The 57,094-nt window shown below is 69.6% G+C and carries 51 protein-coding genes and 5 pseudogenes (2 of these 56 running past the window's edge); 23 read left to right on the top strand and 33 right to left on the bottom strand.

Annotated elements, in window-relative coordinates:
* Positions 1–6: the final stretch of an o-succinylbenzoate synthase gene (menC, locus tag ACFYM2_RS12635; protein ID WP_388835749.1), read on the top strand. It extends 1,107 nt beyond the left edge of the window; the window shows 6 of its 1,113 coding nt (coding positions 1,108–1,113); its start codon lies beyond the left edge, outside the window; it ends in the stop codon at positions 4–6.
* A 74-nt stretch (positions 7–80) separates the two neighbouring features.
* Here menC and menE read toward each other — a convergent pair whose 3' ends face one another.
* Positions 81–1,220 (bottom strand): o-succinylbenzoate--CoA ligase, encoded by a 1,140-nt coding sequence (gene menE / locus ACFYM2_RS12630; protein WP_388835747.1) that lies wholly within the window; start codon positions 1,218–1,220, stop codon positions 81–83.
* A gap of 1,276 nt (positions 1,221–2,496) precedes the next feature.
* On the opposite strand from menE, the gene ACFYM2_RS12625 reads away from it, so the two are divergent.
* Positions 2,497–2,880 (top strand): GNAT family N-acetyltransferase, encoded by a 384-nt coding sequence (locus tag ACFYM2_RS12625; RefSeq protein WP_388835744.1) that lies wholly within the window; start codon positions 2,497–2,499, stop codon positions 2,878–2,880.
* A 188-nt stretch (positions 2,881–3,068) separates the two neighbouring features.
* Here the strand turns inward: ACFYM2_RS12625 and ACFYM2_RS12620 are convergent, their stop codons facing one another.
* The 6 genes and pseudogenes from ACFYM2_RS12620 to ACFYM2_RS12595 all read right to left on the bottom strand — a co-directional run bounded on the left by ACFYM2_RS12620 (position 3,069) and on the right by ACFYM2_RS12595 (position 6,791).
* Entirely contained in the window at positions 3,069–3,332 is a 264-nt protein-coding gene (locus tag ACFYM2_RS12620) for a hypothetical protein (RefSeq protein WP_388835741.1), read from the bottom strand.
* A gap of 48 nt (positions 3,333–3,380) precedes the next feature.
* Positions 3,381–3,909: pseudogene (locus ACFYM2_RS12615) on the bottom strand (transposase).
* Between the two features lie 366 nt (positions 3,910–4,275).
* Positions 4,276–4,964 (bottom strand): annotated as a pseudogene (locus ACFYM2_RS12610) (DUF5753 domain-containing protein); the annotation flags it as partial.
* Between the two features lie 21 nt (positions 4,965–4,985).
* A complete protein-coding gene (locus ACFYM2_RS12605) occupies positions 4,986–5,744 on the bottom strand; it encodes an SDR family NAD(P)-dependent oxidoreductase (protein WP_388459827.1) in 759 nt (252 codons plus the stop codon).
* Between the two features lie 124 nt (positions 5,745–5,868).
* Positions 5,869–6,135: an Atu4866 domain-containing protein gene (locus tag ACFYM2_RS12600; RefSeq protein WP_388835738.1), complete on the bottom strand. Its 267-nt coding sequence runs from the start codon at positions 6,133–6,135 to the stop codon at positions 5,869–5,871.
* 299 nt (positions 6,136–6,434) lie between these two features.
* Positions 6,435–6,791, bottom strand: a complete 357-nt coding sequence (locus ACFYM2_RS12595) for a hypothetical protein (RefSeq protein WP_388459828.1) — start codon at positions 6,789–6,791, stop codon at positions 6,435–6,437.
* A 462-nt stretch (positions 6,792–7,253) separates the two neighbouring features.
* Between ACFYM2_RS12595 and ACFYM2_RS12590 the strand changes: the two genes are divergently transcribed.
* On the top strand, positions 7,254–7,847 hold the full coding sequence (locus ACFYM2_RS12590) for a hypothetical protein (RefSeq protein ID WP_388835735.1): 594 nt from the start codon (positions 7,254–7,256) through the stop codon (positions 7,845–7,847).
* Positions 7,848–8,993: 1,146 nt separating this feature from the next.
* On the opposite strand, the gene ACFYM2_RS12585 is transcribed toward ACFYM2_RS12590, so the two are convergent.
* From ACFYM2_RS12585 to ACFYM2_RS12540, 10 genes and pseudogenes are all read right to left on the bottom strand, one after another.
* On the bottom strand, positions 8,994–9,365 hold the full coding sequence (locus ACFYM2_RS12585; protein WP_388835732.1) for a hypothetical protein: 372 nt from the start codon (positions 9,363–9,365) through the stop codon (positions 8,994–8,996).
* 364 nt (positions 9,366–9,729) lie between these two features.
* Positions 9,730–10,638 (bottom strand): annotated as a pseudogene (locus ACFYM2_RS12580) (IS982 family transposase).
* A gap of 332 nt (positions 10,639–10,970) precedes the next feature.
* Positions 10,971–12,227, bottom strand: a complete 1,257-nt coding sequence (locus ACFYM2_RS12575) for an MFS transporter (RefSeq protein WP_388835729.1) — start codon at positions 12,225–12,227, stop codon at positions 10,971–10,973.
* A 357-nt stretch (positions 12,228–12,584) separates the two neighbouring features.
* The gene (locus ACFYM2_RS12570) at positions 12,585–13,346 is read right to left on the bottom strand and encodes an SDR family NAD(P)-dependent oxidoreductase (RefSeq protein ID WP_388835726.1); all 762 of its coding nucleotides are present in this window, start codon (positions 13,344–13,346) and stop codon (positions 12,585–12,587) included.
* Between the two features lie 85 nt (positions 13,347–13,431).
* Positions 13,432–13,719 (bottom strand): acyl carrier protein, encoded by a 288-nt coding sequence (locus ACFYM2_RS12565; protein WP_388835805.1) that lies wholly within the window; start codon positions 13,717–13,719, stop codon positions 13,432–13,434.
* A gap of 82 nt (positions 13,720–13,801) precedes the next feature.
* Entirely contained in the window at positions 13,802–15,049 is a 1,248-nt protein-coding gene (locus ACFYM2_RS12560) for an aminotransferase class I/II-fold pyridoxal phosphate-dependent enzyme (RefSeq protein ID WP_388459834.1), read from the bottom strand.
* The gene (locus tag ACFYM2_RS12555) at positions 15,046–17,061 is read right to left on the bottom strand and encodes a condensation domain-containing protein (protein ID WP_388835723.1); all 2,016 of its coding nucleotides are present in this window, start codon (positions 17,059–17,061) and stop codon (positions 15,046–15,048) included. The genes ACFYM2_RS12560 and ACFYM2_RS12555 overlap by 4 nt, the downstream gene beginning before the upstream one ends.
* Positions 17,062–17,071: 10 nt before the next feature.
* Positions 17,072–18,292 (bottom strand): beta-ketoacyl-ACP synthase II, encoded by a 1,221-nt coding sequence (gene fabF / locus ACFYM2_RS12550; protein WP_388835720.1) that lies wholly within the window; start codon positions 18,290–18,292, stop codon positions 17,072–17,074.
* Positions 18,293–18,330: 38 nt separating this feature from the next.
* On the bottom strand, positions 18,331–20,058 hold the full coding sequence (locus tag ACFYM2_RS12545) for a thiamine pyrophosphate-binding protein (protein ID WP_388835717.1): 1,728 nt from the start codon (positions 20,056–20,058) through the stop codon (positions 18,331–18,333).
* A complete protein-coding gene (locus ACFYM2_RS12540; RefSeq protein ID WP_388835802.1) occupies positions 20,055–22,832 on the bottom strand; it encodes an aldehyde dehydrogenase family protein in 2,778 nt (925 codons plus the stop codon). Before ACFYM2_RS12540 ends, ACFYM2_RS12545 begins: the two co-directional genes overlap by 4 nt.
* Before the next feature lie 1,543 nt (positions 22,833–24,375).
* Between ACFYM2_RS12540 and ACFYM2_RS12535 the strand changes: the two genes are divergently transcribed.
* The 5 genes and pseudogenes from ACFYM2_RS12535 (at position 24,376) to ACFYM2_RS12515 (ending at position 27,959) form a co-directional block, all read left to right on the top strand.
* Positions 24,376–24,705: a PadR family transcriptional regulator gene (locus ACFYM2_RS12535; RefSeq protein ID WP_388835714.1), complete on the top strand. Its 330-nt coding sequence runs from the start codon at positions 24,376–24,378 to the stop codon at positions 24,703–24,705.
* A 2-nt stretch (positions 24,706–24,707) separates the two neighbouring features.
* Positions 24,708–25,097, top strand: coding sequence for a DUF1048 domain-containing protein (locus tag ACFYM2_RS12530; RefSeq protein WP_388459840.1), 390 nt, complete (start codon positions 24,708–24,710; stop codon positions 25,095–25,097).
* A 132-nt stretch (positions 25,098–25,229) separates the two neighbouring features.
* Positions 25,230–26,462: a serine hydrolase domain-containing protein gene (locus ACFYM2_RS12525; protein WP_388835712.1), complete on the top strand. Its 1,233-nt coding sequence runs from the start codon at positions 25,230–25,232 to the stop codon at positions 26,460–26,462.
* 369 nt (positions 26,463–26,831) lie between these two features.
* Positions 26,832–27,369 (top strand): annotated as a pseudogene (locus ACFYM2_RS12520) (IS5/IS1182 family transposase); the annotation flags it as partial.
* Positions 27,370–27,527: 158 nt separating this feature from the next.
* On the top strand, positions 27,528–27,959 hold the full coding sequence (locus ACFYM2_RS12515) for a hypothetical protein (protein WP_388835709.1): 432 nt from the start codon (positions 27,528–27,530) through the stop codon (positions 27,957–27,959).
* A 913-nt stretch (positions 27,960–28,872) separates the two neighbouring features.
* Here ACFYM2_RS12515 and ACFYM2_RS12510 read toward each other — a convergent pair.
* Positions 28,873–29,652, bottom strand: coding sequence for an MBL fold metallo-hydrolase (locus ACFYM2_RS12510; protein WP_359008338.1), 780 nt, complete (start codon positions 29,650–29,652; stop codon positions 28,873–28,875).
* Positions 29,653–29,741: 89 nt separating this feature from the next.
* On the opposite strand from ACFYM2_RS12510, the gene ACFYM2_RS12505 reads away from it, so the two are divergent.
* On the top strand, positions 29,742–30,359 hold the full coding sequence (locus ACFYM2_RS12505) for a CGNR zinc finger domain-containing protein (RefSeq protein ID WP_359008336.1): 618 nt from the start codon (positions 29,742–29,744) through the stop codon (positions 30,357–30,359).
* A 211-nt stretch (positions 30,360–30,570) separates the two neighbouring features.
* Here the strand turns inward: ACFYM2_RS12505 and ACFYM2_RS12500 are convergent, their stop codons facing one another.
* On the bottom strand, positions 30,571–31,224 hold the full coding sequence (locus ACFYM2_RS12500; RefSeq protein WP_388461733.1) for a fasciclin domain-containing protein: 654 nt from the start codon (positions 31,222–31,224) through the stop codon (positions 30,571–30,573).
* 121 nt (positions 31,225–31,345) lie between these two features.
* A complete protein-coding gene (locus ACFYM2_RS12495) occupies positions 31,346–32,980 on the bottom strand; it encodes a molybdopterin-dependent oxidoreductase (RefSeq protein WP_388835706.1) in 1,635 nt (544 codons plus the stop codon).
* 408 nt (positions 32,981–33,388) lie between these two features.
* On the opposite strand from ACFYM2_RS12495, the gene ACFYM2_RS12490 reads away from it, so the two are divergent.
* Positions 33,389–33,973, top strand: coding sequence for a sigma-70 family RNA polymerase sigma factor (locus ACFYM2_RS12490; protein WP_388835703.1), 585 nt, complete (start codon positions 33,389–33,391; stop codon positions 33,971–33,973).
* Positions 33,970–34,725: an anti-sigma factor domain-containing protein gene (locus ACFYM2_RS12485; RefSeq protein ID WP_388835700.1), complete on the top strand. Its 756-nt coding sequence runs from the start codon at positions 33,970–33,972 to the stop codon at positions 34,723–34,725. The genes ACFYM2_RS12490 and ACFYM2_RS12485 overlap by 4 nt, the downstream gene beginning before the upstream one ends.
* Before the next feature lie 113 nt (positions 34,726–34,838).
* Here ACFYM2_RS12485 and ACFYM2_RS12480 read toward each other — a convergent pair whose 3' ends face one another.
* The 5 genes from ACFYM2_RS12480 to ACFYM2_RS12460 form a co-directional block, all read right to left on the bottom strand.
* Complete coding sequence (locus ACFYM2_RS12480; protein WP_388835697.1) at positions 34,839–36,716, bottom strand: glycoside hydrolase family 9 protein; 1,878 nt, start codon at positions 36,714–36,716, stop codon at positions 34,839–34,841.
* A 221-nt stretch (positions 36,717–36,937) separates the two neighbouring features.
* Positions 36,938–37,411, bottom strand: a complete 474-nt coding sequence (locus ACFYM2_RS12475; protein ID WP_388835695.1) for a GNAT family N-acetyltransferase — start codon at positions 37,409–37,411, stop codon at positions 36,938–36,940.
* A 184-nt stretch (positions 37,412–37,595) separates the two neighbouring features.
* Positions 37,596–38,024: a hypothetical protein gene (locus ACFYM2_RS12470; protein ID WP_359008323.1), complete on the bottom strand. Its 429-nt coding sequence runs from the start codon at positions 38,022–38,024 to the stop codon at positions 37,596–37,598.
* Between the two features lie 1,571 nt (positions 38,025–39,595).
* Positions 39,596–39,817 carry a DUF6243 family protein gene (locus ACFYM2_RS12465; RefSeq protein WP_350234365.1) on the bottom strand — a complete coding sequence of 74 codons (222 nt, stop codon included), beginning with the start codon at positions 39,815–39,817 and terminating at the stop codon, positions 39,596–39,598.
* A gap of 515 nt (positions 39,818–40,332) precedes the next feature.
* Positions 40,333–40,980, bottom strand: coding sequence for a DUF4328 domain-containing protein (locus tag ACFYM2_RS12460; protein ID WP_358997803.1), 648 nt, complete (start codon positions 40,978–40,980; stop codon positions 40,333–40,335).
* 538 nt (positions 40,981–41,518) lie between these two features.
* Between ACFYM2_RS12460 and ACFYM2_RS12455 the strand changes: the two genes are divergently transcribed.
* From ACFYM2_RS12455 to ACFYM2_RS12445, 3 genes are all read left to right on the top strand, one after another.
* Positions 41,519–42,736, top strand: a complete 1,218-nt coding sequence (locus ACFYM2_RS12455) for an alpha/beta hydrolase family protein (RefSeq protein WP_388835691.1) — start codon at positions 41,519–41,521, stop codon at positions 42,734–42,736.
* 226 nt (positions 42,737–42,962) lie between these two features.
* On the top strand, positions 42,963–43,694 hold the full coding sequence (locus ACFYM2_RS12450; RefSeq protein WP_388461749.1) for a maleylpyruvate isomerase family mycothiol-dependent enzyme: 732 nt from the start codon (positions 42,963–42,965) through the stop codon (positions 43,692–43,694).
* Positions 43,695–44,380: 686 nt separating this feature from the next.
* The gene (locus ACFYM2_RS12445; protein WP_388835688.1) at positions 44,381–44,782 is read left to right on the top strand and encodes a hypothetical protein; all 402 of its coding nucleotides are present in this window, start codon (positions 44,381–44,383) and stop codon (positions 44,780–44,782) included.
* A gap of 157 nt (positions 44,783–44,939) precedes the next feature.
* Here ACFYM2_RS12445 and ACFYM2_RS12440 read toward each other — a convergent pair whose 3' ends face one another.
* On the bottom strand, positions 44,940–45,218 hold the full coding sequence (locus tag ACFYM2_RS12440) for a hypothetical protein (RefSeq protein ID WP_388461753.1): 279 nt from the start codon (positions 45,216–45,218) through the stop codon (positions 44,940–44,942).
* Positions 45,219–45,279: 61 nt separating this feature from the next.
* Between ACFYM2_RS12440 and ACFYM2_RS12435 the strand changes: the two genes are divergently transcribed.
* Positions 45,280–46,011: a MerR family transcriptional regulator gene (locus tag ACFYM2_RS12435; RefSeq protein ID WP_388835686.1), complete on the top strand. Its 732-nt coding sequence runs from the start codon at positions 45,280–45,282 to the stop codon at positions 46,009–46,011.
* A 167-nt stretch (positions 46,012–46,178) separates the two neighbouring features.
* A complete protein-coding gene (locus ACFYM2_RS12430; protein ID WP_388835683.1) occupies positions 46,179–46,766 on the top strand; it encodes a GNAT family N-acetyltransferase in 588 nt (195 codons plus the stop codon).
* 89 nt (positions 46,767–46,855) lie between these two features.
* Here ACFYM2_RS12430 and ACFYM2_RS12425 read toward each other — a convergent pair whose 3' ends face one another.
* On the bottom strand, positions 46,856–47,566 hold the full coding sequence (locus tag ACFYM2_RS12425; protein ID WP_388835680.1) for an NAD-dependent epimerase/dehydratase family protein: 711 nt from the start codon (positions 47,564–47,566) through the stop codon (positions 46,856–46,858).
* A gap of 26 nt (positions 47,567–47,592) precedes the next feature.
* Here ACFYM2_RS12425 and ACFYM2_RS12420 point away from each other — a divergent pair, with 26 nt between their 5' ends.
* Positions 47,593–47,916: a hypothetical protein gene (locus ACFYM2_RS12420; protein ID WP_358997782.1), complete on the top strand. Its 324-nt coding sequence runs from the start codon at positions 47,593–47,595 to the stop codon at positions 47,914–47,916.
* Positions 47,917–47,953: 37 nt separating this feature from the next.
* Here the strand turns inward: ACFYM2_RS12420 and ACFYM2_RS12415 are convergent.
* The 3 genes and pseudogenes from ACFYM2_RS12415 to ACFYM2_RS12405 form a co-directional block, all read right to left on the bottom strand.
* Positions 47,954–48,184: pseudogene (locus ACFYM2_RS12415) on the bottom strand (transposase); the annotation flags it as partial.
* Positions 48,185–48,317: 133 nt separating this feature from the next.
* A complete protein-coding gene (locus tag ACFYM2_RS12410) occupies positions 48,318–49,109 on the bottom strand; it encodes a class I SAM-dependent methyltransferase (protein ID WP_358997779.1) in 792 nt (263 codons plus the stop codon).
* 107 nt (positions 49,110–49,216) lie between these two features.
* Complete coding sequence (locus tag ACFYM2_RS12405; RefSeq protein WP_388461764.1) at positions 49,217–49,729, bottom strand: winged helix-turn-helix transcriptional regulator; 513 nt, start codon at positions 49,727–49,729, stop codon at positions 49,217–49,219.
* Positions 49,730–49,814: 85 nt separating this feature from the next.
* Here ACFYM2_RS12405 and ACFYM2_RS12400 point away from each other — a divergent pair, with 85 nt between their 5' ends.
* Positions 49,815–51,083, top strand: a complete 1,269-nt coding sequence (locus ACFYM2_RS12400; protein WP_388461766.1) for an MFS transporter — start codon at positions 49,815–49,817, stop codon at positions 51,081–51,083.
* A gap of 193 nt (positions 51,084–51,276) precedes the next feature.
* On the opposite strand, the gene ACFYM2_RS12395 is transcribed toward ACFYM2_RS12400, so the two are convergent.
* Positions 51,277–51,735, bottom strand: coding sequence for a MarR family winged helix-turn-helix transcriptional regulator (locus ACFYM2_RS12395; RefSeq protein ID WP_388835676.1), 459 nt, complete (start codon positions 51,733–51,735; stop codon positions 51,277–51,279).
* A gap of 267 nt (positions 51,736–52,002) precedes the next feature.
* Between ACFYM2_RS12395 and ACFYM2_RS12390 the strand changes: the two genes are divergently transcribed.
* From ACFYM2_RS12390 to ACFYM2_RS12380, 3 genes are all read left to right on the top strand, one after another.
* Positions 52,003–53,193 (top strand): serine hydrolase domain-containing protein, encoded by a 1,191-nt coding sequence (locus tag ACFYM2_RS12390; RefSeq protein ID WP_358997767.1) that lies wholly within the window; start codon positions 52,003–52,005, stop codon positions 53,191–53,193.
* Between the two features lie 161 nt (positions 53,194–53,354).
* Positions 53,355–54,116 carry a class I SAM-dependent methyltransferase gene (locus tag ACFYM2_RS12385; RefSeq protein ID WP_388835799.1) on the top strand — a complete coding sequence of 254 codons (762 nt, stop codon included), beginning with the start codon at positions 53,355–53,357 and terminating at the stop codon, positions 54,114–54,116.
* A 174-nt stretch (positions 54,117–54,290) separates the two neighbouring features.
* Positions 54,291–54,452, top strand: coding sequence for a hydrophobic protein (locus ACFYM2_RS12380; RefSeq protein ID WP_100575597.1), 162 nt, complete (start codon positions 54,291–54,293; stop codon positions 54,450–54,452).
* 74 nt (positions 54,453–54,526) lie between these two features.
* Here the strand turns inward: ACFYM2_RS12380 and ACFYM2_RS12375 are convergent, their stop codons facing one another.
* Positions 54,527–55,435, bottom strand: coding sequence for an NlpC/P60 family protein (locus tag ACFYM2_RS12375; protein WP_388835672.1), 909 nt, complete (start codon positions 55,433–55,435; stop codon positions 54,527–54,529).
* Positions 55,436–55,455: 20 nt separating this feature from the next.
* Here ACFYM2_RS12375 and ACFYM2_RS12370 point away from each other — a divergent pair, with 20 nt between their 5' ends.
* Both ACFYM2_RS12370 and ACFYM2_RS12365 read left to right on the top strand, forming a co-directional pair.
* Positions 55,456–55,854 (top strand): hypothetical protein, encoded by a 399-nt coding sequence (locus tag ACFYM2_RS12370; protein WP_388835670.1) that lies wholly within the window; start codon positions 55,456–55,458, stop codon positions 55,852–55,854.
* Positions 55,855–55,898: 44 nt separating this feature from the next.
* Positions 55,899–56,444 (top strand): ricin-type beta-trefoil lectin domain protein, encoded by a 546-nt coding sequence (locus tag ACFYM2_RS12365; RefSeq protein ID WP_388835667.1) that lies wholly within the window; start codon positions 55,899–55,901, stop codon positions 56,442–56,444.
* Positions 56,445–56,675: 231 nt separating this feature from the next.
* Here the strand turns inward: ACFYM2_RS12365 and ACFYM2_RS12360 are convergent, their stop codons facing one another.
* Positions 56,676–57,094: the 3' portion of an inositol monophosphatase family protein gene (locus ACFYM2_RS12360; protein ID WP_388835664.1), read on the bottom strand. Its footprint extends 382 nt past the window's final position; 419 of the gene's 801 nt are visible here — the last part of the coding sequence; the start codon falls outside the window, past its right edge — the gene reads right to left on this strand; its stop codon occupies positions 56,676–56,678.

The raw sequence follows: 57,094 nt of genomic DNA, 5'->3' as shown, positions 1-57,094 counted from the left end.
GGATGAGCGCGGAGGGGTTTGACGATGATCACGGCGGGGACTGACGGCTGACCACCAAAAGGAGTGAGGGCTGAGCGCGGTCAGAGACGGCCGGCGCCGCCTTCGAAGAGCCCCCGGACGGCCCCCCGGTCCGGCTTGCCCACGCCCCGCACGGGCAGCTCGGCCAGCACTCGTACAGCCTTCGGCGTGGCCGCAGCCCCGAGCCGGACCCGTACCGCACCTGCCAGTTCACCCTCCGCACCCGCCCCGAGGGCACCCGGCTCGTCGGGCACGACGGCCGCAACCACGATCTGCCCCCAGTGGCCGTCGGCCACGCCGACGACGCAGGCGTCGCCCACCCCGGGCTGCTCGCGCAGGATTGCTTCCACCACTGACGGTGAAACCTTCACCCCTCCCGTGATGACCACGTCATCAGCCCTGCCGAGCACGTCCAGACGGCCGCCTGCACGCCACCGGCCGAGGTCGTCCGTACGGAACCAGCCGCCCGAGAAGGCCCGTGCCGTCAGCTCCGGCTCGCCCAGGTACCCGGAGGCCAAGGTCGGCCCGCCAAGGAGTATCGGCCCTGGGGTGTCCCACTCTGCGGGGCCTTCGGCGTCGAGGTGCCGCGAGTCGTCCACGACCCGCACGCGCACACCGTCGAGCGGCACCCCGTCGTAGACACACCCGCCGGCGGTCTCGCTCATGCCGTACGTGGTCACCACCCGCACCCCCGCCTCCCGGGCGCGGTGAATGAGCTCGGGCGGCACGCCCGCGCCGCCCAGCAGAACCGCGTCGAAGGCGCACAGGGCTTCGACGGCCGCGCCGCCCGCTCGTAACAGACGTACGAGCTGGGTGGGGACGAGCGCGGTGTACCGGCAGTCGGCCGAACGGAAATGCTCGGCGCGGAACCCGTGGCACGAGTCGTGGATGACAGGTGCGCTCCCCGCCAGCAACGACCTCACCACCACTTGCAATCCCGCGACATGGTGGGACGGCAACGCCAACAGCCAACGGCCCGGGCCGCCCAGCCTGGCGTGCGTCGCCTCCGCGGACGCGCGCAAGGCGTCGGCCGACAGCAGCACGCCTTTGGGGTGGCTCGTCGAGCCGGACGTCCCGACGACGGCCGCCGTACCGTCGGGCACACCGGCGGTGACGTCGAACGACGGCCGCGCAGCAGCGGCCGCCACAGGCAGGACCGCGGGACCGCCACCCTCCAGCGCGGCGCCGACCGCCGCAGCCAAGGCCGCCGTCGACTCCTGCGACCCGTCACAAGGCAGTGTCACCAGCATCGTCGCCGCCCCCCCGTCGAGCGCCTGGGGGTACGCCCCCAGGCCACCCTGCGTACCCCAGATCCTGCTCCCATCAGTCTAACTGCCCTATGCGATGGCGGAGTTGTGAAGACCTCAACGGGGGGGTGCCGCCGCCGCGCTGTCCGGCACCCCCGAACTCACCCTCACCGAACAGCCGGCCCACTACTTGGAGACGGACGCCACATCTGCCTGGACCGGCTACCCGTACCCTTCACGTCTCGCGAAGAGGGGCAGCATAATGCCGCAGTGCCCCGCCCGGATGGGCAGCCCGCCGTGCTCAGTGCCGAGATGACCGGATCTGAGCGTAACGGGTTCACCCCGTAGCCGTCGGCGGGCTGAACCCCCGAACGGATCGTCAAAGGCGCGTTATGCGGTGAGGACCGGCTTGGCAAGCGCCCACAGGCCGTCCGGAACGATCCAAGCCCACCGCCCACTCCCCATGCCAGAACGACGCGCCACTGAGTGGTGTGCATCGTGAAGTAGCAGGTCACCGGCCTGGTGTGCGTCGGCTCCGGGGTACTCATGCTGGTGAGGGGAGGGTGACTTCGGTGGAGATCGTCGGTCAGCGGGCGACTTCCCCGTTTGTGAGGACGAGCAGGCGTGGGCGCCCTCCCTTATCGTCGCTCACTGCCGCGGGCGCCGCCTAAATCCGCTGGCGGCCAACGCCTCGCCCTGCGACAGTGCGGGAATGGAGTGGAGAGCCGTCTCCATGGCGGACGTCGACGCCCTCGCCGAACTGCTCGGCCGGGACGAGGAGGCGACGGTCGGTCGCCGCGAGTCCGGCCCCGCCGAGGCGCGCAGCATGCTGGCCGCCCCCAAGTCTGGACCTGCCCTCCCGCACGTGGACCGCGTCGGGGCCCGACGGCGGCCTGCTCGGCTTCGCCGCCCTCCATCCCGCGCCTCAGCCGGGCGAGCTGCGTGCCCAGTTGGTCGTCGCCCCGTCCCCGGATGCACCTGCCGTCACCGCGACGCTCCTGAACCGCCTCGACGTCTGGGCCGCCCACGACCTGCCGACCCCTGACACGCCGGTGACGCTGTATCGGCTTCCTGGTTGCTTCCCCCACGACCAACTCCTCAGCCGTGGCTGGACCGTGGGGGAAGCAGCAGCCGCCTCACCGTCGACCTGGACGCCATCCGCCTCCCCGATCATCCCGCGCCCGCAGTGCGCGCGGCCCGGAACGAGACCGACCTCCGCACCGTCCACTCCGTGCTGAACGAGGCCTTCACCGACGACCCGGAGCACCCCCACCCGGACTTCGACGCCTTTCACCACGCCCAGCGCCGATGCGAGGGCTACCACCCCGACTTGTGGCTCCTCGCCGAACTCGACAGCGTCCCCGCCGGCGCCCTCATCGCCCGCGACCCCGTCGACCGCGCCTGGATCGCCTGGTTCGGCGTTCACCCCGCCCACCGCCGCCACGGCCTCGGCGCCCAACTCCTCACGACCGCATTCAGCCTCCTCCGCGCCTGCGGCCACCGCACGGTCGGCGTCGATGTGGACACCCACAACACCGGCGCCATGCAGGCCTACACCTTCGTCGGCATGCCCCTTCTCGGCGCGGCCGACCAGGGGCGCAGGACCTACGTCTGAACCCGGCACCCGCCCTGCGTCAGGCAAGGGCGACGCTGCCGGTGGTAGGCCCAGGCGAGAGCCAGAACGATCGGTGTTGATCGTGGATCACCGGGTGACTTCGCGGTGCGTCAGGACCAGTAGGGCTCGTACCAGCCCGGTCGCCCACTTCGGGTCGGTGCGGATCTTGCCGAGCACGCGCCAGTTCTTCAGGTGGGCGAATCCGTGCTCGACCGGGGCCCGGACCACGGCCAGCGCCTTGTGGGACAGCTTCTGGCCCCTGGTAAGGGCCGGTTGCGGGCCGCCTTGTAGCCGGTGATCACCGCCGGGTCGGCGCTCGGGCGGCTGTCGTCGAGCGCGACGAAGCCCAGTTCGGGGATCGCGCCGAGGTCGACCGCGCGCAGATGGGCGGTGAGCTTGTTGTGGCGGCAGGCGGTGATCTCCGAGGTTCGTCCGGGCCGGACCGCGCTCACCCAGACCAGGCGGCCCCTGTCGTCGGTGACCTTGAATGTGTGCTGTCGTCATGGTGGCTGGTGCCGGAGGCCGGTGCCGGTGAGGCAGCCGTCGAGGACGTCGGGGGGCGGTACTGGAGCCGGCGTAGGCCGCGCCGGACGGCGGTGGTCAGGTCGTCGGGGTCGGCGAAGGCGCGGTTGGCTGTGGTGGTGCGACGCAGGAGGGACCAGATGCCCTCGACCGGGTTGAGGTCGGGCGCATAGGGCGGCAGCTGGATGACGGTGAGCCAGTCGCGGTCGGCGATGTAGCGGCGCATTCCGGCCGTCAGGTAGGTGTTCAAGTTGTCCCAGACCAGCACGATCGGTCCGCCGAGTTGCTGGTGGGCACTCTGGACCAGGTCGCGGTAGTCCTTCCAGGAGAAGCTTTTGCGTCCGTCGGGCCGGGCATCGGGGCAGGGCCGGTAGATCAGTCTCGAGGGTTCGCCGGCCTTGTAGCAGGCCAGGGCTGCGACCGATATGTGGCGGCGGGAGCGGCCCGCACGCGGATCATGGAGGTGTGGCCGCGGCGGGACCAGGTGCGAGTGGTCGGCGGCGTCAGTACCGCTTGTGCCCAAAGCCGGTACCTCCGGCCCTCGCGTACAGCCGCAAGCGGCCGCGGCAGGAACGATGAGAACGCGGCCCACGCAGTGAGACCAAACCACCTGAGCGAGACACCAGACCCCGCCCGGCACGCGAAACGGGGAGAACCCGACAGCACGGATGAGACCGAGTGAGAATCCGCCATCTGCCCTGCGGCAGGACACCGGTGCGGCGCCGCCCTGAGCGCGATGACGGGAGAATCCGCCAGCACGGCCGAGAATCCGCCAGCTGGGATGTGACCGGACAAGCAGGAAAGGGCCGCCCCGTGCGCGCGGTCCGGGGCGTTTGCCGACCAGCTTGCTGATTCGCCAACTGTGCTGCGTCGTCACACCAAGGCGTCAATCGCTATTAGTTCGCGGGCGGTGTCGCCATACAAGGCCATCTCCACGAGGCCGGCAAACGCCCGCGCGTGGTCGGTGAACTCGCGCGGTTGCTTCACCTTGATCTCCGCCGTCAGCGTCTCCGCCACAGCCGTGGTGTCGTCGTGGAGGTAGAACGCCTCCAGCAGCCATACGGTGCGCTGCGCCGCAAACGGATGATCCCGAGCGAGACGGAGGCGAGCGGCATCGCGGCATCATGGCCAGGAGGCGACGGAGCTGTCCGCGCATCGCCTCGGGTTCGGCGGTGCGGTAGCGCAGGGACAGACTCCTCAAGGAGGACGGCGTAGCGGTGGCCCCCTCCGTAGAAGAACAGGGAGCGGGCGACCCGGGCGCCGACCGCTTCGGCGGCGTCGTCGGCCGTGCCCTGGAAGCGGGCAATGTGCTCCATGAGGGCCGTCGCGAACACCGGCGTCTGGAAGAACCCTGGCGGGACGTTGGAAACGTAGACTCGGTAGACGCCGGTCCGCTCGTGCGGGGTGTTCCAGTCCTGCTGGACCTCGCGCATCCCGCCCTTGTGCAGGCGACGCCACTCCAGATACATCGAGTCGACGGCGCGGGCGGTGGTGATGAGGTCGTCGGCCTGGGCGTCCGCGCCGCAGGCCGCGCACCAGGCGCGAATGTCCGCATCGGAGGGCGATTTTGGTGGCCCAGTTGTTCAGTGCGCGGTGAGGCCGCCGTCCACCACCAGTTCCGCGCCAGTGACGAAAGAGGAGTCGTCGCAGGCCAGGAAGAGGATCGCGGCGGCGACCTCGTCGGCGCGGCCGGCTCGGCGCATGGGGGTGCGTTGGATGTCCGGCTGCTGGTCGCCCTGGTCGTCCAGGAGGTCCTGGATCATCGGCGTGGCGATCACCCCGGGATGCACCGAGTTGATCCGTACTCCCTGCCGGGCGTACTCGACCGCGGCGGTCTTGCTCAACAGGCGCACGGCCCCCTTGGACGCCTGGTAGGCCGCAGCGGCACCGCTTCCTACCAGGCCGAGCACTGACGACGTATTGATCACCGACGCGTTGCCGTTCGCACGCAGGAGCGGCATCGCCGCCTTCATGCCCAGCCATGTGCCTTTCTGGTTCACGTCGATGACACGGTCCCATGCCTCTTCCCGCGTGCCCTCGATACCTGGCCAGTCCAGGATGCCGGCGAGGTTCACGAGCACGTCCAACGTTTCGAACCGGTCGCGTACGACGGTGATCACTTCGTCCCACTCCCGCGCGGAGGAGACATCGAGGCGGGCAGCGACGACCTCCGCGCCTTGTGCCCCGATCCGGTCGGACAGGTCCCGCAGGGGGCCTTCGGCGATATCGGTGATCACTAGGCGGGCGCCTTCGCGGGCGAAGAGTTCGGCGGTCGCTGTGCCGAGGCCGCCGGTCGCGCCCGTGATCAGCGCGACCTTGCCGTCAAGTCGTTGTCCTGTCATGGGTATGGTCCTTGATTCTCGTTGCTGCTGGCTGACTGGCTGACTGACTGCCGTGCCGGGACTACTTGGTCCGCCGACTGCGGATTCGCCCCCGGAGCACCGGGCAGCCGTGGCCCGGCCTCCTCTACGACGACTTCCGCTGCCGGTAGAGCACGAGGTGCTCGTGATAGAGCACCCCGCCCCGGATGTCGCCCGTGGCGGTGAAGCCGGTGTCGTCGACGTAGTCCAGGTGGCTGCCGGTCACCGTGTACCGGCCGGTGTACGCGCTGTGCCGCTCGCAGCGGGCTTCGTCGTAGCGGCCGTCGGGCAGCAGCTCCTGACGGATGTGACCATCCGCGGTCACCCACATCCCCACCACGTCAACGTGGTCGCCCTCAACGGTCCCGGCCATGGCGCGGACTCCTCTCCTCGAATGGTGTGGTCCTTCCCGCTCCACCGAGTCTGGGCAGGTCAGCGGCCATCAACCAGGACGCGCGCTGCCTGGGTGTGGCACCCCCGGGCAGCGCACCGGGCCACCGCCCAGCCTGAACACATGGACGACAACCACCTGGGAGACTTCCTGCGGACACGCCGCGACGGCCTACACCTGGCCGGAGTGACCATCCGTTCTCGATGTCCTATGAGCAGTGACCTTGACCGATTCCGAGGTGGTCTTGAGCCGTAGGCGAGTCGAGGCGGCCGACGACCGCATCAGGAACGTCGACGGCGGCGGACGGGTGTGCTGCCGATGGCAGCCGCAATCGTCGTGACGCAGGCCAGTGCCGGTTGCGCGGCGGCTGGGGCTTCCTGATCGGTCCAGCGGTGGAAGTAGACGCGCACGTGCTTGGTGAGCTCGTCAGGCCGGGGCTCCCCCGTCGGGCGCAAGGCGATGACCTGCCCGTCGCCCACGAGATGGAGCTCAAGCGGGCGCGCCGACGCGTCGAAGGCGGCCACGATGTCGTCGATGAAGTCCGGTTCGGTCAGCCCCTGGAGTTCGTCGTCGTCCAGACACGGCATCACCCAGCCGTCGTCGTCGACGAGCAGGCAAGGAAACGGCACAGGACTCACGTACTCGGTCCGCAGACGTCGGCGGCGGTGCAAGTATCGCGGCAGGCGAAGACGGCGAATCGGCATGGCCCGATCATGACGCACCCCGGGCTGGCCCGTTAGACGGGCGGTCAAGATCAGGTGGATAAACCAGTGCGCGGCGAACAGGTTGAGGTCGTGATCCCAGCGCTTGTAGCCGGTGGAAAGTGCTGGCTACGGGCGCAGGTGGCGGCCTTGCCGTTGCCGTTGCCGAGTGCCGACGGGTGCCGAAGGAGTTCTCGTCGACATCGAGATCCGGGCCCGGTGGGTGTCTCCCGAGGTCGTCGACAACTGCTGTCGCATGTCGGTTCTGGCACTGATCTTGGGGAGCGGTCGCGGAGTGTCACTGGGGCAGCACGAGTTGGGTCAGCCCGCAGGACGGTTTGCCGGGACAGTCGACATTTCCGGGCACTCTCGCGAGCCCGTGCTGGCATCGTATGAATCATGGCAGCGACAGACGACACATCCGAGCCTGACAGCCCTCTCCGCAGCGCTTGTCCGCCCCTGCTGGAGGCAGCGTGGCTGTATCAGGCGGGTCAAGTGTGTCCGGAAGACCTACCGATGACGGCTGCCCAGGCACTCGCAATCGGAATGGACACGCCGACCCTGTGCGAGCTCGCTGGTCTGCCGCGCCATGCGGACCCCCGGGACATCCGTGACACATTCGAACAGGCTCTTCAAGAATTGGGTATCAAGCTGCCCGATCACCACCTGGCCCGACGATACGCGCTGCGCTGGCTGGCCGCGCGATTCACCGCCGGGGAGGTGGATCTTGCCGAGTTGGCATCGGACGACTGGTCGGAGACGGAAGCCGAGACCGCTGAGGAGCAAGCATTCGTGGCGCTACTCCCGCCATGCGCGTGCTGCATCGAGTACACGCTGGGGATCGACGAGGCGGCATGGGAAGCGCAACTGCAAGTCGCAGCCCGCGCGTTGCTCACTGACGGCGCCCTCGATGCTGCCGGAGCTCCAGTCGAGAGTGAGGGCCGGCGGTCACGGCGTCGAGGTCTCGAAACCGGTGGAGTGCAAAGCCGGTGAGGCCGGGCAGCTGGTTGGCTCGACCGCGTCGATCCGGCTGGGGAGTGTGCGGCCGAGGCGGTCGGTAAGTATCTCGCCGAAGTCGCCGACGTGTCCGGCGGCCGTGTCCAGTTCGGGACAGCGGGGCAAGACGTCCTTCAGGCCGGCCCAGTCTTCCTCGGTCAAGGCGGTGGGGTGCCGGGTGGGCCGGCCGGTCACCTGTCGCACCGTCGGCGGCCGGGGCGGCGCCTCGGCCGGAACCCGGCGCAAGGTAGCGATGTGTGCGCGGACCATGCTGTAGGTGACAGGAGCTTGCTCGGCGTCCAGCTCATTGTGGAGTTGGGTGACGCTGGTGCGTCCTTCGGCGAAACGTCGCTCTAGGTAGCGCTTGTAGGGGGCCAGTCTGCTGGGCCGGGGCCGGTTATCGCGGATGGTGTCCTGCCAACTGGAGCGTTCGCGTGTCGGAGCACGGTCTTGTGGCCGCAGCCCAGGTGCCGGGCGACCGCCCGACGTGAGCGCCCCTCGGCGAGCATTTCGTGGACCACGGTATGTGCGGCCTTCTTCGGCTCTGCTCGCCGGCCGACCGGCTCCATGTCGTTCTGCGGCCGATCGGAAACCGGTGGGGGTGTCCTGCGCCATCCCACGACGACGTGATGTTGACGCGCCACAGGCAGACGCGGCTATAGCGGGCCCTCCGCCTTCCAGCGCGGCCCGGACAGCGCTACGTCCGCCAACTCGGCGAAATACGAAGCGCAGTCTGCGCGCCCCGTTCCTGGAAGCGGTCACCGGCCCGGAGAAAACCGCGAACGCCAAGTCCTGCAGCTTCACCGGCAGTCTCCACGACGCCGAGCACAACCACCTCGTCTCCCTAGAACTCGGCGGCGACCCCAACGATCCGCGCAACCCGTGGATCGAACCGCCCTCCCCCGGCCACACGCCCGGAGCCCGCCCAACAACCCCAAGGACTCCGTCGAGTCGAAGCTGCATACCGCGATCTGTACGGGCAAGACGCAGCTGACGGCAGCGCAGGACACGATCGCCACCGACTGGCTCAACGCGCTCGCCAAACTCGGCCTCAGCCAGGGCCACAGACTCGAGCCAGAACCCGTTCTCGTGAACAAAGCCAGGTGCAGCGAACCGGTTTCGTCCAGCGGTACGCGTTTGGCCTCAGCACACAACCGGGCTGTCACATTCGAACCAGACCGAGTGCGCGGTGGGCTGGAAGTCCGGCGTGTTCCACGGGGTGCCTCGCCCGGGCTTCCCGGCAGCAACGACAACCAACTGCTGATGACAGTCCCTGGTGGCGTAGATGCGTGCCGTCTTGTCCGTGCCGTTGGTTCCGTACTTCGCACCCACCATCAGAAACGGGATGCACTTGTCTGTCGGCGCGTTGCGCAGTCCGATGGTCGTGTCCGCACCGCTCGTGTAGTAAAAGTCACCGTGGGCCACCCCTGCGGCCGAGGCTGTCGGCACGCTTGCCGTAACGGCCAGGAGGGCGGCGACGGGCAGGATGAACAAGCCGCTGATCCGACGGGACATGGGTCCTCCCTGCTGCTGACATGGCTACGGCACGCTGTGCGCGGCCACTCGATCCGTCTTGACTCCGGACCGACCGGCCCGGGTCCAGGTGCGTGCACTCGCAGAGTCACCGATAAACACGGAATCCCGTAAGGGCGAAACGCGCCAAATCGCTAGAAATGGAACTTACGCACTAAAAGGCTCGTGAAGACCTGACCGAGGGGAGGGCGCGGTAGCCCGCCCAGAAGACAAGGGGTCACCGCGCGGCATCATGCGAAGATCACCAGTAGCGGGCTCTCCCGCGTTGGTCGTGAGGCGTGTTGGCCTGGCTCCTGGGGGAAGGCCCGCTCGTGGAGCTGCGCTAGATGAGTAGTTCCGATGTGGCTCAGTGGTCGTAGGCCGTCAGTGACCGCGTAATGGGTGCACCGACGGTGCGGTTGTGCCAGATGGCGCAGGTCATGACCAGGATTCGCTGTGCCACACGGACGCCGACGCCTTCGATGGTTCGGCCGCCGTGCTGTTCGAGCTCGAGTTGGCCTTTGAGGGTGTCGTTGACCGACTCGATCAGCCATCACACGGTTGTGAGCAGGGCTTCTGCGGGCTGTGGGGTGCCGCGGTCGCGGTCGCGGTCGCGGTAGGAGGGTCTTAGCAGGCTGATGCCGTGGGTGGTGAGGATGCGGTCGAGGTCGGCGGCGATGGGGCCCTTGTCCGCCAGGATCAGCAGGCCCGGCCGGGCGGCGGCCAGCTGTGGTTCGTCGTCGATCAAGGCGGCCAGGACCTGCCATTCGTCGATCTTCGGGTCCGCCAGCGCCCAGGTCACGGGCAGGCCGGCCGGGGTGCACACCAGGTGCAGTTTCAGGCCCCGGTAGAAGCGGGAGTGGGAGCGGCAGTAACCGTAGTTGGCCCAGCCAGCCAGGTCGAAGCGTTTGACGGTCTCGTGGGAGCGGGCGCACTCGACGGGCGTGGAGTCCACGATCCACATGTCGTCCGGCCACAGGTCGGTATCGGCGGCCAGTGACCGGATGGCCCGCTTGACCAGGGGCAGAGCGGGTCGCTGTCGTTTGTCGTAGGCCGGGCGCTGCGGCAGATACGGGAACATCCCGTGCAGGTGAGCGTGGGCGAAGCGCGGCCAACGAGCCACGGCGTGGAAGCCCAGCACGGCTTGGGCCACTGCCAGGGTCACCAGCTCGGCATCGGTCAGCCGGGGCGGACGCCCACGCCGTCGCGGGGTCTTCAAACGGCCATCGACATGCACGTACAGTGCCGTCAAGAGGGTGTCCAAATCGGCCGTCACAACCCGATGTCGGACACCCCCCTACACCCTCCCCACGTCTGTGAACCCCGCATTCGGAACTACTCGTCTAGCTGAAAATGGCCGGCCCGCCCCTTTTCAGGGGCGGGTCCGCTCCCATCCAGTGCGGTTCCGGCGGCAGAGCGATGAATCCCAACTTCCGCAGGGCAACTGTCCTGTTTCGCCTGCCGGACCAACCAAACCAGAGGGGCCAGGCCGCATCGGCATTGGGATTGGGATTGGGATTGGGATTGGGATTGGGGGTGAACTGAGCATCGCTTGAGCCAGTTGCCCCAGTAGCCTCGTTGATCGACAGCCTTCGTTGAGCGACACGGTCAACGCAGGGAGCGCATCGCCGGGCTCAGGGCGACCAGGGCGGCACACGCCAGGACGGCGCTGCCGCACACTAGGAACAGCAGCGTCGTGCCGAGGGGAACCAGGACGCCGGCAAGCATGTAGGAGAACGGGTCGAACGCCACCGTGGCAAGGACGACGAGGCTGAGCACACGCCCCAGCAATCGCTGCGGAACTCGCTCCTGGAGAGTGGCCACGACGACCACTCCGAGGAACGCGGAGCCAAGGCCGATGAGGGAGACCACCGCCGTGGCGGCGACGACATCGTCCACGGCCGCCAGTCCGGCCATGCCCGCGCCGATCGCGGCGACCCCGCCCACCACCGTCCAGCCGCGCCGGGCGGGTGGCCGCCACCCCGCCACGAGCGAGCCGGCCAGTGATCCGCCACCGAAGCCCGAGAGCACGATGCCCAAAGAGCCGGCGCCGCCCAGCCGTTGATCGGCGAGTACGGCGCCCCCGACCAGCACGGGGCCCACCACCGCGATATTGATCAGGGCGATGGCCGCCAGCATCCCTCGTACCACCGGCTCACGCCAGGCGTAACTCAAGCCCGCGCCGAGGGCACGCGCGGTACTGAGCTGCTCACCCTCGGCGGGCTGCGGATCGACCACGTCCCCGGCGGATTCGCCGCGCCGTAGCGCGCGGACGGCCATGCTGAGGGCGACTGCGGCCAGCGCGGCCAGCGCCGCGATCCCCCCGAGCGTCGCGTCGAAGCCGACTACGGCGATGACTCCGGCGGCCACCGCCGGGCCGATCAGGTCGCCCCCTGACTCCGCGCCCTGCACCAGCGCGTTGACCCGGGCGAGCCTGTCGTTCGGTACGACACCGGGCAGCAGAGCAAGAGCCGCGGGGAAGTACGCGGCGTCGGCGACACCGAGCAGTGCCGCGAGCAGCGCGACCGCCGTCACCGATGGCGAGGTCAAGGTGACCAGGGCGCCGAGGGCGAGCAGGACCGCGACGCGGAGCCAGGCGGCACCGGCCGCGATACGGGCGGGGCCGAGGCGGTCGACCAGCACTCCCGCGGGGAGCAGCAGCGCCGCTCGTGGCAGTGCCACGGCCACCAGGACGAATCCTGTGGCCATCCCGGGTTGCGACAGCTTCAGTACGAAGAGCGTGAGCCATATGAGGAACAGCGCATCGACCACGGCCGCCAGGCCCTGGCCCACGATCAGACGGCGCAGGTGCGCGTCGCCAAGCGGCTCGCGCGGGAGGGAACGGGCGGTCGGATCCGCCGTCATCGCCGGATCCCCGGGGCGCCGCGCGCATCGGTCCCGCCAGACGGCAGACAGTCGTCGGCCATGCGACCGAATACACGCAACTTGCTTGCTGCACAAGCTGGTTGACCCGCCGACTCGACGCAGCTCATGTCATCCCCCCGTGATCGCATCCGGGTGGGCCCGGACGGGAAAGCGGGCTCCTGTCTCTGATCAACACCTTGACCACATCCACTCGCCTCCGACGAAACACACTGAGTGGCCGGGTGAGATCGCCGCCGCAAAGCCAGTTCGCATCCGCGGTCCGCGATCCGCTGCCCGTCGGCGGCCGCTGCCGAGTGCCGGCCCACCCTTGTGGCTCACCGCGCTCGTCACTAGTCACTAGGCGATGTGTGTACCTCCATCGACCGTGAGGGTGGTGCCGGTGATGTAGGACGACGCGTCGGAGACCAGGAAGACCAGTGCCGCGGCGAGCTCCTGCGGCTGCCCGATGCGGCCTGAGAGCACCCGCGGCATCATCGCCTCCAGATAACCCTCGCCGTATCCGTCGGTCATCTCGGAGGTGAAGAGGCCCGGCGCCAGGGCGTTTACGCGGATGCCCTTGCCGGGTGTCCACTGTTGGGCGAGGTCTCGGGTGAGCCCGAGCAGGCCGGCTTTCGAGGCCGAGTACGCGGCCTGCGGCAGTCCGCCGGTGACCAGCGCGAGAATGCTGGAGATGTTGACGATGGCACTGCCGGGCAGCATCACCGCGCCCGCCGCCTGGGCCATCCAGTACGCCCCGTTGAGGTTGATGTCGATGACCTCGCGGAACCGCTCCGGGGTCTCCTCCGTCGCGGGCACTTCACCGCTGATCCCGGCGTTGTTGACGAGGATGTCCACCCGTCCGAAGGCTCGCACAGCCGCGTCGACCAGCGCGCGGCAGTCCTGCGGTTCGCCGACGTCGGTGTGTACCGCGATGGCCCGGCGGCCGAGTTTTTCGACGGCCGTGCGCACGGCCTCCAGCCTCTCGGTGCGCCGCGCCCCGAGTACGACATCGGCGCCGGCCTCGGCCAGCGCGGTGGCGAAGGCGACCCCGAGCCCGGAGGAGGCACCGGTGACCACGGCGACGCGACCGTCGAGCCGGAAGCGTTCCAGGATGCTCATGCCCAACTCCCGCGCATGGATGCGGTGTTGACCCGGGCGAGGCGAGTGGTCCGTATGGTCCGACGGCCCGGCCGTCCGGCGGCGGTCATCGGTGGTCGGCAATGTAGCTCACGGTGTCGCCGACGGTCTTCAGCTCCGTGATCAGGTCATCGGGGATCTTCACTCGAAAGCTGTCCTCAAGCGCCACGGCGATCTCCACCATCGACAGGGAGTCGATGTCGAGATCGTCGGTGAAGGACTTCTCGCCGGTCACCGCGGCGGAGTCGACCCCGGCGACCTCTTCGACGATCTGGGCAAGGGCGGTCAGGATGTCAGTGTTGCCCGTACGGCCGCTGGCACTGCCGGTGTTGCCGGTGTTGCTGGTGCTGTTCACCACGGGGCTTCTCCTTCGTGAGGCTTGAGGGGGGCGACATGAGACGGTGACCGGGCGGCGGGCGCGAATCTCGGCGGGGAGGTCAGAGCGCGAGGCGCCGCCGGTAGGTGAGAAGGGTGCGCAGGAAGCCGTCCATCTGCTCCTCGGTGTGGCCCGCGTGCGGGAACAGGCGCAGGAGCGCCCGGTTGCGCGAGACCGCGGGGTAGGAGAAGACCGGCACGAGGTAGCCGTCCTCGACGAACCACTCCCGCATCTGAAGGGCGGCGGCGTCGTTGCCGATCGGCACCGAGAGCATGTACGACTCGGTCGGCGTGGTCGGCGTGTCCGCCTCGTGCATCTGTCGGCGGAAGCGTGCGGCATGCGCCAAGTAGTCGTCGACGATCGCCGGATCGTCGGCGAGGGCGTCGATCGTGCGCGTCGCCGTGTGGGCGGTGGGCGGTTGGATGGCGGCCGTGAACATCGAGGTGCCGGAGAGCAGTTCGAAGGCGTCGATGGCCGTGGCCGGCCCGGCGATCGCACCGCCTTCCAGACCGATGGCCTTCGAAAGGGACACCATGACGAAGTCGGCCCGCTCCCGCACCGCGGCCGCTTCCCGCGCGTACGGACGGTTCTCGGGCCCGTACACCATGAACCCGTTCGCGTCGTCGATCATGCTGATGGCGCCGTGCCGGTCGCACTCGTCGAGGATGTCGACGATGGGCCCCATGGTGCCGTCGGCCGAGTAGATGCTCTCGGCGATCACGACGGTCTTGCGGGCGCGGACCCGTTTCAGGATGCGCGCCAGATCGGAGACGTCGTTGTGCCGGAACGCGTGGACGTTGCGCCCGTAGTCCAGTCCTTCCAGGCCCTTCCAAATGCTCCAGTGGACGTCACGGTCGGCGACGAAAACGGTGTCGTGGTTGCGCACTTCGATCCCGGCGTCGAAGTGCGCGGAACTGCTCATGGCGTGGACGAACCCGATGTTGGCGAGAAGCCCCGTGGCGAAACTGATGGCCCGTTCCTTGCCGGTGTGGCGGGCGATCGTGTCTTCGAGTACTTGGTGAGGGCGGCAGATCCCCTGCGTCATCCTGGATCCGCTGGTGCTCAGGCCGTGGGCGAGTGCCCCCTCTGCGAAATGGCGTTGTACGGGGATGTGGCGCTCCAGATCGAGGAAGCTGATGCTGGCGAAGTTCACCAGCTCGCGGCCGTTGCGGACGATGGTCGGCCCGACCGGACCGTCCACCACGGGCGGGCGGTAGGCCGTGTCGTGCGTGTTCGCCTCGACGAAGGCGCCGAAGCCCCACGGGGCCAGGCGGTCCACGGACGGTGCGGCGATGTGGGACGCGGTCATGGTGAGGTATCTCCTCCACGGGGGTCGCGGGGCGGTAGGGGCTCCAGGGCTGCGGCGAGATGGCCGAGCGAGGCCGTTCCGGCCAGCTCGTCCGACGCGATCCCGGTGAAGCCGAACTGGCGCAACAGCGCGAGCAGTTGTGGGACTGCGACCAGCGTCACGCCGTGGTCGGCGAGGCTGCGGTGCATGTCCACGGCGTCGGGGCTGTCGAGGGTGCCGGCCGGCAGACCGCCGGGCACGACGGAGGCCACGGCGGCTGCCAACGCCCGTTCGGCGCACGTCGCGGCCGGGCGCGACGCGACCCACAGCGCTTCCGTATCGCCGGTGGCGGTGCCCGGCCGGACGCAGGACCGGCCCGGGTCGGGGCCGGCCGCCGGGGTCAGGACGTAACGCCTCGGGGCCACCAGAGCGGGCACTTCGCCGAGGTGGTCCAGGACGTGGCGGTGCAGGTCGCCGGGGGTGACGCCAGGGGCGACGCGGACGTACGCCGCGAGGTGCGGTCCGCCGCCCTCCCCCCTCGTCTCCTCGCGCTCCCCCTTGGGCGCCTCACGCTCCCCTGCGGCCTCCCCGCCGGGCGCCACCGTCACCGCGTGCACGCCCGCGTGACCGCGCAACACCTCCTCGACGTCGGCCAGGCGCACCCATCCCTGTGGGGCGCGCCACCATCCGGGGGTGGCGGGGGTGAGGGGGCGTTCCGGCACCGGGCACTCGGCTCCGTCGGCGAGCGCGCGCAGAAGACCGCACAACCGGACCGGCAGCTCCAGGGCCTGCTCGGCGTCGAGCAGATGGTCCCCGACGGTGACATCGAGAGTGACGACCCCCTCGTCCCGGCCGAGGTCCACGTAAAGCGTCTCGCAGGGTTCGTCGGGGGCACTCGTGATCCAGGTGGCGGCCCCGCCCGGCGGTCCGTACCGTGCGGGGACCAGGTAGTCGCGTGGCCACGAGTAGCAGTTGTACTCGATGGTGGGTACGGTCACGACGCCGCGGCGCCGGTCCATGCGCGCCTGGGACGCGACCAGTTCGGCGGGGCGCCACTGGGCGTGCCGGTAGGCCGCGGCACAGGCCGCGGCGACGGAGGCGACCACCTCGCCGAACGCCGCGCCCGGGCGGAGGTCGATCTGTACCGGGACCGTCAGTGCCCGGACGCCGATGCTGTCGCGCAGCGCGGCGCGGGCTCGGTTGGACACGACCACGGACGCGAGGAACCGGTGTTCGCCGGTGCGGGTGGCGATGTCGTGAGCCAGCGCCGCGAGCACGACGGCCTCCGGGCTGACCCGATGACGACGGGCCAGGCGGTCGAGGTCGTCGTACGCCTCCACCGAGCGGTGCTGGAGACGATGGCGCCCAGCGCCGTCGTCGCTCCCGCCGAAAGGGGCCAGCACGCCGGTCGGGTTGCTCGCGAGACGCGTCAACCACTCGAGCTCGGCCGCGCGGGCGCGTTCCAGGGGCTGGGTGGCCACCATGTCGAGGGGGTGCGGGGATGCCTCCAACAACGCCTCTCCGCCGCGTAGTTGAGCGTGCAGCTGGTCGATCAGCACCGCGAGACCCCAGCCGTCGATCAGTACGTGGTGGGCCGCGATCACGACCGCACACGGCTTCCCGGCCCTGAGCAGCACCCTCGCGAGCCAGGGCGGGTTCCGCTCGGGGTCGATCGGGCGGGCGGCCAGCGCCGCTGTGGCCGCCTCCAGGGTGTCGGCGTCGGCGTCGGGCACGTCGGCGTAGTCGACAGGCAGGGGAGCCCAGTCCGGGCGGTGGACGTACTGGACCGGGCGGAGCGGGTCGACGGTGGTGCGCAGCGCCTCGTGGCGGGCGGTGAGGAACCCGAGCGCCGCGAGCACGTCGGCGACCGTGGCCGCGGGCGGAACGTGGCAGTGGTCCGCGAGCGGCGTCGGATTCACCCGGCGTTGCGCGGGGATGGTGTGCTCGAACCAGTGCCACTGCTGAATCCAGGTCAGTGGTCCGCTGCGCGTGACGGTGACGGAGCTCGGGGCCGGTCGGGGAAGGTGGTTCACGACCGTGACCTCATACGGACCGGACCACGAGAACGGCGTTGTGACCACCGAAGCCGAACGAATTGCTGAGCGCGATCCGTACGTCGTCGTGGTGCTGCGCCTGGTGTGGTACGAAGTTGATGTCCGGGTCGATCGGTTCGTCGCAGTTGATGGTCGGCGGGACGTCGCCGGTGCGCAGGACTTGGATCGAGGCCACCAGCTCGACCGCGCCCGCGGCTCCGATCATGTGCCCGGTCATCGATTTGGTCGAGCTGACCGGGATCCGGTCGACGCGATCCCCCAGTACCTTGCGCAGAACGGCCGCTTCGGTGGCGTCGTTCAACTGCGTGCCGGTTCCATGGGCGTTGACGTAGTCCACGTCCGGTCCCGATATCCGCGCGTCGCGCAGCGCCGCCTCGACGGCGAGGCAGGCGCCCCGTCCCTCCGGGTGCGGAGCCGTCCAGTGATGGGCGTCGGAACTCGCCCCGTACCCGATGAGTTCGGCCAGGGCCCTCGCTCCCCGCCGCTGGGCCACTTCGGCGGACTCAAGGACCACCACGGCGGCTCCCTCACTCATCACGAACCCGTCGCGGTGCACGTCGAAGGGGCGGCACGCCGCGGTTGGGTCGTCGTTGCGTCTGGACAGCGCGCGGGCGTTGCCGCTGCCCGCGAGGTCGACGGTGGTGACGCAGGCATCGGCGCCTCCGACGAGAACGACGTCGGCCTCGCCATGGCTGATCATGCGCATCCCCGCGCCCACCGCGTCCGCCCCGCTGGCGCACGCCGTGCTCTGGGCCCGGCTGGGACCCTGGGTGCCCAGACGCATGCTGATCTCGCCGGCCGCGCTGTCCATGGCGGTCGTGACCTGGGTGAAGGGACTGATGGCGCGTGGCCCCTTGTCGCGCAGGATGTTCGCGGCGCGGTAGATGGACCCCACGGGGCCGTACCCGCTCCCGATGATCACGGCGACCCGTGGTGCCAGTTGTTCGTCGACGACGAGTCCGGCGTGTTCGCAGGCTTCCAGCGCCGCGGCGAGGGCGTACTGCGCGTACGGGTCGGCGCGGCGACTGACCGTCTGGGGCATGTAACGGCTGGGCGTGAATCCCCGGACCTGGCCGCCGATACGGACGCCGAGGTCGGTCACGTCGATGGCGTCCACGGTGTCGATGCCGCTGCGGCCGGCGAGCATCGCCGTCCATGTCTCGTCGACGCTGTGGCCCAGCGGCGTCACCGCGCCATACCCGGTGACCATGACCCGGCGCCCTTTGTCACCTCGCTCCCTTGCCGCTGTCACTGGGGAACCACCTCGGCTTCGCTGACGCACGGAGGGATGTCGTCGGGGGCGACCGGCACCATGAGCACGGCCGTGCCTCCCCGGGAACAGAACCGGCGTGCGGCGACGACCTCGTCGGTCAGCGTGGCTTTGTCGCGCAGCACTCGGTAGTGAATGTCCGGCCCGTCCACCGCGGGCGGCGGCGCGCCCGGCCGGGTGAAGGGATAGCGCTCGGCGTCGAGGCCGAGGCGGGCGCGCTGGGCGTCGAGCCAGCCGTAGCCTCCATTGCACAGCACGACGTAGAGGACGCCGCCGTGGGCCGGCGCGGTGACGGCGATGTCGGCGCGGACCGCGAGGAAGGCGCCGTCCCCGACGAACGCGGTGACTTCGTGGTCCGGGGCGGCTCGCTTGACCCCGATGGCCGCGGCGGCCCCGAAGCCCAACGGGGTCTGCTCGGACGGCACGATGGATCCGCCGCCGATGTGGAAGGGGAAGCAGTAGGACCACATGTCCTGGAGCCCGTTCTCCTGGACGAGGACGTGCCGCTCGGCGGCAGTGGCATCGAGCGCGGCAAGCAGCTCGGCGATGCGGATTCCCGGCAGCGTCGCGGCGCGGGCCAACTCCCCCTCGACTGCGAGCGACATGGCCTTGCGGGCGTCCGCGATCTCGTTCCGCCACTGCCCTCTCGCGTCCGCGACCTTGTTCTTCCGACGCTGGGTCGTGTCCGTGTGCTCGGCCACGTCATCGCCGAGCGCCCGGGTCCAGCCGAGCACGGCGTGCCGGGCGTCGCCGATGACACGCGGGCCGAAGAACTCGGACGACAGTCCGCCCGGGTCGATGTTGACCTGCACCACGGTGACCGGCGGCCAGGGCGTGCCGCCTTCGACGACCGTCTCCTCCAGCCGCCCGGCGAGCGACACCACCAGGTCGCAGGACGACCACAACTCGCGTGCCGGGGCAGCGGCATAAAGGCCTGCCACGCCGCAGAACAGCGGATGATTCTCATCGACGGCTCCCCGGCCGGACGCGGTGGTGAACAGCGCCGCGCCCAGGCGTTCGGCGAAGCGCTCGACCGCACTGTCGTCGTTGCGGTGCCGCATTCCGCCGCCCACCAGCACCACCGGGCGACTGCTCGCGCGCAGCGCCGCCAGCGCCGGACCCGGCGTCACGGAGTTCGAGTCAAGGAGCAGTGTTTCAGGAGGAGTTGGGGTATTCCCGCTGACAGTGATCTCAGCCGTGCGGACGTCGTCCGGCAACTCCAGGTACACCGGTCCGGGCGGTGGCCCCATCGCTCGGGTCAGCGCCGTGACCGTCGAGGGGACGACCCGGTCGGGGTGGCCCACCCGGTGTGCCCAGCGCACCAGGGGCGCTGCCACGGCGACTTGGTCGAGTTCCTGGAACCCGCCGCTCCCCCGGCGCTGTTCGGGCGTACCGGCGGCGAGTACGAGGATCGGCGCACCCGTCTCCCGCGCCTCCAGCAGGCCGGTGGCCGCGTGCGTGACGGCCGGCCCCTTGCCCAGCACGCAGACGGCGAGCCGGCCCGACTGCAACGCATAGCCGGTCGCCATGTGCATCGCGTTGCGCTGGTCCCGGCACGGTACGAGGTCCAGGCCGGCGGCGTCGAAGGCGCACAGCAAGTCCAGGTCGTCGCCGGGCAGTCCGAAACAGGTGTCGACCTCGTTCGCCGCCAGCACGTCGACGATCGCGGACCAGGCGTCGGCATACCGCTTGCTCGCTCGGGTCACTTCTCACCCACCGTGGCAGCGGGAGCCGCCGGGAGGTTCCGCGCCACGGCCTGCGACATGAGCAGCGGCTCGGCGTGCCGCTCGCCGCCGTAGGAGATGTAGTTGGCCCTCATCCCGAATCCGCCGAACGGGCGGTTGCCGTCCTCGGCGTCGAGCAGGGTGTGGTTGACACAGGTGTGGTGGCGCTGGGACAGGACCCGCACGGTCTCCGGGTCGTTCCCGTAGACCATCGCTCCCAGCGCGCGTTCGCTGAAGTAGGGGCTCGCCAGGCGCTCGCGCAACAACCGCGCGCCGGGATAGGAGACGACGTTGAACACGGGGGCGAACATCTCGTCGAGAGGGATCTTGTCGTCGAAGCCCCACAGGAGCACGGTCGGCTCGATCCTGCGGGACGGCAGGTCGATGCGCCCGCCGTGCCGGATGTGACGCGCGTGCCGCACCAGGTAGTCCGAGCAGTTCACCAGCGCCGAGTCGTAGCAGATCGCACCGTAGTCGACGCCGGGGTCGTCGTTCGGCCCGAAGCGCAGCGAAGCGAGTTCGGCGGACAGCAGGTGGAGGAATTCTTCGGTGCGGCCTTTCGGCGCGAACACGACGTCAGGGCCGAAGCAGTCCTGGCCCGAGTTGTAGAGCCGGATCGTCGTGACGTCCTGTGCGGCGTGGGCGAGATCGGCGTCGGGTGCGATCACGAAGGGGTTGATGCCGTGTCCGAAGAAGAGGAAGAGTTGGTCTTCCGCCAGTCCTTCACGGATGACCTCGGCATTGGAGTACTTTCCGGTGAAGACGATGAGGTCCGCCTCGCGGACCGGTCCCGTCACGAACTTGCGCTGGCTGAGTTCGTACAACTCGATGGGCAATCCGTGAACCGGCGCCAGCAGGGCGTGCAGGCGCAGCATCTGGCTTTTCATCTCGGAAGACGGCCGGAAGACGATGCGGTCGCTGTAAAGGGAGGCCACGAGCAAATAGAGCGCGTAGGAATACAGCGGGATGTTGGAGGGCATGAAGACGGCGGCCAGAGGCAGACTGCCGGGACGGCCCCTGCGGATCTCCTCCTCGGCTCCGTCGAGGGTGGCGAGAAATGCACGGAGCTCCGCACGGGCGGTACGGTGCGGCGAGATTTCGGTGAGGATCGCCATCACCGCGTCCTCGTTCTCGGCCACATGGCGGCGCACCGCACGCAGCGCGCCGACGCGGTCGGCGAAGGGAATGCGGTAATCGTTCGCACGGATGGTCGAGCCGACCGTGGACGGCCCGGTGGTGGCGCGGGGCGCGGTGGACGCGGATAAGCCCGCGACTGATTCGGGCACGGATAAGCCGGGGGGTGCGTCGGTCGCCCCGGACGGGACCGAGTCCGTGGACGTGTCGGTGGAACCGGACGTGGACAGCGAAGTCATGGCGATCTTCTCCAGAACGGCCAGGTTGGGCTTTCCCGAGCTCGTGAGCGGCAGCTCGGGAAGCACCACGATGTGGTCGGGCTGCTCGTAGCGGGCGAGCACGGCGCGCAGTACCCGTTTCCAGTGCGCGGGCTCGTGTGCGTCCGGGTCCGCGATCACGAACACCAGGCGGGAGCCCAGACGCGCGTCGGGGACGGCGATGACCTCCGTCTGGGCGCCGGCGGACTCGGCCCGCGCGGCGAGGTGGTCGGGATAGAGGGTGTGGCCGTCGCGGTGCACGGCGTGCTTGCGCCCGACCGGGAAGACCCGCCCGGCATCGTCGAGCAGACCGATGTCGCCGGTGCGGTGGACGGGACCCGGAATCGGAATGATCTCACCGTGATCGTCCAGGTGACCGGTCATCAGGCCGCCACTGCGTACGACGAGTTCGCCGAGCCGGCCAGGAGGGAGGGGCCTGCCGTGGTCGTCATGGACTTCGACGATCACGCCGGGCAGCGGTGTGCCGCACCCCACCGGGTCGGCGCGGGAGGCCAGCGCGATGTTTCCCACCTCGGTCGCGCCGTAGCCGTCGAGCAGGCGTTCTCCCGTACGGGCATGAAACCGGGCCGCCAGACCGCGCCCCAGCGGGGCACCGCCCACGCACCAGGCTCGTACGCCCTTCAGCGCGGTTACGAGCGGGGGCCGGCGGTCCAGCAGGTTGAGCAGGGTGTGATAGGTCGACGGGGCTCCGTCGACGATGGAGAGGCCGTGGTCAATGCCCACCTCAAGTACGCGGTCCAGGCGCGTGGTCGGCCCGTAGACCACGAGCGTGCCGCCGCCCAGCCACCAGCAGAGGACCAGTGACAGACCGTATTGATGGGAGTACGGCAGGACGGGCAGGAAGACGTCGTCGGGCCGGTACTCCATCCGTTCCGCGCTGAGTGCGAGATTGTCGAGGATCGAGCGTCCGGAGCGGACAATTCCCTTTGGGCTGCCCGTCGTACCCGACGACCATGAGACCGCGGCGTCCCGGCGCCTCGCCCAGGCCGCCATATCGGAGCCGGCCGCCGTGCCTGAAGCGGGCTGTGACGGTGGGGCTTCGTGGTCCCCAGCGGGCTGTGACGGGGAGGCATCGCCCGGACCGTCGCCGACTTCCAGCATGACGCGCGCCTGCGCACGGATCTGCGAGCGCTGTGCCGGGGCGGCACGGTGATCGGCCAGGACCACCGAGGCATCAAGATGGATGAGCGCGAGCAAATTGACGACCCATTCGGGAGAATTGGCCCCGCTCATCATCACCCGTGAGCCGGCCACTATGCCGCGTCGCGCAAAGAACTCGATGGCTCCCGAAATGCGGGCCGCGATTTCTTCAGTCTTCCAGATATGCCCCTCTGCCGAGATCAAGCGCCTGGGAATGGGCAACTCGTACTCCTTAGCGCCAGGGGGTTCTCTTCACCTTCCCGGACGCGCACGCTCCTGCAAACAAAATCGCGCATGCCGTCCTCTTCCGCTCAAGAAGATGAATCCGAAACGACTATGCCATGCCCGCCGAACGGTGTCGAGCATGACAAAGATCCCCCATGACACGCGTGGGGTCGTTGAGAACGCAGCGACGGAAGAGTTATGACGCATGGCCATTTATCGCCGACGAATTCTGGGCAGCAGTCTTGTTCACGTACAAGCAAACGACGGCCCCGTCCAGTACCGACCTCGAACTTCAGGGAGTGCGGAACCGTGTACTCAACCGCCCGTTTCGAGCCGTGCGGTGCGGATCCCGGCCATCGGGAGAGGGGAAATCGCGGCATCCGCCATCTGCCGGCCTCGCCCGTCCGGAACGACCCGTGCCGAGGAGGGGCGGCGAGCACGGACGAAAAGCTCTGGCCGTCCCGTCATTCTTCGAACAACTACACGCTCTAGAAAGCGAGTTGAGCGGAGCAGTACACCTTCCCGCAATCCACGCCCGCGAACTGCGGCCCCGAGCAGGGCCGGAACGGGCATCCCCCGGCAATCGGGGAGGGCGCGGCGTTCAGCCTGCGGGTGTACCGATCTGCCCGAGTTCCAGCGCGAGGCGCAGCCAGGACAGGACCCCGGCCCAGGCCGTCCTCGTCGAGCGGGTCCCGCGCCGGATGCTGGGCGGGGTCAACGCGCTCGGTGGCTCGCATACCGGCTGATCACCGGCTCCGGACAGCCCGCGTGAGGACCGCTCAAGCCGTCCAATTCGGCTGGCGAGCACCCCAGTGCCGGTCCATCGAGTTCCGGTGCTCGGCCCCGGGCCCGCTCGGCTGACGCAGCGGTGGCGAACCCCTCTCGCAGCGCCGCCTCCGACAGAGCCGGGGCGACATGGGTCAGCCCCACGCTGCCGTACTCCCCCGGGTCATGGCCCAGCGCCGCGACTCCCGCGAAGCCGCCTCCATCCCCAACTCCTCGGCCGGCTCCCGCGCCCCGGGGGCGGCTCACCACGGGCCCGTCGAAGAGAGCCGGGTCGGACTGGACCGCCGCATCCCACGCCCGGTCCCGGGCCGACTCGCAGCGGGGTGGCAGCGCCGACGCCGCAGCCTCCCTCAGGTCAAGCCGCTCGACACCGAAGAGGTCGACTCCCGCGGGGCGCTGCGTGCTGGTCACCGGTACATCGCAGAAGCGCGCTGCGGCGGTCAGCGGGGTTTCCTTGTCGCGAGCCGCAGCGATTGCGGCCTGGACGGGGGTGCGGCGGCGTTCGGTCCCGGCCTGGCGCCCGTCGTCCATGGCACCGGAGCTTCCGGGCCAACGTCGAACTCACCCGGGCCCTGGGGTACGGCAGGGCGAACTCGACGCGGCTCGGGCAGCCAACCGTGAACTGCACAGGTACCGAACCGAGCACCCCCACTATTCTGTCTTGCTAAGTACTGGTAGTCAGCGTTACTGTGTACCGGTACTCAACACAGCTGACTAGCGCAGGGGGAGGTGTTCCATGACCAAGCTGGAGACGGAGATGCTCAAGGGCACGCTGGAGGGCATCATCCTCGCGTCCCTGGCCGACCGGCCCGCCTACGGCTACGAGATCACGGCACGGCTGCGGGAGCAGGGTTTCTCCGACATCGCCGAAGGGACCATCTACGCGCTGCTCCTCAGGATGGAGAAGCGCGGACTGGTCGACGTGGAGAAGGTCCCCTCCGAGAAGGGACCGCCACGCAAGGTGCACTCCCTCAACGCTCAGGGACGGCAGTACCTCGAAGAGTTCTGGAGGACCTGGAGCTTCCTCACGGAACGACTGGAACAGCTCCGCGAAGGGGGCGAGTGACCATGTCCGATGCCGAAAAGAGCGGCTTCATCTCGAAGCTGATCGGGCCCAAGAAACGCTGGAGGGCATACAAGGCGCGCGTCAAGGAGCTTCCCGGGAACTACCGCACGGCGGTCGAGGCGATCGAGCGGAATCTGATGCACTTCGTGCCGAGCGACGAAGACAGCAACGCGTCGATGTTCGAAGACCTCGCCGACCTGTTCGAGCAGGCCGCGGCGGACGGAACGCCGATCCGTGAGGTCGTCGGCGAAGACCCGGTGGAGTTCGTCGAAGAGTTCGCCCGGAACTACTCGGAGGGCGGCTACGTCCCGGCCCGCGCACGTAAGCAGCTGACCGACGACATCGTGCGCGCCTCCGGCAACGAGACCGGAACACAGGACAAGACGGTCTGATCGCGCCTCAGGGGCCGAGCACCACTTTCATCGCCTGTCTGCACCAGGTGGCCGCGGGGCCATGCCCGGCCGCCTCGTGCCGCATACCCGCGGCACCGTCGAGACCGACCACCGCATGCAAGGAGATCCACGATGGGAAACGGCAACAACGGCTTGTCCGAAACCGGACTGCGCCGACTGCGCGAGGTGCTGGAAGCGCATGTTGAATCCAAGAAGATCCCCGGACTCGTCGCCCTGGTCGGCCGGGGCGAGCAGACCCATGTCGAGGCGATCGGGACGATGCGCCATGACGGCGGCGCGCCGATGCGCCGGGACACCATCTTCCGGATGGCCTCCACGACCAAGCCGGTCGCGGTCGCCGCGACCATGGTCCTGCTGGACGAGTGCCGGCTGCGACTTGACGACCCGATAGATCAGTGGCTGCCGGAACTGGCCGACCGGCGGGTCCTCCAGCGGCCCGACAGCCCGCTGGACGACACCGTTCCGGCGCGGCGTCCGATCACCGTGCGCGACCTGCTCACCTCCACCTGCGGGCTCGGACTGGACATGACGGCGAAGGACGCCCCGATAATGAGCGCGTACTTCGAGCAGAAGGTCTACGGCGAGAACGGATGGATGCTGCCGGCAGTGGAACCGGACGAGTGGATGCGCCGCCTGGGCACGCTTCCGCTGATGTACCAGCCCGGAGAGCGGTGGCTGTACAACGTCAGCGACGACGTGCTCGGGGTGCTGGTGGCCAGGGTCACCGGCCAGCCGTTCGAGGCGTTCCTGCGCGAGCGCATCTTCGATCCGCTGGGCATGAACGACACCGGCTTCCACGTGCCCGCCGACAAGATCGACCGGCTTCCTCCCCTGTACGCCCCCGATCCGCAGACCGGAGAGTTCAGCGTGGAGGACCCGGCCGAAGGGGGACACCACAGCAAGCCCCCCGCGTTCCAGTCCGGCGGCGGCGGACTCGACTCCACCGTCGACGACTACCACGCCTACTTCCGGATGCTGCTCAACCACGGCATGCACGGCACCGAACGGATCCTGTCCCGCCCCGCCGTCGAGCTGATGACCACCAACCGCCTCACACCCGAGCAGACATCAGCCCTACAGACCTGGGCGCGCAGCATCGTCCACCTGTCACACGGTCAGGGACAGACCGGCGGCTGGGGCTTCGGCATGACGGTGCGCACCTACCGCGGTGACTACGCGCCCGTCGGCCAGTTCGGCTGGGACGGCGGAGCCGGCACCACGACCTACGCCGACCCGCACAACCAGCTCGTCGGCATCCTGCTCACCCAGACCGGGATGTCCACCCCGGACTCGGCGCGGGCCATTCAGGACTTCTGGACCACCCTCTACCAGGCCATCGACTGACTGCCTACGTGGTCGCGGTCGGTCCGGCACAAGACCTCAGCCGGGCTCCGAGCTTCGACACTCCGACGCCTCCACGTTCTGCGATCAGCTGCATGCTGTGCTCGAAGCTTGCGGAAGCACGCAGAGCGCGTCACGCGACGCTCACTCGAACCAGCGATGGCACCACACCTGTTGCACCGGCTGCGGTAAGACCGTCCGGCGCTGAGCCGCATAGATACCTTCTTCACTGCCTCGCGCCACACGATCTGCCCTGGAGAACCCGCTGTGTCCCACCTGCCGCGAGCGGGTCGAAGCAGATAGCACGCGGTGACCATGCACGACCCGCTTCCCTCCGAGCTGTCTCGCCGCGCCAAGCTGGGCGTCGTAAAGGCGGACGCCGGGCGGCGGGTGCTGGACGACCTCCTGGCCGCGGCCCGGGACAAGGGCCTGCTGAAGACGGCGGGCCGGCCCCGCACCGACGCCACGCATGTGCTGTCGTCGGCGCGGGAGCTGTCCTGGCTGGAGATGGTGGCCGAGACCCTGCGATCCGCGCTCAACGCCCTTGCCAAGACTGCCCCCGAGTGGCTGGTGGGCGTCGCGGAGCCGGGCTGGTTCCGGCACTACGCCGCCAGGGCCGAGGACTCCCGGTTTCCCAAGACCCGCACCAAGCGTGAGGAGGCGGCTTGCGGGTCGGTCGTGACGGGATGCGTCTGCTCAAAGCGGTCATCGCCGCTGACACGCCGCCTGGCCCGGACACCCTGACGGAAGTGGAATCCTTGCGGCAGAGGTGGGTCCAGCACTTCCACCTCGTGGAGGGCGAGGTGAGGCGGCGGGACCCAAAAGACCGCCCGCCGGGCGCGTTGCGCCTGGTCACCCCTATGACACCGAGGCCTGCGGCAGCGTCAGACGGGGCACCCTGTGGGACGGTCCTGCACGGGCCGATGGCCGCCAGCACCACCGCGTCGGCCGACGGCGCCGCCCCGGGTTTTCGCCGGACCCGAGGGCGTGGCCTGCTCCGGCGGGTCGTCGTCCGGCGCGGCTGCGGGGACGGGCACGGAGCCGGGCGCGAGAATCCGCAGGGGCGCGGTGATCGAGCAGGCCAAGATCCTCACCACGCACAACCTCGCCCTTCTCGCCGGCCAGGTCGGTGTGACACCACCGTCCGGCTGGTCGGCACTGGCCCGCGGGGCGTTTGCCACCACCTGCCGCCTGGCCGCGCGGATCCATGGCAACCCGCGGCCGCTGACGACCACCAAGGACATGGCCTACACCTGGCGCCAGGTCCTGTTCTACCTGTCGATGGCAACCGCCGACGAGCGCGACGCCGTCCTGGGGCAGTTCGACGACGACGTGGCCCAGTATCCCGACCACGCCCGTGGGCGCCTCGCGCCGGTTCTGGCGGGGTTGCGTCTCGTACGTGACGGCGGCGACCTCGGCCCCGGCGGCGGCCCGGTGGACGGTGGCGCACGCCGGCTCGTCGGCTGGGCACCCGACGGCCGCCACTGGCTCCTGGCATAGGGCAGGCGCCCGCAGCCCGCACGCAGCCCGCACGCCCAACGGGCCTGCGCGATGAAGTTGGTCGCCGAATAGCGCAAGGCCCGAATACCGACGCTTCACCAGTGGCGCACCGAGACCGTTGCCGGCGACGGCCCGTCCCACGGCGGGGCGCTGCGCACTGGGGAGCTGGCTGGTCTCGGCCTCTGTGACGTCCGCCAGGCGGACCGTGATGTGCGTGCGGGCGGGCGGCCGGGCCCGCGCTAGGCGGTCCTCTATTCGGCCGCCGACGCCGCGTCACCACCGCAGTGATCGCTGAGGTGACGGTGAGGACCACCAGTACGACCAGACCGACAAGTACGCCACCGCCCCCGTGCCTGGGTAGCGCCGAGGCCCGAGCGGGTCCTGCGCCGCCCCACCCGCGCGGCGGGGCCCCAAGCACCCCAACCTGCCAGGCAGTTGGGGTGCCCAGGACGAGGCCATGCAGCGGCCCGAAGTACGACGGCCGACCCGCTGAAGACCCGTACCGACGGGTGCGGCCGCACCGCGCCGACCCCAGGGGTCTTCTCGGCGCACGCGGACAGCAGCTCGATGACCGGGACAACTCCCACCTCATGCGCGCGGCCTGGGTGGTCCCTGCGCCCCGCTTCCACGCCACAGATGCGCGGCGGCGCATGATGACGGTGGGTGACTCATCAGCTCGAACCACCTTGCCTGGTAAGCGAATTGAAGACGTGGCGACAATGGCAGGACGGCAGGCACACCCAGCCCTCGCAACCGCGACGACACCCCGCGCCAATGGCCCAGCAGCATCCGCGACCGCGCGACCTCCGGCCCCGTAACGGGGGGACTGACCGGATGTTCCTCGGCCAAGGCCAGGCTCCCGCCCCGGCCATGGCGCGTTGGAGGTACCAGCACCTTCCGAGCGTTCGCGCCCTCAGATTGTCGCCGACTCCCCGGGGCCGAGAAGCACCAGTCGGTCCTCCAGGCCCGCGCGTTCGAACGCGGTCCGCAGATAGGCGGCGCCCTCCGTGAAGTGCATCCAGGAGTTGAAGTGCACAGGGACGGCGCGACGAACACCGAGGACGGCGGCGGCCTCGGCGGTCTGCGCGCTGTCCAGCGTGAGCAGCGCGCCGTCGAAGAGCCGGGTGCGGACGGCGCCCGCGAACAGCAGCGCGGTATCCACCGCGCCCACCCTCCGGGCGATCTGCCGGACGAGGTCCAGCGAGGCGTTGTCGCCGCTGACGTAAACGGTGGGCAGGCCGGCGGCGGACAGAATGAAGCCGGTGACGTCGCCGGTGACCGACTCGCAGCCCTCCGGCCCATGGCGGGCCGGGACGGCGGTGACGACCACCGGGTCACCCGTCGGCCGGGCCAGCTCCAGGGACTCCCAGGGCGCGAGGCCGCGGGCCGTGCCACCGAGGCGGGCCGCGGCGGCCGGAGTGGTGGCGGTGAGCGATGCCTTCGCCAAAACACGGCGGCCGGAGTCGTCGAGGTTGTCCGCGTGCTGGTCGTGGGAGAGCAGCACGGCGTCGACCGGGCCGATCTCATCGGCCCCGAGCGCGGCCGGAGCCAGCTTGGTGAGGATGTTGCCGGTCTCGCTGTGGTAGTCGCCGGGGCCGTCGAAGGTGGGGTCGGTGAGCAGGCGCAGGCCTCCGTAGTTGAGGAGAGCGGTCGGACCACCGAGGGAAAGGATGGACAGCGCAGAAGCAGACATTGCGTGACCTCTAACGGGTTGCTGAGTTATTTGCCGTGAGAATGACCGTAGCGATTCTCACGGCAAACGGCAACAGGTATCGTGATGATGTGAGTACTTCGCACGCCGGAACCACCCCCACCGACCCGCCGCCGCTGCCGTCCGCCCCGGGCGCGGAGCGCCACCCCGCGCTCGGCCTCGTCAACACGCGGACCATGCGGCCCAGCGGCGAATTCGACGACCTCGCGGAGACCGCCGCCGCCGGCGACTGGCTGGCCGGCGCCGGCCTGCTCCCGGCCCGCACTTCGCTGGACCCCGGCAGCGCCGACCGCCTCCGCTCCCTGCGCGAGGCCGTACGCACGCTGCTCGCCGCACACCTCGACGGCGTACTCCCCGACGCGGCCGCGCTCGCCGAGCTCAACGCCGCGCTCAACGCGGCACAGTTCACCGAGGAACTGCGTTGGGACGACCCGGCCCAAGGCCCCCACCGAGAGTCGCTGCCATCCAGCGGCACTCCCGTCGACGCCGCCCTCACCCGCCTCGCCCGTAACGCCGTCGACCTGCTCACCGGCCCCGAGGCGGCGTCGGTCGCCGCCTGCGGGGCACCTGGCTGCATCCGCTACTTCCTGCGCACCCACGCCGCCCGGCAGTGGTGTTCGACGCGCTGCGGCGACCGCGTGCGGGCCGCCCGCCACTACGCCCGAAATCGCACGCCCGGGCGCCACTGACGCGGCGTCAAGGCAGTCCGCCCTGCCAAGCGGTGGGGTGACCAGGGGATGGCGGCGCGCGGCCAGCAACCCCGCCCCCGCTGAAATCCATCCGGGGACAACGGTCAAGAGCCAAGGGCCGAGCGACCCCTCTCGGCGGCGTGAACGTCGCCAATCAGCGCGCACTTGCCGGGACTTGGGGCCGCTCGACTCCTCCGCCACGGGCTCGTGTCTACTTGGGCATGAGCACGGTGTCGATGATGTAGACGGTGGCGTTGGCGGTCGGCACGTTGCCGCAGACCACGTTGGCGGAATCGTTGACCTTGTACGCGGTGCCGGAGCCGGACGTGGTGACCTTGCCCTTCTCCAGTGTGTCGAAGGAGCCGTTCTCCAGTTGCTGCGGCGTGAGCTTCTGACCCACCACGTGGTACGTGAGGATCTTGGTCAGGGTGGCCTTGTCGTTGAGGACCTTGTCCAGGTCGGCCTTGGGGATCTTCGCGAAGGCGTCGTTGGTCGGCGCGAACACCGTGACGTTCTGCGCGTTGTTGAGCGTGTCGACGAGGCCGGCCTTCTTCACCGCGGCGACGAGCGTGGACAGGGCCGGGTTGTGCGACGCGGCGGTGGCGACCGGGTCCTTGGCCATGCCGTCGAACGAACCCGCGCCGTCCTTCGGCACCGACGCACACGCGGCACCGAACGGCTTGTCGGTCATCGACGTGTCACTGCCACTCGACGACTGGGCCCCCGTCGGCGCGGACGCCTCGGACGACGACGCGGAGCTGTCCTTCTTGCTGTCATCACCTCCGCACGCGCTCAGCACCAGAGGCAGGACGGCGGCCGCCGTGACGGCGATCGCGGCACGACGGAAACGCGGGGTGTTGTTCATGACTTCTCCTTGGGAATGGGCGGGAGGGTACGGCGGAGTGCTGCGTCCGCGCGGAAGTGGGAGCAGGGGGCTGGTAAGCGCATGAGTCGGTTTTCACGACAGGGCGGCTTCACCACAGAGGTCAGTCCACGGTGATCACCACCGAGTGCCAGCCGCTGGCGCCGTCCGGGATGGTCGGAGTGCGCTCTTCGGTCTGTGTCCGACCGGTGCGGTCGGTGGCCCGGACCGTCAGGGTGTGCCCGCCGGGGGTGGCCTTCCAGGGCAAGGACCACTGACGCCAGGTGTCGGAGGTGTCCGCCGCGGCGAGGTCGGCCCGTGTCCAGGCGCCGTCGTCCACCCGTACCTCGACCCGGTCGATCCCCCGGTGCTGCGCCCAGGCCACGCCGGCGATCATCACCGTCCCGGCTTTCGGGCGGGCGAACGGTTTCGGGGTGTCGATACGGGACTCGGTCTTGATCGGCGCCTTCTTGGCCCAGGACCGCTTGACCCAGTACGAGTCGTAGGCATCGAACGTGGTCAGCTCCAGGTCCTGGAGCCACTTGCACGCCGAGACGTAGCCGTACAGACCCGGAACCACCATGCGGACCGGGAAGCCGTGCACGAACGGGAGGGGTTCGCCGTTCATGCCCACGGCGAGCATCGCGTCGCGGCCGTCCATGATGTCCTCGACGGGCGTGCCGATCGTCATGCCGTCCACCGAGCGCGCCACCAGCTGGTCGGCCGGCCCGCCCCGCGACGGCGGCCTCACCCCCGCCTCCTTGAGCAGGCCGGCCAGCGGCACCCCGATCCACCGTGCGTTCCCCACGTACGGGCCGCCGACCTCGTTGGAGACACAGGCCAACGTGATGTCCCGCTCGATCAAGGGGCGCCCCAAAAGATCCTGGAACGTGAGGGTGAGAGGACGGCTGACGCCCTTCCCGTGGATCCTCATCCGCCACTGCGTGGCATCGACCTTCGGGATGACCAGGGCGGTGTCGACACGGTAGAAGTCGGTGGTGGGCGTGACGAAGGGGCTGATGCCCGGGGTGTGCAGGACAGCTCCGGTGGGAACCGGCCGAGCCGCCGAAGCAGGGGGCGGAATCACCACCCTGCCTCGGGAAGCCACGGCTCCTTGGCCCCGGGAACCGTTCAGCGACCGGCCCAGCAGGCCCGCCCCTACCGAGGCGGCGGCAGCAACACTGGCCGCGACCACGAACCCGCGCCGGTCCCAGCCATCCGGCTGCCCCGGAGCTGGAGCCCGGCCGGCCACCGCGCCGCCGGGCTCGGGCGCCCCACCGCCAGGTCCGGCCATGCTGTGCACCGGAGCGGTCAAGCGTCCCACCAGCACATACAGCAGCACCGCTCCGGCCAGGGCGCCGACCACGGACGGCAGTGCGTCAGCGGCACTTGTCGAGTCCGGACGGCTGGTCGCGGCCAGCGCGCCCACGATGCCGAACAGCAGCACACCGGCGGCCCCAGCACGGCGAACACGCAGCGCCAGCGCACCCAGCGCCAGGGCCAGCAGGGCGAGAACCGCGAGAATGCCCAGCTGGAGGACGAGTTTGTCGTTGGTCCCGAAGTGGCGGATCGCCCAGTCCTTCAGCGCGGGCGGCGTGCGGTCGATGGCCGCCCCGCCCACCGCGATCACCGGTCCCGACTCCGGGCGGACCGCCGCGGATACCAGCTCGGCGACGGCGAGAGCGAGGAGACCGGCCAGCAGTCCAGACAGGGCTGCGAGCGGAAGGCGGATCCCTATCCCTCTGCTGCGAATGTTCATCACGGCTCCTATTCGGAACCGATGGGCCACAGGATTGGCCACTCGTCCCAACGAGTCACGCCATGCTCGCGGCTGACGGAGCGTGGCAGGGACCCGGTGGGACGAAACCCCAGGTGAGCGGCGGTGCATTGCGGCCCAAGGACTGCTCGCGCCACGCTGCGGCGCGATCCCGTGCCGGGGCCGTCGTCACGATCGGGCACCCGGGCCGTCCGGCGCCTGACACTGTCGGCACGAACGCACGGGCCCCTCGCCCCCTCTCCTCCCCCTCGGCCGGTTCCTCGGCGGAAGGCGATCGGGCGAATCCGAACCCGAAAGCCGAAAACCGAAACCACGGAGCGTTCGCGGCAATCCGGCGCCGCCCCGGCTCCGAATCACCCGTGCAGACACGACCTCCGGGAGGATCAGCGGGTGAAAGAAACCGTGCACATCGGCGGGGTACATCAGGTCGGTCCCGATCTGGCCGAACTCCTGGCCAGGTCCGCGCGTGGTGACGAGCAGGCGTTCTCCTCGCTGTACGACGCGGTCATCGGGCCCGTCTTCGGCCTGGTGCGCGGTGTCCTGCGCGATCCGGCCCAGTCCGAGGAAGTGGCCCAAGAAGTCCTCGTGGACGTATGGCGTACGGCCGCCCGGTACGAGCCCGAGCGAGGAGGCGTCATGAACTGGGTCCTCACCCTCGCGCACCGCCGAGCCGTGGACCGGGTCCGCTCGGCGCAGGCCTCGGCCGAGCGGGACAACAAGGCCGCGCTGCTCGCCCGGACCCCCGACTTCGACCAGGTGAGTGATGAGGTGGAGACCCGGCTGGAACGCGAGTCGGTACGCCGTTGTCTGCGCACCCTGACGGAGTTGCAGCGCGAGTCGGTCACCCTCGCCTACTACCGGGGCCTCACCTACCGCGAAGTCGGCGAACTGCTGTCCGTGCCGCTCGGCACCATCAAAACTCGCCTGCGCGACGGCCTCATCCGTCTGCGCGACTGCCTGGGGGTGACCGCGTGACCAGCGCCGATCTGCACACGCTGACCGGTGCCTACGCACTGAACGCGCTCCTTGCCGACGAACGCGAGGAGTTCGAGCGTCACCTCGCCGCATGCGGGCCCTGCACCCAGGAGGTGCGCGAACTGGCCGCCACAGCGGGCCGCTTGGGACTCGCCATGACCACCACTCCCCCGGCGGCGCTCAAAGCCGACGTCCTGCGAAGGATCAGGGCCGTACGCCAGGAGGCCCCCCGCACCGGGCCTTCGCTCCCCGCCGCGGTGCGCACCGGCCGCAGGCGCGCCCTGACGCGGTACGCGCTCGCCGCCTGCCTCGCGGCGGCCGTCGGGCTCGGCGCGGTCGCCGCCTGGCAGCATCAGCAGGCCGACACGGCGCGGGAGCAGGCCCGAGCGGCCCAGAGCCGAGCCGAGCAACTGGCCGACGTCCTGGCGGCGCCCGACGCCAAGGCGACGCACGGGCGCCTCGGCGGCGATGCCGCAGGCACCCTCGTCGTCGCCCGCAGCCGCAACCAGGCCGTGTTCCTGTCGTCCCGCCTGCCCCGGCCGCCTGCGGGAAAGGTCTACCAACTCTGGTTCGCCGACGCGGGGTCCATGCGATCGGCCGGCCTCCTGGACCCCGCCCACGCCACCGAGGCAGTACTGCTCTCCGGTCACGTGGACGAGGCGTCCGGCATGGGCATCACCATCGAGCCTGCGGGCGGTTCCCACCAACCCACCACCACACCCCTGGCCCTCATGACGATCCCCAGCACCTGAACGAGGAAGGCTACGTGGACGCTGATCCGCAGGAGTGTTGTCGGGCATGGCCCAGATCTGACGGATGAGATGGGCCTCAGCAACGGGCCGCCGAAACCCCGCCTGCTGTGCCTCTATGACCCGGACAGGGCGAAGGCGAGCAGTGCCGTCGAGGTGAAGTCGTCGGCGGGCTCGACCGTCTGCCAGGCTCCCACCTGGTCGACGTAGCGGGCGCCCTTGCCGTCGAACCGCTTCCAGTCGTCGGCACCCGCCTCGCAGGCACGCGTCGACTCCAGGGTGTCGTCGTCGCCGGAGAGTTTCTTGGCTCCGTTGGGCCCGTTGACGACCGCGCCACGCAGCACCGCGCCCCGGCCGGTGAGGCTCCCCGCCAGGTTCGCCACCTGGTGGGCAGGGCAGTGCGGGAACAGTTCCCCCGTACCGATCATGAAGCTGGTCCCCCAGGCGTTGGCACCCAGCGCCCAGCCGCGCTGCTGGCCGGCGAAGGCGTCGTAGTGGTGGTCGCCGGTCGCCTTCGCGTAGAGGACGGCTGTGGCCATGAGGCCGAAGGTGTGCGGTACGGCGTCGAAGTCCGAGTAGACCGCGCCGGCGCGGAAGGGGTCCTTCGCGGCGCGGCGCTCGCCGTCGGCGAGTTGGCGGCGCAGATCCGCGGCGACGGCTTCCGACGGTCCCAGCCGCAGCAGGTCCGCGTGGGCCAGCGCACTCACGTCGGAGATGCCGAGTGTGCCGAGGTTGTCCGATGCCAGGTAGGCACGCGCCCATTTCGCCGCCTGAGTCTGCCAGTCTCCGGCGCGGTCATCGCCCAACGCCTTTGCTGCCAGGGCCAGTTCGACTGCCCCGAACTCCATGTCGTCCTGCCAGGAGTCCTCGGAGTAGAAGGCGTGCGGGAACGTGGTGACGAGGTGGCCGGGGTCATGGGTGTCGGCCTGACCATAGACGGCGGCGGCCTTCGCCAGCCACTGTCGGGCCCCGGCGGGATCATGGGCCGCGTCGGTCTGCGCGGCCAACGCGAAGGCCGCGGCGACCCGCCCCGCGAGATTGGGACTGATGGGCGCGCCGGGCTCGTTGGCACGGAAGACCGGACGGAACTTGACGAAGTCGTCCGGGTCACCGGGACGCACGTGCAGCGCGTCGTCGGCTTCCGGCAGCCGCCACACGTCGTGGTCGCTGTGCAGGTCCTTGGTGCCGGCGCCTATGCCGACCTGCGCGTACAGCGTCCGGGTGTGGCCGTCCCACATCTTGTCGAGCCAGGCCAGTCCGTGCTGTGCTTCGGCCGCGAGCCCGGGGGTGGCGGGCAACGCCCTTTGCGCCAGGAGCAGTTCGTCCGTCGCGTAGGAGGCGGTGTGGGTGAACTTGAGATAGTCCCCGGCGTCGAACCAGCCCCCCGCGACATCGACGGGACCACCGACCCGCCGCAGCGGCGCCGTCAGCTCGGTGCCGTCCTTGTTGTACCGGGGCTCGGCGTAAACACTCGCCGAAGCGTCCGTGAGGTGTGCGGGTTTGCGTCCGAGGGCGCCGGGGACGATGTGGTCGCCGTCGCGCTGCGCCTGGAAGAAGCGGACGTTGTCGGCGGCCAGGTTCCGCATCAGCTCGCTCGCGGGAGCCACCGTGAAGCGGGGGGAAGTGGCGTCGGCGGTGCCGGTCAGGCGCAGCCGGTAGGTGCCGGGCGAGGTGAGCCCGGACAGGTCGAGGGTACGTACCGAGTCGTAGGCCTCGTTCCACGCCCCGGTACGGGCCCCGGGGCCGCCGGTGAGGACGGCCCGCCCGGCGTCGTCGACCACCTCGAAGCGCGCTCCGGCCAGCTTGTCGTCCGGCCCCATCGCGAAGGCGACCTTCTGCTCGGCGCTGCCGTAGCCTCCCTGGTCGACCCGGATCGTGACCGGTCCTGGCTGGTCCCCGTGCGGGGGCAGCGCGTACCAGACGGCACCGGCCGCGCCGAGGCAGAGCGCGACACCGAGGACAAGGACGCGGGGGCGTTTGAAGCGCGAAACCATCGGGACGACGCCTTCTGTTGACTGGACGGGACGACTGCCAGGACGCAGCAGTGGCCGGGGCGCGCGGGCGAGACCCCGGGCGTCCGGACAGATCCCCTACCCCGGCCGAGGTGGTGCGACGCTCCAGCCGGCCCAGCATGTCATGCGTGTGGGTGAGGGCGAACGCGGCCGGAAGGGCGTGCAGGGTGCAGGCGTCCGCGCAGTGACTGCGAGAACTTCGCTCAGCTGGGCGCGATGGGTTGTTCGAGGAGTTCGTCCGGTCCGTCGAAGCCGGAGCGCCGGTACAGCGGCGCACTGCGCTCGGACGGCCACACGATCAACGTATCCAGGCCGTGAGCGCGCGCATACCCGGTCACTTCGTCGAGCAGAGCCTTGCCCAGACCGCGATCGCGCTGTTCGGGGACGACGTAGAAGTTCGTCACGTAGCCGAGGGCTTCGGAGTCCGGGTAGGGACTCGGAACCTTCTCCACCAGACACACGAACACGTGACCGCAGGGCCGGCCGCCCACTTCAGCGACCCAGACCCGCCACGGCCCGATCATCCGGGAACGCAGCCACCGCTCGCACTCGGCGGTGAACTCCTCTTCGCCCTGGGGTAGTTCATCTCCACCGTCCTCCACCTTGAACCGCCAGCGCATGGCCGCCAGCGCGGGAGCGTCATCAAACTCGGCCCGGCGGATAACAACGTCACTCATGGCCACACTCTCGCAGGCCGATCCAGCGGAGCGAAATGGCCCACGACCGCCCGGCGACCCCTCTTGGAATGGAACACCGAATTGATCATCCGGAGGGAGCACGGTGTCCCGGACGCACACGCACAGACACGGCACGGTCGACGACCCGCTCATGCAGTTCGGCGAGGACGGCGCCGCCGGCCGCTCACCTGCGTGCATGCCACGGGAGGCGCCGTCCCCCGCCTGCGAGCAGTCGCAGAGCCGGGCTGAAGATGAGTCCTGCGAGGAGCAACCAGCTGCTTGCCTGCAAGAAGTCCTGTAGCGCGCTGGGCTGTTGGCCGGTCAGGGCGGCCGTGTACCCGTAGGCCGCGCCGGCGAAGACCAGGGCGTGGAAGGTTTGAATGCGGGGTGACCAGGCGGTGGCAGCCAGCATGTCGCAGTCGAAGCAGAAGGCAAAGGCGAAGATGAAGGGCAGCAGTATGAGAACCATCGCCCCGGCGAATGCCAGCTGCGGATCGATGTCGGAACCATCGTGGAAGGCGATCTCCCACTTGCCCTCCGCAAGTCGTCGCAATGTTGCCGGTGAGGCGGTGTGGCCGCCCAGGGAAGGGTTGCTCGGGGACCAGAGCACCATGAGGGGATCGCCCGGCTCGGGCCGCCACTGCTTCTGATCGGCCCGACGGCGAGCGGTTCGGCCGCGCCAGGGACCGAGACGCGCACGTTGCTGTGGTAGGCGTCGATGCGCTCGTGATCGTCTTCGTTGTGCTCTTCTCTGACGATGTCCAGTTGCCCGGTTATGCTCCCGGTCGCGACTTCGGCACCCGAGCGCTGAATCTGGGCGAGCTGGCTTGTCTGGCTCGGCAGGGACGCCAGGAGGACGCCGGTCAGCGACGCCGCGAGGAGGCCTGCGCTGACGAGGAGTTGCCGCACCTTGGTCCACCATGGCTCATGGCGGGGCACGTCCTCCAGCCAGCCACGGACCTCGTAGGGCATGTCGTCCAGCGAAGCAGGGCCAAGCGGTTCGGCCTCATGCGACTTGCGCAGACTGACGCCGGGGCCGCCGGCGGTGAAATCTCGGCTTTTGCCGTACCACCGCCGGCTCCACAGCAAAGCCGCTCGTACGACGGCCAGGCCAACCGTCGTCCACACCAGCACGAGGACCCCGGTGTGGGGGGCCGGCTGGCTGTGCATCCCCATGGCCCAGACGACAGCCGAGGCGGCCGTGACGTACATCAGGAAGGCGACCACACGGACGGCCTGCGTCAGACCGACGACTACAGCCATCGCACGTGGCAGCCGGACCATCGCTCGTACTGTTACCACCAGGGGGTGGAAGATGAGGAGGGCTCGGACCACTTGGTACTTGATGCGGTTGTTCATGTTCATGGGTCCCTTCGACGTCGGGGTGCGGGGAAACGGCCCAATACCGGATGAGTGGATCATGAAACGGGCGGAATGGTCGCTTCGGCGGACCCGCTCCGTAGCGGACCCCGGCCGGCAGGTGCGAAGCACGTGGTCACGGAAGTCACCGTGTGCTTGCGGCGGCGCGAGCGACCGGGGGCACCTGATCGTCCGTCAAGAAACGTGCCTGGGGGCTGCGTTACACGGAGCGGCGGCACCACCGCCGGGCGGTCGCATTGCGGCAACGTGCGTAGGCAGACCCGTAGCGGGCGGGGGTGGAGTCGACCACGGCCGACCGGCACGACCGATCCACTCGGGCGCAGCCCGTGGAGCCCGGACCCGACGCCGTCCCGGCGTGATCGCGGGCCGAGCGGGCGTAGTGGCCCGGAGAGGGGGTCATGCGGGTGGTGAGGGACGTCCGGACGCGTCATCCGGTCAGGGGTAGCTCGCAACGGGGTGGTCGCAGACGGCCGTGGGGCCCGTGGCAGCACGGCGGGAAGCTCGAACCAGCCGCCTTCCCCCGGCTGGTGCAGACCGGCAGCACCGTACGGTCCAGGGTGCTCCAGGGCCCTTGGCGGCCTGCGCCGCCCGGAGGCCGGAGGTCCCTTCACGGCCGGGGAGACCGGCGATCAGCAGGGGGCGGGCTTGCCGAGCCGCGGGTTTGCCCGGTGGCCGCCGGCCGAGCCCGGGGGCGACCGGGACTGAGCGGTGCCGGCCGCGCCAGATAGGGCAGCTGGGCCCGGGCTGCGCGTCGCGGCCCGGGCCCAGCCCCCTGTACGGTGCCCGCCTCGCGGCGGGGGTGTGTCAGCTCTGTGCGGTGTCGTCGCCGTCGCTCGTCTGCTCGGCGTTGTCGGCCGCGCCGGTCTTCTCGCGCATCTTGCGCACCAGCTCCGCCTTCTGGTCGGCGGCGCCCTGACGGTCGAGGTTGCGGTGCGGCCCGTTGTTCTGCCGCTCGGCGCGGGACAGCCTCTTTCGCTGGCCGCCGCCCATGCCCACGGGGTTGTTGATGTTCTTGCTCACGGTCACGAGTGCTCCGGTAATGATGTGGAGTGATCTACGGATTCATCGGTGGGGGACGGGCACGGCGACGTCCAAGGACGTCAGCGGGTGCCCGTCACGCGCTCACTCGTAAATCGGCGTCTGGAAGAACATGACCAAGACGGTACCCGGTTTTGTCGTGATCCGCCCACCAGGTTTCTCGCCCCTGGCTCGGCCGGCCCTTCGGTGAGCGACCGCGGACGGTCGCCCAGGGCCCCGATGCCCGTCGGCGGTTTCCGGCCTGGTTGCGGACCGGGTGCGGGGTGGCTTCATGAAGCCACCCCGCACCCGGTCCGGGCTCGGCCCCGTGAGCCAGGACATGGCACCTCATGAACTCCTTACCCACGCTCTCCGCCACTGAGATCATCGTCATCAACAAGGGAAGCGGGGAGCCGGAGTTGGGGTGCGGGGCTGGCATTCGAGGCAGCCACGGCGGTGCTGAGGGCCGCCGTTACGCCTACGCTGTGTGGCAGGGTCACGTTCGGCAGGGTCGCGTTCGGCACTCAGGCCGGGCGCTCCCCCAAAGGTCGCTCCGCCGGCTTCGCGGCCGTAACCCCCGCGTACGCCCGCTGTTGCAGCCCGGACAGCTGTCGCACGTAGAGGATCGCAAGGACAGCGGCCGCGAGGGTGAGCACGTCGACGCCGATCAACACACCGGCCGTCTGGTGTGCCGTGGCCGTCTCATCATCTGCCGCGGGCAGGCGTGAGCCGATCAGAGTGAGGACCTTCGATGAGACCCAAACGATCCACCACGCGTTCAGCAGCGCGAGCGGCGCCTTGCGCCCCGCGTACGCGGGATCCGGCCTGACGCCGGCGCGCGTCATGTCACGTGCGATCAGCCAGGGCATGACGAAGTTCACGAGCGGCACGAACCACGCCCCGATGGCCCACCCCGGGCCCGTGGCGCACGCGCCCGGGTCGAAGGCCTCGGTGTTCGTCCGGGCGCGGTGGAACCAGGCGATGAAGAAGCCGGCCGTGACAACCGTGGCCCACAGCTGCAGCTGAGACGCCGCGTATTCCGGACCCCGGGCAGCATCGACTTCACCCCACTGTGTCGCGTCGAATCCCGTGGAGGGCGTCGTCCGGCCCGAGAGGCGGAAGACGTTCACGTCGGCGAAGAGCCCGTACACGGCCGCCGCAGTCGCCAGCACGAGCAATACCGTGACGGCCGCTGCCAGCCCACGCATCGAACGGAAGCGAGGCGCCCCGGGCGTGACGGCCGGGCGGGACGGCCCCCCGGCGGCGTCGAACCCGGCATACGTCTCGAACCCCTTGACCCAATCCTCATCCTCCCCCTCGACTTCACCGGACTCATCGGCCCTCGATGATGATGCAGACATGCCACGCCCCCCAGGTCAGCGCACCCCGCCCGTGCGGACGCCAGCGGACTGCATGGACATCGCTCCGTGCGACGTCCATGCAGTTCAGCGCACCCGACGCCGCCCGGACGCCGCCCGCGCACCCGGCGTCCAACTCGCCCCGCGACCCTGACCGTCTCATGTCACACCTCAGGAGTACCGGCGCGGCGAGACGGCTGCCGATCGGTACTTGGGAGGGGGACACCGTCGACGGCGTACGTCTCAGGACGTAAATCCGTGGGGTGATGCCGCACAGCAGGGGCCCGTGGCAGTGTTCCCCGTGCCCACGGACCCACCGTCGCGGCACGATCCCCGTGATGCCGGAGGACCCATGACCGCCACGCCCTTCACTGCCCGGACAAGCATGACGCGTCGGCGCATGCTGGGAGCGGCGCTGGCCGCTGGGGCTGCCGTGCCGCTTGCCGCCGTCGCCGGTCCCGCGTGGGCGGACCCGGGTGCGGAGCCCGCCCCGAATCGGTTCACGCTGCCCCGGCCCAACGGCCCGTACCCGGTGGGCACGGTTCAACTGCACCTGATCGACCGGTCGCGCCCCGACGACATCGCAGGTGCGGGGCGTTTCCGCGAGCTGATGGCCACCGTTTGGTACCCGGCCCGGAGCATCGAGTGCCATCCGCCGGCGCCCTGGATGCCGGACGGCGCTCTTGAGGCGTTCCTCACCGACCAGGGATTCAGTGACCTGTTCCCCCTGGCTCCGCTCACTTCCGGCCATGTCGGCGCTCCCGTGCGGCAGTTGGGCCGACGGCTGCCCGTCGTGGTGTTCTCGCACGGCGCGCACAGCCACCAGGGCGACCACACCGTCATGGTGCAGGAGCTCGCCAGCCACGGATACGCGGCCGTGACGGTGGCTCATCAATACGACACGTACACCGCGTTCCCCGACGGCCGGGTCGCCGTCCCGCTCCGCGACCAAAAGGCGCCGACGCTGCCGGGGGATTTCGCCGCTGACCTGCGCTTCGTCCTGGACTGCGTCGAGCAGCTTGCCGCCGGCCGCAATCCGGACCTGGCCCAGCGCGACCTGCCGGCCGGGCTGCTCGGCTCCCTCGACCCACGGCGTATAGGCGCGTTCGGCTGGTCGAAGGGTGGAACGGCCACCGCGTGCGCCATGGTCGCGGACGATCGTATCCGGGCCGGGCTGAGCCTCGACGGCCCGATGCAGATGAACCCGCCGCTGGCCGGCGACCTGGACCGGCCCTTCATGATGATGTCCGCCGAGTTCACCCGGGCCACGGACCCCGAGGCCGCCGCGTTCTGGTCGCACCTGCGGGGCTGGCGGCTGAACATCCAGGCCGAGGGCGCCGTCCACATCTCCTACGGCGACAACGAGGCGCTGTTCCCCCAGGTGGCGAAGGTGAGGGGATGGAGCGAGCAGCAGCTCCAGAAGGTGATCGGCACTCTCGATCCCGACCAGGCCGTAAGAATCCAACAGGCGTACCCGCTCGCGTTCTTCGACGCACATCTGCGCCATCGGCGGGGACACCTCCTCGACGGGCCGTCGCCTGCCTTTCCGGCGGTGTCGTTCCTCGCCTGAGCGATACCCGGCACCCCACTACAGCGCCCACTACAGCGGCCCGGCGTGCGGCGTACGTGCGTCCGCGCCATCAACTCATTGCCCCTTCGGCCCGCACTTCGCTCTGAGCCCCTTCGGGCGGATGTCCGCCGGGCCGCACGGGCGCGGGCGGGCTGGGGCGGGCGGGTGCGGGACGGTTCCGGGGGAACTCGTACAGGAACGCGCGGACATTGAACGGAGACATGCCATGACGTACGACGGAAGTGTGGCGCCCACCGCTCTGCTGCCCCTGCTGCGCACGTCCGTGCAAAGGTTGCACGCCTCGGCGTCGGCCTTGGCTGATGACGACGTGCGGGCCCCCTCGTTGCTGCCCGGCTGGACCCGCGCGCACGTACTCACACACATCGCCCGCAGCGCCGACTCGCGTACCCGGCTGCTGACTGCCGCCCGCACGGGCGCGGACCTCGCGCAGTACGTCGACGAGGCGCAGCGGACGCGGGAAATCGAGGAGGGCGCGGGGCGGCCGGCCGTCGAGTTGGCGGCGGACCTCCACAGTGCGCTGGGCGGGTTCCTGACAGCCGCCGCCGAGCATCCCGAAGCGGCGTGGGATGTGCCCGTGCGCTGGCTGGGCGGGGGGATGCGGCCCGTGCGAGGCGCCGTGGGCAGCCTGTTGCGTGAGGTTGAGGTGCACCACACCGACCTGGGGTGCGGTCACCAACCTGCGGACTGGCCCCCCTTCTTCGTCGCCCGCGAACTCGCGACCACGACGGACAGGCTGCGTGAGCGTGACGACGTGCCAGGCATGGTGCTGATCGCCGACGAGGACTCGGTACCCCGTCCGGTCGGCGACGGGCGTGGGCCGCGCGTGTCAGGGCCGGCGGCAGCTCTCCTCGGCTGGCTGACCGGCCGCGCGGACGGGCACGGCCTCACCCTCGACCCGCCGGGGTCGTTGCCGGAGGTGCCGGTCTGGCGGAGCTGAGTCGACGGATCGGCCCGGCGGCGGGGCAGGCAGGGGCGGGCAGGGTTCCGAACACCGGCTGTACGCCACCGGGTTACCCGGTTCCGATACGAATCCCGGCCGGGACTGGGACCCGATGCGATGCGGTGCGGTGCGGTGCGGGGTGAACGACACTTACAAGCGCGGCGGCGCGACCTATGTGTGCCAGATTGGCGGGTCCGCGACACCGGGGCGGGTTCGCGCAACCCTGCGATCACTCAATTCCCCAGGTGCTGGCTGTGCTGGACATCTGGTGGGCGCGGAAGCGCGGGGCGCAGTCTCGGCTCCGTCCCATCATGAGCTCCGCCCGAGGAGGGCACGAACCGGCTCCCCCTGGCGGGGGAGGTGGCTCGTGCTCGGGAGCGACGCCTGCGGCCCGCCTCGGCTGCGATTTTTGGTACGTAAAGGACCGGCGTCACCGCGTGACCTGAGGAGCACAGATGACCACCGCTGACAACGCACCACGGAGCAGATGGCGTAGCGGATGGCGGGCCGCTCACGCGCCAGTCGCGGGAGTTCCCCGCTGGGCCCGCGTCGTCGCCCATGCCATCCCGTTCCTCGTCCTGCCGTCCGGCATCTGGAGGATCGCGACCGTCGCGTTCGGCGTGGCCGGCGACGGTCGCCGCCACGGCTCGGACACTACGCTGGGCCTTCCCAACGCTGCGTACGTGATTTTCCTGTCGGTCCTCTCCGAACTCCTCGCGTTCACCGCGCTCGGACTCATCGCCGCGTGGGGCGAGGTCTTCCCCCGTTGGACTCCGGTACTGCGCGGACGCCGGGTTTCGCTTTCGGCCGCCATGATCCCCGCTGCGGCCGGCGCCATCATCCTCACGGTTCTGTGGACGACACTCGCCGTCCAGGTCGCTTCCGGAGCCACGTTGCAGGGCAACCCGCTCCCGAGTGACTTCCCCACCACTGCGCTGCATGGCTGGCGCCTCGGCCTGTTCCTCGCCACCTACGCCCCGCTCCCGTTGTGGGGACCGCTCCTCGGCCTCCTCGCCATCGCGTACTGGCGTCGGCGGCGCATTCCGGCCCTGCCCACCCCCGTGCCGGAGTACCCCACGGCATGACAGCAACGTCCCAGCCCCGGACGGGACGGACAGCGCCCATGCTGTCCGAGTGGCTGTCTGCGACCGGCGTTCCCCTGGGGAATAGCGTGGGTGGGGGTGGTGGGGAATGCCGTGGCGCTCGAGCGGCCGGATAGTGTCAGCGATTCCTCGCGCGCGGTCAGTCGGCCCGTATCGTCTTCAACAGTCGGTCCAGCTCGTCCCCCGCCTCCTCGTACCCGGCGTCGGCGATCCGTCGCAGCGCGCGCAGGTCACCGGCCGCGACCGCGCGTCGAGTGAGCAGAAACCCGGCGCGCGTGGACCCCTCGTCCAACAGCTCGCTCAACTCCTCGACGCCTTCGGTTGCTTCAGCCAGGTCGGCCAGCTGGTCCAGGGCGGTCTCGTTGCCCTCGTCGGCCAGCTCGCGCAGAGTCTCCCGGTCGATATTCGTGTTTGCCATGTCGCCATGGTGCAACCCTGCCCCAGGGGAAAGGTCAAGTGGCAAGTGGGACGATGGCTCGGTGATCACCATCGGGCAGTTGGCACGGTACGTCGGGGTGTCGATCAAGACGGTTCGCGTCTACCACGACAAGGGGCTGCTCCCTGAGCCCGACCGCGATCCATCTGGCTACCGGCGGTACGGCGCAAACGACGCCATCGACCTGATCAAGATCCGGACGCTCGCCGAAGCCGGCGTCCCCCTGGCCCGTATCCGGGACCTGAGATCAGCGGAGGACACGGAGTTCCAGCAGGCGCTGTGCGAGATCAACGACGGCCTCACCGCCAGGATCCGGGCTCTTCAGGCGACACAACATCGCCTGCATGAGCTCGCCGCAGGGCGCCTTGCACCGTTGCCCGCCGAGGTCGGTGCCCATCTGGAGCACCTGAGCGGCTGGGGATTCTCCTCTCGATGGGTGGACCTGCAACGTGACCTGTGGATACTCGTATTCGCCACGTGCCCGGACCGAGCGCTCGCACTGTTCCACGACCAGGCCGCGATTCTGGCCAATCCGGCACTGCGGCAGCTCTTCCTTGATTACGACGGCGCGTACGACCTCGAGAGCGACGATCCGCGCATCGACGGCCTCGCCCAGAGGATCGTCACCGCGACCCGCGAGCGTTACGGATCCGGTGAAGTACCCACCCTGGATGCGGACTCTGAGGTCCCCACGCTCATCCAGGGCACGGTCAACGCCTCGTCCCCGGCATGGCGGCGACTTGACACGTTGATCCGTGCACGCCTGGATGCGTGATCCATCGGCGCGCCATCTCGCGGGTGAGGTCGCAAGCCGGGTGGGTGTTCTCCGCCGGTTGCGTTCGGCGGAGCGTCTTTGTCTGCGGAGCCAGGACTGTCGCCAGCGGTCCGGCTGGCAGGGTTGCATTCGGCCTCCTTGGTGCACCGGGCCGATACGGTGAGGAAATGATCCCATCTGACCGTAGGGCAACCGAACGTGAGGCGACGGAGACGATCGTCTATCGCGTGGCAGAGAGCGAGAGGGACAAGTCCGCTTGTATCAAAGGGGAGTTCAGCTCGGACACCGTCTTCGAAGTGGTCGGCTCCGATGACGGGTTCACCATCCGGCCCGCCCGGCTGGACCCGCCAGTTCACAAGGTCTTCCCCGACAACGAGACCGTGGCCGGTGAGACATCGCAGGCCGAGCGCCGGTTTGTCGCGCTGGACGGCGAACGCGTCTGCGGCTATGTCGACACGGAGTATGAGCCCTGGAATCGGCGGCTCATCATTGCCGATATCGAGGTGGCCGGGCCGTACCAGGGCCGGGGTATTGGGCGCACGCTGATGAGCCACGCCATTGGCTGGGCACGGGAGTGTGGCGCCGGGCACGTGTGGCTGGAAGTGACGAACATCAACGCTCCGGCCATCCGTGCCTACCAGCGGATGGGGTTCACCTTCTGCGGCCTGGACACGTCCCTCTACAGCGCCACCGAGTCCGAGGGCGAGACGGCGCTGTACATGAGCCTCTTCCTGGGAGCCCTGTTCCCCAAATGACCTCCCCATGGCCCGGTTCCCGAGGCGTCCCGAACCCGTCGAGCCACGCATGCGACGGCCACATGTGTCCCCTATGTGTCCCATGTGCGTCAGGGCCGACGGTGCTTGAGGGTGAACTCGGGTTCGGCGTACAGGCCGGCCTGGGCTCCGGTCGGGTCGGTTTCGAGATCCCCGGGAATCTCCGCGGCGTGGGCTTCGGCGTTGTCGACGGGGACGTAATCCAGCTCCGTCGCGTCGGGGAGTTGCCAGAAGCGGCGGCTGTTGACGGAGACTGCGTACGCCGTGAGGAAGCGGGTGGAGGACGGTGCGGTCAGGGCGGCCTTGATGTAGCCGACGGCATCGCGCGGGCTCAGCCGGGTCGCCAGGTGCCTGGGCTCGCTGGGCCTGGCCTCGAAGCTGCCGATGCGCAGGCAGATCACCGACAGACCGAATTTGTCGGCGTACAACTGCCCCAGGGCCTCAACGGCCACCTTGCTCACCCCGTAGAGGCCGTCAGGGCGTGCGGGCTCCGTCGGGCCGGTGAGATGTGCGGCGGGGTGGAAGCCGGTCACACGATTGCTGCTCGCCAGCAGCACCCGCTCGATGCCCGTGCGCCGCGCCGCCTCCAAGACATGGTGCGTGCCCAACACATTTGCTTCGAGCAGGTCCGGGAGAGGCGCCTCGTCGGGCACGCCGCCCAGATGGAGCACGCGGTCGGCTCCCGCGAGGGCCGATTCCACTGTGACGGCGTCCCGCAGGTCCACCGTGTGCACGGTGCCGTTGTCGGCGGGCGGCTCGCTCGGAACTGTCCGGTCGATCATGCCTGGAGCTGCTATAGCGTGCTCCCGTGCATGAGATATTCAGGTCACTTCCGTGGCCATTCGAGAATGCCGAGTTCCCGCCGAACCTCGGAGCCGTCGTTCAGTGGACGGTGGCGAACGGAGACTTTCCGGCGTTGTTCGTTGGTCACACCGAAGAGAACTCCTGGCTCGTCGGCGACGGCGTGAACGACCCCAACCTCACTGGTGCATGCGCGGCCATGTGCATCTGGGCCGCGATCGAGCACAACTCAAGCATGCGAGAGCTCCCCGACCTCCCACTCGGCTGGGCTGCCGAGCGGGACACACCTGGCGCTTCGTGGCGCCGGGCTCCGTTCCAGCTCTTGGACTAGCACTGCCCGGTGCCGGTCATGCGCGGAGCCAGATGCGTTCCTCGTCGAAGCCGGGCGGCCTGCCGCCGCGTGAACCCCGGCGCAGGCGAGCGGCCTTGTGGTCCTTCTTCACGGGGATGGCGTGGCGGATGCCGCGTCTGCGCAGGTAGGCGCGGATGGTGCGGTTGCTGTAGGCCCTGTCGGCGGAGACGCTGTCCGGGCGACGGCGGAGATGTCCGAGCCCGGCGCGGGGAACGCGGATCTTGTCCATGACCGGCTCGAACTCGGTGCAGTATCCCGTTGATGACCTGCCGGTGGTCCCGCCACCGCCCGCACCGGTTTCACTCACCGCAAGAGTCATCACAAGCGACCTGGCGCCCTGAGCCGGAGGCAGGGATGCCGACTGGTGAATCGACGTTCAGTCAGCCCGGCTTGACCGCGAGCGTCGCGAAATAGTGCGACATGTATGGCGCGGAGGCATTGGATTGGTGCGGCGCCTCCGTGAAGCCGGTGAGGACGAACCCGGCGGCCATTTGCCCGGCGATCTGGTCGGTGAGGGTGTGGCTGTATTCGAGGGCGGCATCCGGGCCGAACTTCGCGGCACGTTCCTCGGCGGAGTACTGCGTGACGTCGCTGTAGGGCAGCTTGTGCACCACGATCAGCTCGCCGCGCTCATCGATTGCCTCGTGGTCGAACAAGTACACATCAGGGTTGAGGAACCCCGCGAGCAGAGTTCCACCCGGTCGCAGGACGCGGAAGCACTCACGCCACACCGCTGCCAAATCTGGCACGAAGAGGTTGGAGACCGGATGGAATACGACGTCGAATGTCGCGTTGCCGAAGGCGCTGAGGTCGCGCATGTCGCCCAGGACGGTGCGTAGTTCGAGTCCGTCGCGTGCCGCCACCAGCTGGTCCTGGCCGAGTTGGCCGGGTGAGTTGTCGAATACGGTGACCCGCGCCCCTGCGGCAGCGAGGATCGGGCCCTGTTGGCCGCCGCCGGAGGCCAGGCACAACACGTCCTTGCCGTTCAGGTCCGTCGGCAACCAGGAGCGGTCGACCGGCTGATGCCCTATCAGAGCAACGGACCAGTCGCCCGCGCGGGCACGCTCGACGTCCTCAGCGGTCACGGGTCTCGACCACTCATTGCCCTCTTGGACATACTTGTCCCAGGCCGCCCGATTGTGGGCACCCGGGTCGCCCATGACGTCCTGCACGTTGAACCCCCTGCTACGGCCGGCCGGACGTCCGCGGTGGACATCTGCGGTACGGACAGTTCGGTTGCACCCAGCCAACACGATGACTGAGTCCGGGTTCAACGAGATTAGCGGGCATCGAGGGTGCCGGGGCTCGACGGGTGGCCGCGCAGCGAATGTGTAGGTGCTGTCTTCCGCACATGCGTGGTGTCGGCGTCGATGCGGGCACCGTCCGCGCCGACCGGCTCGATGCCCGGTACGCGAGCGCCGTGCTGGTCGACGAGCGTCGAGTGGGGCTCGCCGGGTTCGAAGGCGTGGCGTTCGCCCCACTGGCGCAGGGTGAGGAGCACGGGGAAGAGGTCGCGGCCCGCGTCGGTGAGGACGTACTGGAGGCGGCGGCCCGAGGGCGCGGTCCGCTGGGTCAGCACCCCGTGGTCGATGAGCTTGCGCAGACGGTCGGTGAGGATGTTGCGGGCGATACCGGTCCGGCGCTGGAACTCGGTGAAGGACCGCGCCCCGTCCATCGCGTCCCGTACGACCAGGAGGCTCCACCGGTCACCGACGAGATCCAGCGCGCGGGCCACCGGGCAGTCGGGATCGGTCCAGGCAGGGCTCGGGCTGTCCGTTGCGGGGCTCGGCATGACACCTCCGAAGAGTTGCAGATTGAGACCATCATGCCCTACGGTCAAATTGGTTTTACTTTGCTACTCATTCCCTGGGGGTGCGATGGACACCTGGCGGCGGTTACTTCTCGCGACCGTGTGCGGTGTCGCGGTGGCGAGCGTCTATGCGGCGCAGACAGTGCTGGTGCCCATGGCGGGCAGTCTCGGGATCTCGGCACACCGCGCCGGGTGGATCGTGTCGACCGGCCAGTTCGGCTACCTGGCCGGTCTGATACTGCTTGTGCCGCTCGGCGACGTGGTCGCCAACAGGCGTCGGCTCATCGCGACGCACATGATCATCACTGCGGCAGGGCTGCTCCTGACGGCTGCGGCTTCAGTCGCCTGGGCGGCCTTCGCCGGGCTCGCGCTGGCCGGGATGTTCGCCGTGGTGGTGCAGACCACGGTGGCCTACGCCGCCTCGGTCTCGGTGCCTACCGAGCGCGGACGCACCATCGGTGTCGTGACGTCGGGCGTTGTGGTGGGCATCCTGGGCGCGCGGTTCGTCACTGGCGTGCTCGCGCAAGTGTGGGGCTGGCGAAGCATGTACGCCGCCCTCGGTGTGCTCGCACTCGTCCTCGCCGCCCTTCTTCTGCGCGCGCTGCCGTCCGACGACGGCTCGCGCCGAACCGCGGACTACCGACAGACCCTGGTGTCGTTCGGTGCGCTGTTCAAGCAACGCCCCTTCCTGATGCGCGGTCTCATCGCGTTCTTCCTGTTCGCGTCGTTCGGCACGTTGTGGAGCGGCCTTTCCCTGCCGCTGGCGAACGCGCCGTGGCATCTGAGCGAAAGCCGGATCGGCCTCTTCGGCATCGTCGGACTCGCCGGCGCGCTGGGCGCGGCACGCGCGGGGCGGTGGGCGGACGCAGGACGGGCGATCCCGATCAGCGGACTCGCGCTGGCCCTGCTCGTCGTCTCCTGGGCCGCGACCGCGCAGTTGTCCTGGTCGCTGTGGCTGCTCGTCATCGGCATCGTGGTGCTGGACTTCGCCGTCCAGGTCGTGCACGTGAGCAACCAGCACGTACTCACCGCCGCCCATCCGGAGCACACCGGCAGCGTCATCGGTGGCTACATGGTCTTCTACTCCCTCGGCTCCGCCCTCGGCGCGGCCGCCACCACCTCCCTCTTCACCTCCCACGGCTGGGCCGCCTCCAGCCTCCTCGGGGCCGGATTCGCGACCTGCGCGCTGATCGCCTGGGCCACCGACGCACGCCTGCGTTCCAGGACTTCGGCGGCCGGCCCCCGGGCGGCGGACGCGCACCGTGGTGAGGGAGGCAGACAGAGCGGCGAGCCGGAGCGGGCCGGGCTGGTGGCGGACCGCTCCAGGATTTCCTGAGAGCCGCCTGCCCCGCCTTCACCTGCTATCGGCAAGCCCGGTGAGGCGCCGACTGGGCCGCGTCCGCACAGACGCCGCCCATTCGCAGTCGATTTGAGACAGCGCCGCTTCAAGAAAACGCCAGCCATAGGTCCGGCCCCCACCGCGCCCGAACCGCCCGCGCATACTCACTGTGCGAACCGGCGCCGCACCACTAATGGTGCCAAGCTTCCCCACCCGTGTTGTGGATGAACCGCTGCAACACCTTGAGGGTGGTCAGGTACTCCTCGTCGGAGACACCCGCATGCCGTTCCTCCCAGAGCTCGTCCTGAAGGGCTGCGGCCTTCTTGTAGAAGGCGCTGCCCTCAACCGTGATGCCCAGTCGCCCCCCGGCATCCTCGGTGATCCAGCCCCGGGCGATGATCGTGTCGATCTCCGACTCCATGGTTTCCGACCCGGTATCGAGGTAGCCCCGAAGGAGACGGCACACCTCATCACGGGTCTTGACGGTATCGGCCCTTGCCACCTGGGCGAGGGCCCACCACTGGGGCTGGGTGATACCGATCCCGGAAAGGGCGGCCCTGGTGCGGCTGACGACGGCCTTGTAAGCCGCCCAACTCCAGTAGCCGATGGGCTGCTTGATCAGGTCGGTGTCACCGTGTGAGTACTCCATGGCTTGGATCCCTGTCGTTGCTTGAATCGGTTCGACGAGACCGACCATAGAAACTCAACCGGACTTGAGGTCAAGGGCGTCTCGGTCGCTCACCCGAGGGTGGGTGTGGCACGCACGACACGCCCGTGAGCGGGGGATTTACGTATCCGCCGACCGGACCAGCCCCGTGCGCCGCGTGCCGGGGACAGGCGCCCGGCTGCTATGCAGGCCGTACCGGCGGGCCCGTAGCGGCCGCCGGCCTACTCCGCCCCACATCGGGAGACACCCGTGTCCATCCGCGTACGCCGTTTCCGTACCGGCCTGTCCGCCGCCGTCACCGCCGCCGCGCTCGGCACGCTCCTCTCACCCGCGCAGGCGGCGAACGCGGGTCCGGACGCCCCAGGAGGGCACCCGGGCCACGGCAACCGCCTCCAGCAGGGACTCGAACGGCTCGTCGCGCAGGACGACGGCCCGCCCGGGGCCATCGCCGTGCTCACCAAGCACGGCAGGACCGAGGTGTACACCGCCGGCGTCGGGGACATCGCAACGGGACGGCCGCCGAGCCCGGACGACCACATGCGCATCGCCAGCATCTCCAAGGCGTACAGCGGGGCCGTCGCACTGCGGCTCGTCGACGAGAAGCTTCTCTCCCTCGACGACACCATCGGCGATCGGCTGCCCGACCAGCCCGCCGACTGGCACGCGGTGACCCTGCGCCAGCTCCTCCAGCACACCAGCGGCCTGCCCGACTTCTCGGCCGCCCCCGAGTTCCGGAACATCCTCCAGTCCGACCCCCACCACCTCTTCGACCCGCGCGCCCTGCTCGACTTCGTCGCGGACCAGCCACTGCGGTTCCGCCCGGGCTCCCTGTACGAGTACTCCAACTCCGACAACATCGCGGTCGCCCTCATGGCCGAGGCGGCCACAGGTCGTCGTTACGAAGACCTCCTCAAGGATCTCGTCTACCGTCCCCTCGGCCTGCGGCAGACCAGTCTGCCCCTGGGCTACCGGCTCCCCCGCCCGTATCTGCACGGTTACGACATCACTCCGCCCGCCCATGCGGAGGACGTCAGCGAGGCCATCAGCGCCTCCGGTGTCTGGGCCTCCGGCGGCATCGTCACCACTCCGAAGGAACTGGGCGTCTTCATCCGCGCGTACGGGGGCCCCGCCCTGCTGTCGGAGCAGACCCGCAAGGAACAACTCACCTTCCGCCCGGGCGACTCCTCGGAACCGGCGGGCCCCGGCACCAACGCGGCGGGTCTGGCGATCTTCCAGTACACCACCCGTTGCGGCGTCCTGTACGGCCACACAGGCAATTTTCCCGGTTACACCCAGCTCGCCGCCACCACCCCGGACGGCACCCGTTCCCTCACGTTCTCCATCAACACCCAGACGAGCAAGAGCAACAAACCCGCGCTGCTCGCCCGGCTCCGCACGGTCGAGGAGGACTTCGCCTGCGCGCTGCTCAATGACCGCTGAGCCGTGAGTCCTCGATCCGACCACGTCGACGCGGGCCGAGCGGGTTTCGGCTGCGTGGTCGCGACGCGTTTGACCGGCGCGGCGAAGACGAGGGGTGTCGAAGCGGCGTTAGCGTCGTGCGCGTGACGGGAAACAACGCCGGCCGGCGGTGGACCTCTTCCATGTCGGCGGCCTATGACCAGTACCTCGTGCCGGTGGTCTTCCGGCCCTTCGCGGAGGACCTGACCGCTCGCGCGGCGGCACTTCATCCCGAGCGGATCCTCGAACTGGCTGCGGGGACAGGGGTGTTGACGTTGGACCTGCTCGCAGCGGCCCCCTCGGCCGAGGTCACGGCCACCGACCTCAACGACGCCATGGTCGCACTCGGGTCGGCCCGGGCGCCGGGCGCGGTGTGGCGGCAGGCCGACGCACAGCGGTTGCCGTTCCCGGACGGGAGCTTCGATCTGGTCGTCTGCCAGTTCGGCGTGATGTTCTTTCCCGACCGCGTCGCAGCGTTCGCCGAGGTCCGCCGGGTGCTGGTCCCGGGTGGCCGGTTCCTGTTCAACACGTGGGGCCCGTTCCATACCCATGCCTTCGAAGTCGCTCTCCAGGCCGGGTTGGAGCGGGCCTTTCCGGCCGGGCCGCCGCGCTTCATCCCAACGGTTCCGCACGGCTACGCCGACCCCGCTGTTGTGGCCGCGGACCTCGCGGCCGCCGGGTTCACGGTCGAGCACGAAGAAGAGCTGACGCTTCAGGGCCGGGCCCCCTCGATCGCCGATCTCGCCACCGGGTACCTCACCGGGACGCCCGTGCGTGTGGCCGTCGAGCAGTCCGGGGACGAACAAACCGTCCACGCCACCGTCATCGAGGAAATGACGGCCCGTCTGGGCCCGGGCCCTGTCACTGCCCCGATGACGGCGTACGTCTTCAGGGCGGCGGCCTGACGGCGGAACACAGCCGCGCCGAGTGTCCGCTCCTTCCGACAGAGCTCGTCGTCCAGGGACTGTGGCGTGCGGAAAAGGAGCACGGGTTCCCGGCCGAAGCACTTGTAAACAGTTGCACGGGTCCGGTGTAGCCGTGCCACGGCAGGGCATTCGGTGGCTCGGAGGTTGATAACTATGGTTCCCCTGCTTCTCGTTCTTCTGCTGGCTCTGATCCTGTTCGGCGCGGGTTTCGCACTCAAGGCGCTGTGGTGGATCGCGATCATCGTGCTCGTCGTCTGGCTCGTCGGCTTCGTCGCCCGTCCCAAGGGCGGCAGTGGCCGCTGGTACCGCTGGTAACCACCAGCCCCTTCAGGAACTGTGGGCCCCCGCCGGAACACCGGCGCGGGCCCACAGCCATGAACCGTCCGGGCTCAGCAGGTGGGCACTCCGGGCAGCCACGCCGGACCCATGATGTAGATGTTGGTCATCCACGAACCGTCGGTGAGCCGGGACCAGGCATCGTTGGTGTGGCCGTCGGCGGTCACCGTCTGGGCGTGTGCCTGGCAGGCCACGTTGACGGTGGTGGGCTGCGGGAGGTAGTCCACGACGGCGGCGTTCACGTTGGCTTCGGCATGGGTGCGCACCCCGGTGCCCCAGGACTGGAACGCCGTGCTGCCGCCGCTCGGCGGCGGGGTGGAGCTGCCGCCGCAGTCCGGGATGCCGGGCAGCGACGCCGGGCCCTTGATGTAGATGTTCGTCAGCCAGGAGCCGTCGGACAGCTTGGACCAGATGTCATTGGTGTAGCCGTCGGCGGTGACCACCTCGGCGTGTTGTTGGCACATCACCGACACCTGGGCGGGGCCGGGGAACGTGTCCACGACGGACGCGTTGACGCCGGGCGAGAAGTGGGTGCGCACTCGGGCGCCCCAGGTCTCGAAGGTGGTGCCTCCGTTGGCCGGCGGGGGCGGCACCGTGCCGGAGCCGTCGATGCGGACGGCGCCGGCGTAATCGCCACCGGTGCGCACCGCCGCCACCCGGATGTGGGTGCCCGATTCGTACGCCTCCACCATCTGTCCTGCGCCGATGTAGACGGCGACATGGTGGATGTGACCGCTGCCCCAGAACATCAGGTCTCCGGGGAGGAGAGGCGCCGAGCCCTGGGCCGCGGAGAATCTGGCCGTCGCGTGCCACGTGTGGAACTGGTCGTCGGCTGTACCGTTGAGCAGGTCACGGCCGGTCGCCTGGGCGTAGGCGTACCGGGTGAGGCCGGAGCAGTCGAAGTCCTTGCGCTCGTTGTCGGATGACGCGTCACCACCCGTCCACCGAAACCGAGAGGGCACCCACTGTGTCCTCGAAGTCCATGACCCGAATGTTCTCCTTGCGGGCGCTGTGCGCCACCCGGCTTGGCCTGACCGCCGCGCTGGGTCTGATGGCGGCGCCCGCGCAGGCCGACATCAAGACGTCAACCGTCCACATCTGGGCCAGTCAGGTGCGTGTACGTGAGTGTTCGAACACCTCCTGCGGACTGGCCTCGCAGGAGCGGCTCACCAACGTGAACGTGCAGGCGTTCTGCCAGCGGTGGGACGGGCGCGTCGCCGACGGCCCCTACTACAACCACTACTGGGTCGAGATCGTCACGCCGGGCGGGTGGCTGGGCTGGGTGAGCGCCGTGTACGTCAGCGGCGGCTCCAACGACGGCCCGGTGCCCGGCGTGCCGGTCGAGACCAACTCCGGCCCCGTGTACTGCGAATACCCGTAGCCGAGAAGTACGGACCGGCAACCGCACCACTGAAAGGGAACATCGTGAACGTCCAGCACCTGATGTCCGGACGGCGGCTGCGCCGGGCGGCCGTCGCCCTCGCCTCCGCCGCCTGTCTGAGCACGGCCGTGGTTGGCGTCGCAAGCGCGGACGAGCCATCGTCCGAGAACAGCCGGGTCGCCCCGGCGAGCGCTGTCGCCCCGACGAGCGCCGTCTCGCCGGCGGCGGTCGAGCACTTCGGCAACATGGCTACCGGCGGCTGCCTCGACGACAGCTTCCCGTACGGCTTCCGGGGGTTCGGCTGCAACAACAGCGACTTCCAGAACTGGAACGTACGCATCTGGCAGGAGGACGGCACCCGCCAGTTCCGCAACGTCTCGACCGGCCGCTGCATGTACGGCGGTGTGGGAGCCGGGAGCCACCCGTACACCACGGCCTGCGACTCCTCCAAGCAGCAGAGCTGGTGGGTGTACGCGCGGGGTGACCAGGTGAGTTTCGAGAACCAGGCCACCGGCCTGTGCCTCGACGACAGCGAGTACGGGCTGCGCATGATGGCCTGCACCCACAACCGCAACCAGACCTGGCGCTGACCGCGCGCCGGAGGCCGGCGCCGAGGGATGGACGGGGGTCATCCCTTCGGCGCCGGCTGCTGCCGCACGTCAGGGCCAGACCGGCGAGCCACACTCCCCCTGCGACGGAACGCCCAGTTCAGCCTAACTCCTCGCTGGCTCTCGGCATCTCTCGTGATCAGCAGATCCGCCCTTGATGGGCCCTTCCCGACACCAACGCCCGGCCCCGGCGAAAACCATGCGGTCACAGCGCTAGCTTCGGCTACGCATCATTGACATGAGCAGCCCGTGAGTCTCGTCGTCGGCCGCGACCACAAGCCCACGGTCCGTCTCGTGGATCGGGGCGCCGTCGATCCCGGTGACTACGCAGCCGGCGGCCCGGCACAACGCGATGCCCGCCGCGAAGTGCACGCTCCTGGAAAGGCCACCACCATCGGTGACATACGCGGCGCGCTTGCCGGCGGCGACCCAGGTCAGCGCCAACGTCGTGGACACGACCCGAGGCCGGAACCTTTCGACGAACTCGGGCCGGCCCAGCAGATCCACGGCCCGGAAGCCGGGCGCACTCGGGAACGGTGGATCCAGGTTGACATCCACCAACCGGGAAGCAGGCGAAGGCCTCAGCGGAGTGTCGTCGGCCCCGTCACGTCGCACCCAGGCAGTCTCCCCGT

Source organism: Streptomyces sp. NPDC006711 (genome assembly GCF_042869775.1).
Taxonomy (GTDB): Bacteria; Actinomycetota; Actinomycetes; order Streptomycetales; family Streptomycetaceae; genus Streptomyces.
Note: the sequence above shows the minus strand (reverse complement) of the source record. Positions and strands in the feature narration are given on the sequence as shown.

Bases quoted from the DNA above. Each gene is read 5' to 3' on its own strand.
- ACFYM2_RS12605 (WP_388459827.1), bottom strand. From the start codon at position 5,744: ATGACAGGACAACGACTTGACGGCAAGGTCGCGCTGATCACGGGCGCG.
- ACFYM2_RS12600 (WP_388835738.1), bottom strand. From the start codon at position 6,135: ATGGCCGGGACCGTTGAGGGCGACCACGTTGACGTGGTGGGGATGTGG.
- ACFYM2_RS12590 (WP_388835735.1), top strand. From the start codon at position 7,254: ATGGCAGCGACAGACGACACATCCGAGCCTGACAGCCCTCTCCGCAGC.
- ACFYM2_RS12585 (WP_388835732.1), bottom strand. From the start codon at position 9,365: ATGTCCCGTCGGATCAGCGGCTTGTTCATCCTGCCCGTCGCCGCCCTC.
- ACFYM2_RS12575 (WP_388835729.1), bottom strand. From the start codon at position 12,227: ATGACGGCGGATCCGACCGCCCGTTCCCTCCCGCGCGAGCCGCTTGGC.
- ACFYM2_RS12570 (WP_388835726.1), bottom strand. From the start codon at position 13,346: ATGAGCATCCTGGAACGCTTCCGGCTCGACGGTCGCGTCGCCGTGGTC.
- ACFYM2_RS12560 (WP_388459834.1), bottom strand. From the start codon at position 15,049: ATGACCGCGTCCCACATCGCCGCACCGTCCGTGGACCGCCTGGCCCCG.
- fabF (WP_388835720.1), bottom strand. From the start codon at position 18,292: ATGGTCACCGGGTATGGCGCGGTGACGCCGCTGGGCCACAGCGTCGAC.
- ACFYM2_RS12535 (WP_388835714.1), top strand. From the start codon at position 24,376: ATGACCAAGCTGGAGACGGAGATGCTCAAGGGCACGCTGGAGGGCATC.
- ACFYM2_RS12530 (WP_388459840.1), top strand. From the start codon at position 24,708: ATGTCCGATGCCGAAAAGAGCGGCTTCATCTCGAAGCTGATCGGGCCC.
- ACFYM2_RS12525 (WP_388835712.1), top strand. From the start codon at position 25,230: ATGGGAAACGGCAACAACGGCTTGTCCGAAACCGGACTGCGCCGACTG.
- ACFYM2_RS12510 (WP_359008338.1), bottom strand. From the start codon at position 29,652: ATGTCTGCTTCTGCGCTGTCCATCCTTTCCCTCGGTGGTCCGACCGCT.
- ACFYM2_RS12500 (WP_388461733.1), bottom strand. From the start codon at position 31,224: ATGAACAACACCCCGCGTTTCCGTCGTGCCGCGATCGCCGTCACGGCG.
- ACFYM2_RS12495 (WP_388835706.1), bottom strand. From the start codon at position 32,980: ATGAACATTCGCAGCAGAGGGATAGGGATCCGCCTTCCGCTCGCAGCC.
- ACFYM2_RS12480 (WP_388835697.1), bottom strand. From the start codon at position 36,716: ATGGTTTCGCGCTTCAAACGCCCCCGCGTCCTTGTCCTCGGTGTCGCG.
- ACFYM2_RS12475 (WP_388835695.1), bottom strand. From the start codon at position 37,411: ATGAGTGACGTTGTTATCCGCCGGGCCGAGTTTGATGACGCTCCCGCG.
- ACFYM2_RS12470 (WP_359008323.1), bottom strand. From the start codon at position 38,024: ATGGTGCTCTGGTCCCCGAGCAACCCTTCCCTGGGCGGCCACACCGCC.
- ACFYM2_RS12455 (WP_388835691.1), top strand. From the start codon at position 41,519: ATGACCGCCACGCCCTTCACTGCCCGGACAAGCATGACGCGTCGGCGC.
- ACFYM2_RS12450 (WP_388461749.1), top strand. From the start codon at position 42,963: ATGACGTACGACGGAAGTGTGGCGCCCACCGCTCTGCTGCCCCTGCTG.
- ACFYM2_RS12440 (WP_388461753.1), bottom strand. From the start codon at position 45,218: ATGGCAAACACGAATATCGACCGGGAGACTCTGCGCGAGCTGGCCGAC.
- ACFYM2_RS12430 (WP_388835683.1), top strand. From the start codon at position 46,179: ATGATCCCATCTGACCGTAGGGCAACCGAACGTGAGGCGACGGAGACG.
- ACFYM2_RS12425 (WP_388835680.1), bottom strand. From the start codon at position 47,566: ATGATCGACCGGACAGTTCCGAGCGAGCCGCCCGCCGACAACGGCACC.
- ACFYM2_RS12405 (WP_388461764.1), bottom strand. From the start codon at position 49,729: ATGCCGAGCCCCGCAACGGACAGCCCGAGCCCTGCCTGGACCGATCCC.
- ACFYM2_RS12400 (WP_388461766.1), top strand. From the start codon at position 49,815: ATGGACACCTGGCGGCGGTTACTTCTCGCGACCGTGTGCGGTGTCGCG.
- ACFYM2_RS12395 (WP_388835676.1), bottom strand. From the start codon at position 51,735: ATGGAGTACTCACACGGTGACACCGACCTGATCAAGCAGCCCATCGGC.
- ACFYM2_RS12385 (WP_388835799.1), top strand. From the start codon at position 53,355: ATGTCGGCGGCCTATGACCAGTACCTCGTGCCGGTGGTCTTCCGGCCC.
- ACFYM2_RS12380 (WP_100575597.1), top strand. From the start codon at position 54,291: ATGGTTCCCCTGCTTCTCGTTCTTCTGCTGGCTCTGATCCTGTTCGGC.
- ACFYM2_RS12370 (WP_388835670.1), top strand. From the start codon at position 55,456: ATGACCCGAATGTTCTCCTTGCGGGCGCTGTGCGCCACCCGGCTTGGC.